This is a genomic window from Sporosarcina sp. (genome assembly GCF_029257255.1).
Lineage (GTDB): Bacteria > Bacillota > Bacilli > Bacillales_A > Planococcaceae > Sporosarcina.
The window spans coordinates 1-48,829 of sequence record NZ_JARICI010000068.1; the positions used below are offsets into that span (position 1 = coordinate 1).

Annotated in this window: 50 protein-coding genes and 2 pseudogenes; 9 read left to right on the plus strand and 43 right to left on the minus strand. The window is 41.1% G+C overall.

Annotated elements, in window-relative coordinates:
* The first annotated feature begins 32 nt into the window (after positions 1-32).
* Entirely contained in the window at positions 33-851 is an 819-nt protein-coding gene (locus Q1J64_RS13140) for an STAS domain-containing protein (protein WP_301109588.1), read from the plus strand.
* 30 nt (positions 852-881) lie between these two features.
* On the opposite strand, the gene Q1J64_RS13145 is transcribed toward Q1J64_RS13140, so the two are convergent.
* The 5 genes from Q1J64_RS13145 to Q1J64_RS13165 all read right to left on the minus strand — a co-directional run bounded on the left by Q1J64_RS13145 (position 882) and on the right by Q1J64_RS13165 (position 4,467).
* On the minus strand, positions 882-1,616 hold the full coding sequence (locus Q1J64_RS13145) for a YqcI/YcgG family protein (RefSeq protein WP_301109542.1): 735 nt from the start codon (positions 1,614-1,616) through the stop codon (positions 882-884).
* A gap of 132 nt (positions 1,617-1,748) precedes the next feature.
* On the minus strand, positions 1,749-2,774 hold the full coding sequence (locus tag Q1J64_RS13150; RefSeq protein ID WP_301109543.1) for a hypothetical protein: 1,026 nt from the start codon (positions 2,772-2,774) through the stop codon (positions 1,749-1,751).
* A gap of 14 nt (positions 2,775-2,788) precedes the next feature.
* Entirely contained in the window at positions 2,789-3,673 is an 885-nt protein-coding gene (locus Q1J64_RS13155) for a permease prefix domain 1-containing protein (RefSeq protein WP_301109545.1), read from the minus strand.
* Positions 3,670-3,993 carry a PadR family transcriptional regulator gene (locus Q1J64_RS13160; protein WP_301109546.1) on the minus strand — a complete coding sequence of 108 codons (324 nt, stop codon included), beginning with the start codon at positions 3,991-3,993 and terminating at the stop codon, positions 3,670-3,672. The genes Q1J64_RS13155 and Q1J64_RS13160 overlap by 4 nt, the downstream gene beginning before the upstream one ends.
* 105 nt (positions 3,994-4,098) lie before the next feature.
* Entirely contained in the window at positions 4,099-4,467 is a 369-nt protein-coding gene (locus Q1J64_RS13165) for a carboxymuconolactone decarboxylase family protein (protein WP_301109547.1), read from the minus strand.
* Between the two features lie 106 nt (positions 4,468-4,573).
* On the opposite strand from Q1J64_RS13165, the gene Q1J64_RS13170 reads away from it, so the two are divergent.
* A complete protein-coding gene (locus tag Q1J64_RS13170; RefSeq protein ID WP_301109548.1) occupies positions 4,574-5,071 on the plus strand; it encodes a metallophosphoesterase family protein in 498 nt (165 codons plus the stop codon).
* Here the strand turns inward: Q1J64_RS13170 and namA are convergent.
* Positions 5,068-6,090 (minus strand): NADPH dehydrogenase NamA, encoded by a 1,023-nt coding sequence (gene namA, locus Q1J64_RS13175; protein ID WP_301109549.1) that lies wholly within the window; start codon positions 6,088-6,090, stop codon positions 5,068-5,070. The genes Q1J64_RS13170 and namA overlap by 4 nt on opposite strands.
* A gap of 150 nt (positions 6,091-6,240) precedes the next feature.
* Here namA and Q1J64_RS13180 point away from each other — a divergent pair, with 150 nt between their 5' ends.
* Positions 6,241-6,864 (plus strand): YIP1 family protein, encoded by a 624-nt coding sequence (locus Q1J64_RS13180; RefSeq protein ID WP_301109550.1) that lies wholly within the window; start codon positions 6,241-6,243, stop codon positions 6,862-6,864.
* Between the two features lie 496 nt (positions 6,865-7,360).
* Positions 7,361-9,004, plus strand: coding sequence for a catalase (locus Q1J64_RS13185; protein WP_301109551.1), 1,644 nt, complete (start codon positions 7,361-7,363; stop codon positions 9,002-9,004).
* 150 nt (positions 9,005-9,154) lie between these two features.
* On the opposite strand, the gene Q1J64_RS13190 is transcribed toward Q1J64_RS13185, so the two are convergent.
* A complete protein-coding gene (locus Q1J64_RS13190) occupies positions 9,155-9,709 on the minus strand; it encodes a DJ-1/PfpI family protein (protein ID WP_301109552.1) in 555 nt (184 codons plus the stop codon).
* 151 nt (positions 9,710-9,860) lie between these two features.
* Here Q1J64_RS13190 and Q1J64_RS13195 point away from each other — a divergent pair, with 151 nt between their 5' ends.
* Together Q1J64_RS13195 and Q1J64_RS13200 are read left to right on the plus strand one after the other, a co-directional pair.
* Positions 9,861-10,034, plus strand: coding sequence for a hypothetical protein (locus tag Q1J64_RS13195; protein ID WP_301109553.1), 174 nt, complete (start codon positions 9,861-9,863; stop codon positions 10,032-10,034).
* Between the two features lie 4 nt (positions 10,035-10,038).
* Positions 10,039-10,191, plus strand: a complete 153-nt coding sequence (locus tag Q1J64_RS13200) for a hypothetical protein (protein ID WP_301109554.1) — start codon at positions 10,039-10,041, stop codon at positions 10,189-10,191.
* 23 nt (positions 10,192-10,214) lie between these two features.
* Here the strand turns inward: Q1J64_RS13200 and Q1J64_RS13205 are convergent, their stop codons facing one another.
* From Q1J64_RS13205 to nagZ, 5 genes are all read right to left on the minus strand, one after another.
* Positions 10,215-11,531 (minus strand): purine/pyrimidine permease, encoded by a 1,317-nt coding sequence (locus Q1J64_RS13205; protein ID WP_301109555.1) that lies wholly within the window; start codon positions 11,529-11,531, stop codon positions 10,215-10,217.
* Positions 11,532-11,862: 331 nt separating this feature from the next.
* On the minus strand, positions 11,863-14,226 hold the full coding sequence (locus Q1J64_RS13210) for a penicillin acylase family protein (protein ID WP_301109556.1): 2,364 nt from the start codon (positions 14,224-14,226) through the stop codon (positions 11,863-11,865).
* A 107-nt stretch (positions 14,227-14,333) separates the two neighbouring features.
* The gene (locus tag Q1J64_RS13215; protein ID WP_301109557.1) at positions 14,334-15,128 is read right to left on the minus strand and encodes a VLRF1 family aeRF1-type release factor; all 795 of its coding nucleotides are present in this window, start codon (positions 15,126-15,128) and stop codon (positions 14,334-14,336) included.
* Positions 15,129-15,211: 83 nt separating this feature from the next.
* The gene (locus Q1J64_RS13220; RefSeq protein WP_301109558.1) at positions 15,212-15,844 is read right to left on the minus strand and encodes an alpha/beta fold hydrolase; all 633 of its coding nucleotides are present in this window, start codon (positions 15,842-15,844) and stop codon (positions 15,212-15,214) included.
* A gap of 13 nt (positions 15,845-15,857) precedes the next feature.
* A complete protein-coding gene (gene nagZ, locus Q1J64_RS13225; protein WP_301109559.1) occupies positions 15,858-17,471 on the minus strand; it encodes a beta-N-acetylhexosaminidase in 1,614 nt (537 codons plus the stop codon).
* Positions 17,472-17,620: 149 nt separating this feature from the next.
* On the opposite strand from nagZ, the gene Q1J64_RS13230 reads away from it, so the two are divergent.
* Complete coding sequence (locus tag Q1J64_RS13230) at positions 17,621-17,836, plus strand: hypothetical protein (protein ID WP_301109560.1); 216 nt, start codon at positions 17,621-17,623, stop codon at positions 17,834-17,836.
* A 50-nt stretch (positions 17,837-17,886) separates the two neighbouring features.
* Here Q1J64_RS13230 and Q1J64_RS13235 read toward each other — a convergent pair whose 3' ends face one another.
* The 19 genes from Q1J64_RS13235 to Q1J64_RS13325 form a co-directional block, all read right to left on the minus strand.
* On the minus strand, positions 17,887-21,093 hold the full coding sequence (locus Q1J64_RS13235; RefSeq protein WP_301109561.1) for a chromosome segregation protein SMC: 3,207 nt from the start codon (positions 21,091-21,093) through the stop codon (positions 17,887-17,889).
* Entirely contained in the window at positions 21,090-21,779 is a 690-nt protein-coding gene (locus tag Q1J64_RS13240; protein ID WP_301109562.1) for a hypothetical protein, read from the minus strand. The genes Q1J64_RS13235 and Q1J64_RS13240 overlap by 4 nt, the downstream gene beginning before the upstream one ends.
* Positions 21,742-23,133, minus strand: coding sequence for a hypothetical protein (locus Q1J64_RS13245; protein ID WP_301109563.1), 1,392 nt, complete (start codon positions 23,131-23,133; stop codon positions 21,742-21,744). Before Q1J64_RS13245 ends, Q1J64_RS13240 begins: the two co-directional genes overlap by 38 nt.
* A complete protein-coding gene (locus tag Q1J64_RS13250) occupies positions 23,109-24,320 on the minus strand; it encodes a DUF2399 domain-containing protein (RefSeq protein WP_301109564.1) in 1,212 nt (403 codons plus the stop codon). Before Q1J64_RS13250 ends, Q1J64_RS13245 begins: the two co-directional genes overlap by 25 nt.
* Before the next feature lie 177 nt (positions 24,321-24,497).
* Positions 24,498-25,133 (minus strand): O-methyltransferase, encoded by a 636-nt coding sequence (locus Q1J64_RS13255; RefSeq protein ID WP_301109565.1) that lies wholly within the window; start codon positions 25,131-25,133, stop codon positions 24,498-24,500.
* 176 nt (positions 25,134-25,309) lie between these two features.
* The gene (locus Q1J64_RS13260; protein WP_301109566.1) at positions 25,310-25,432 is read right to left on the minus strand and encodes a hypothetical protein; all 123 of its coding nucleotides are present in this window, start codon (positions 25,430-25,432) and stop codon (positions 25,310-25,312) included.
* Positions 25,433-25,660: 228 nt separating this feature from the next.
* A complete protein-coding gene (locus Q1J64_RS13265; protein ID WP_301109567.1) occupies positions 25,661-26,632 on the minus strand; it encodes a bile acid:sodium symporter family protein in 972 nt (323 codons plus the stop codon).
* A gap of 184 nt (positions 26,633-26,816) precedes the next feature.
* Positions 26,817-28,541 carry a phosphoenolpyruvate--protein phosphotransferase gene (gene ptsP / locus Q1J64_RS13270; RefSeq protein WP_301109568.1) on the minus strand — a complete coding sequence of 575 codons (1,725 nt, stop codon included), beginning with the start codon at positions 28,539-28,541 and terminating at the stop codon, positions 26,817-26,819.
* On the minus strand, positions 28,541-28,807 hold the full coding sequence (locus Q1J64_RS13275; protein ID WP_301109569.1) for a phosphocarrier protein HPr: 267 nt from the start codon (positions 28,805-28,807) through the stop codon (positions 28,541-28,543). The genes ptsP and Q1J64_RS13275 overlap by 1 nt, the downstream gene beginning before the upstream one ends.
* Before the next feature lie 73 nt (positions 28,808-28,880).
* Complete coding sequence (gene pfkB / locus Q1J64_RS13280; RefSeq protein ID WP_301109570.1) at positions 28,881-29,816, minus strand: 1-phosphofructokinase; 936 nt, start codon at positions 29,814-29,816, stop codon at positions 28,881-28,883.
* Between the two features lie 47 nt (positions 29,817-29,863).
* Positions 29,864-30,721 carry a tagatose-bisphosphate aldolase subunit GatY gene (gatY, locus tag Q1J64_RS13285; protein ID WP_301109571.1) on the minus strand — a complete coding sequence of 286 codons (858 nt, stop codon included), beginning with the start codon at positions 30,719-30,721 and terminating at the stop codon, positions 29,864-29,866.
* Between the two features lie 48 nt (positions 30,722-30,769).
* Complete coding sequence (gene nagA, locus Q1J64_RS13290) at positions 30,770-31,915, minus strand: N-acetylglucosamine-6-phosphate deacetylase (protein ID WP_301109572.1); 1,146 nt, start codon at positions 31,913-31,915, stop codon at positions 30,770-30,772.
* Positions 31,916-31,948: 33 nt separating this feature from the next.
* A complete protein-coding gene (locus tag Q1J64_RS13295; RefSeq protein WP_301109573.1) occupies positions 31,949-32,365 on the minus strand; it encodes a PTS sugar transporter subunit IIA in 417 nt (138 codons plus the stop codon).
* 39 nt (positions 32,366-32,404) lie between these two features.
* On the minus strand, positions 32,405-33,232 hold the full coding sequence (locus Q1J64_RS13300) for a PTS system mannose/fructose/sorbose family transporter subunit IID (RefSeq protein WP_301109574.1): 828 nt from the start codon (positions 33,230-33,232) through the stop codon (positions 32,405-32,407).
* Positions 33,222-33,998, minus strand: coding sequence for a PTS N-acetylgalactosamine transporter subunit IIC (gene agaW, locus Q1J64_RS13305; RefSeq protein WP_301109575.1), 777 nt, complete (start codon positions 33,996-33,998; stop codon positions 33,222-33,224). The genes Q1J64_RS13300 and agaW overlap by 11 nt, the downstream gene beginning before the upstream one ends.
* A 70-nt stretch (positions 33,999-34,068) precedes the next feature.
* Positions 34,069-34,548 carry a PTS N-acetylgalactosamine transporter subunit IIB gene (agaV, locus tag Q1J64_RS13310; RefSeq protein WP_301109576.1) on the minus strand — a complete coding sequence of 160 codons (480 nt, stop codon included), beginning with the start codon at positions 34,546-34,548 and terminating at the stop codon, positions 34,069-34,071.
* A gap of 66 nt (positions 34,549-34,614) precedes the next feature.
* Positions 34,615-35,790: an SIS domain-containing protein gene (locus tag Q1J64_RS13315; RefSeq protein ID WP_301109577.1), complete on the minus strand. Its 1,176-nt coding sequence runs from the start codon at positions 35,788-35,790 to the stop codon at positions 34,615-34,617.
* Between the two features lie 102 nt (positions 35,791-35,892).
* Positions 35,893-36,609, minus strand: coding sequence for a GntR family transcriptional regulator (locus Q1J64_RS13320; RefSeq protein ID WP_301109578.1), 717 nt, complete (start codon positions 36,607-36,609; stop codon positions 35,893-35,895).
* Between the two features lie 276 nt (positions 36,610-36,885).
* The gene (locus Q1J64_RS13325) at positions 36,886-37,008 is read right to left on the minus strand and encodes a hypothetical protein (protein ID WP_301109579.1); all 123 of its coding nucleotides are present in this window, start codon (positions 37,006-37,008) and stop codon (positions 36,886-36,888) included.
* A 280-nt stretch (positions 37,009-37,288) separates the two neighbouring features.
* On the opposite strand from Q1J64_RS13325, the gene Q1J64_RS13330 reads away from it, so the two are divergent.
* Positions 37,289-37,870, plus strand: coding sequence for a cupin domain-containing protein (locus Q1J64_RS13330; RefSeq protein WP_483315937.1), 582 nt, complete (start codon positions 37,289-37,291; stop codon positions 37,868-37,870).
* 46 nt (positions 37,871-37,916) lie between these two features.
* On the opposite strand, the gene Q1J64_RS13335 is transcribed toward Q1J64_RS13330, so the two are convergent.
* Entirely contained in the window at positions 37,917-38,279 is a 363-nt protein-coding gene (locus Q1J64_RS13335; RefSeq protein WP_301109580.1) for a winged helix-turn-helix transcriptional regulator, read from the minus strand.
* Positions 38,280-38,440: 161 nt separating this feature from the next.
* Between Q1J64_RS13335 and Q1J64_RS13340 the strand changes: the two are divergent.
* Positions 38,441-39,007 (plus strand): annotated as a pseudogene (locus Q1J64_RS13340) (nitroreductase family protein); the annotation flags it as partial.
* A 230-nt stretch (positions 39,008-39,237) separates the two neighbouring features.
* Here Q1J64_RS13340 and Q1J64_RS13345 read toward each other — a convergent pair.
* The 11 genes and pseudogenes from Q1J64_RS13345 to Q1J64_RS13395 all read right to left on the minus strand — a co-directional run.
* Positions 39,238-40,581 (minus strand): D-arabinono-1,4-lactone oxidase, encoded by a 1,344-nt coding sequence (locus Q1J64_RS13345; protein ID WP_301109590.1) that lies wholly within the window; start codon positions 40,579-40,581, stop codon positions 39,238-39,240.
* Complete coding sequence (locus Q1J64_RS13350; RefSeq protein WP_301109581.1) at positions 40,581-41,753, minus strand: amino acid deaminase/aldolase; 1,173 nt, start codon at positions 41,751-41,753, stop codon at positions 40,581-40,583. Before Q1J64_RS13350 ends, Q1J64_RS13345 begins: the two co-directional genes overlap by 1 nt.
* Before the next feature lie 293 nt (positions 41,754-42,046).
* Positions 42,047-43,849 (minus strand): recombinase family protein, encoded by a 1,803-nt coding sequence (locus Q1J64_RS13355; RefSeq protein WP_301109582.1) that lies wholly within the window; start codon positions 43,847-43,849, stop codon positions 42,047-42,049.
* Between the two features lie 62 nt (positions 43,850-43,911).
* A complete protein-coding gene (locus tag Q1J64_RS13360) occupies positions 43,912-44,058 on the minus strand; it encodes a hypothetical protein (RefSeq protein WP_062197138.1) in 147 nt (48 codons plus the stop codon).
* A 365-nt stretch (positions 44,059-44,423) separates the two neighbouring features.
* Positions 44,424-44,678 (minus strand): helix-turn-helix domain-containing protein, encoded by a 255-nt coding sequence (locus Q1J64_RS13365; RefSeq protein ID WP_301109583.1) that lies wholly within the window; start codon positions 44,676-44,678, stop codon positions 44,424-44,426.
* The gene (locus tag Q1J64_RS13370; RefSeq protein ID WP_483315938.1) at positions 44,662-45,036 is read right to left on the minus strand and encodes an RNA polymerase sigma factor; all 375 of its coding nucleotides are present in this window, start codon (positions 45,034-45,036) and stop codon (positions 44,662-44,664) included. The genes Q1J64_RS13365 and Q1J64_RS13370 overlap by 17 nt, the downstream gene beginning before the upstream one ends.
* Positions 45,037-45,110: 74 nt before the next feature.
* Positions 45,111-45,611: an antirestriction protein ArdA gene (locus Q1J64_RS13375; protein ID WP_301109585.1), complete on the minus strand. Its 501-nt coding sequence runs from the start codon at positions 45,609-45,611 to the stop codon at positions 45,111-45,113.
* A 76-nt stretch (positions 45,612-45,687) separates the two neighbouring features.
* The gene (locus Q1J64_RS13380) at positions 45,688-46,338 is read right to left on the minus strand and encodes a DUF6037 family protein (protein WP_301109586.1); all 651 of its coding nucleotides are present in this window, start codon (positions 46,336-46,338) and stop codon (positions 45,688-45,690) included.
* Positions 46,339-46,440: 102 nt separating this feature from the next.
* The gene (locus tag Q1J64_RS13385; RefSeq protein WP_050349780.1) at positions 46,441-46,662 is read right to left on the minus strand and encodes a hypothetical protein; all 222 of its coding nucleotides are present in this window, start codon (positions 46,660-46,662) and stop codon (positions 46,441-46,443) included.
* A 129-nt stretch (positions 46,663-46,791) separates the two neighbouring features.
* Complete coding sequence (mobT, locus tag Q1J64_RS13390; protein ID WP_301109587.1) at positions 46,792-47,991, minus strand: MobT family relaxase; 1,200 nt, start codon at positions 47,989-47,991, stop codon at positions 46,792-46,794.
* A gap of 211 nt (positions 47,992-48,202) precedes the next feature.
* Positions 48,203-48,703, minus strand: a pseudogene (locus Q1J64_RS13395) (ATP-binding protein); the annotation flags it as partial.
* Between the last annotated feature and the right edge of the window lie 126 nt (positions 48,704-48,829).

The window sequence follows — 48,829 nt, forward strand, 5'->3', positions numbered from 1 at the left end:
CATATCTTAAACAATATTTCGAGGTGAGCAGGATGTTAAGCAGCTCTTTTAACCAACATACAGCAGAAGAATTTTTAGCTCAGCATAAAGAAGCTTTTGAACAAGAACTTCTGAAACAAGCAGTCAACGTACGAGATAAAGTCAAAGAAATATTACAGATCGGAAATATAGACCTTATCAATAATGCACATAAACTCGTTCACTATGTTATTTGGACAGAGGATGAGAATTTGCACAGGTTTGCACAGCAAGAAGGAATTGCATGGGCGACGTACTCTTTGACGCTTGATCTAAAGCTCGAATGGGTACAAGCAATACGCCGTACTTTATGGATTTTTATCCAGCGTATGATAAAGGAATATAGAATCAATGACTATAACTTCTTCGAATTAGAAGAACGAGTCAATAATCAAATCGATCACTTCTTAAATGAATTTTTCATCAATTATTCCACATATAAAGATACCCTGCTTCGTGAACAGCGCAAATTGGTTGAAAATTTATCGGTACCGATTATACCGATCACACCGACAGTCAGTATCCTGCCGTTAATCGGAACGGTTGACTATTTCCGTGCAAAAATTATAGAAGAACGAGTCTTGACGGAGATCTCCAAACAGCAAATTCAAACGCTAATTATCGATTTATCCGGTATAGCCGAAATGGATACAGAAGTAGTCGATCAGTTTCTGAAGATGATTGAAGGCGCCAAAATGATGGGGTGTCATGCGATCATCACAGGACTGAAACCAGATGTCGTCCGAAATATTATTGCACTGGGTGTCGTATTCGATTCACAGACACAGACATGGGGCACTTTGCAGCAAGCATTGAATATGTATTTTAAATAAAAGAAACGATACCTTTTGGGTATCGTTTCTTTATTGCATTTCTTTATGGCTAAAAGGACATTTACTTGTGATTGGTTCACAGTCATCCCCTATGAAGAACTGTTTCCATTCATTGTGTGTCGGATCTCCAAAATGGCTGATGTCCGGATGTTTCGGCAAGTTATCCCATACTTCTACCCGCTCGCGCACTTTCTCACGCGAATTAATTCCGCCCTTTTCCGTTCCTAAAAGTCCTTTGAAAATTTTGCGCGGCTGAAAACCAATAACCATTGAATTGCCGAGATCTCTCGTCTTTCTTTGTTTGTAAGCAGGTGCGTTTCCAAAAGCAAAAATCGGTTCTCCATGGAAATGAAAATCCCATAAATAATGATCTGGATCACGGGGTGCTTCAGCCGGCCATTCAACCTTATCTTCTTTATGCAAATATTGCAGGATATCCCAAAATTGCTGACGGTAGTCTTCAATGCCGCCTTCTATTTCCAGAGGCTCGACAAAAACAAACAGCCCGTGCCGTTTATGTTTCGGATTCTCGAATAATGCCAAAAAAGATTCTAGCGCCTGCGGCAGATTTGACCAGTCATCCTGCGTGATATATGCGTAACGCAATTCACCCTTTAATTCGCCGCTCATACCGAAATAGCAGGGAAATGTTTTATCTGTCACGATATTATGGAAAGTCTGATATTCCTGCAACAGCCAATCCGGCAAATCTTTACGCTCTACAAAATCATCTTTCGTCAATAAAGCATTTGATGTCTGGATCAACGGTATAACCCCTTTCAACTTACTATACTGTACTCCGAATACCCTACCTTTCGGGTAATGAAACATCTTTAACCCATTGTCTCATAGAGGATATGCAGTCATTCAGCAGGAAAAGAACCGCTGCACACTCATCTATTCCAGATTATTAAGCTCTATTTCTTTTGGACTTGTGCCATCTCTATTAATCGAAAATAAATGATAGGCAGGTGTACGTTCTCCAAAACTGCGGTCTACCATGAAATAGATTTTATCGTCCGCTCCAAGTTTCGGATTGGATGCCGATTCCTTCAGTGTAGTCAGCTGTTCGGTTTGATACGTTCTCCAGTTAAATTTGAACAATTCATATTCAAAGGTCCCGTTTTCATCTGTCCCCCCGACTGCCTGATAAACAATATCCTGACTTTCCGGGATGATCACAAAATCATAAATATCGTCCGCTTGCACGGGGCTGCTGACAATCGATTTTTCATCTGGATTGTCTAATGGGATTTCAAAAATACGCTGACTGGTTGAAAATATATCATCTGCTGTTTCCGCATGTTCGTCATCATCCATCTGAACAAATACGGAATCTTTTTCTGCCGAAACCTGAAGGGACATCATACTGTATTTCTTCATATCGGTATGTTTCGTCTGTTTTTTCTCTGTTACATTATAACTGTGCACATCAAATTCATGAGGTCTTTCTGAAGCGATCGGAGAGTAATTCGTCACAATACCCGCCTGCAAATAAAACAGCACATCCGGATTCTTCGGATCAAACACCAATTCCGTAATCAAGGAATCTGATGAAAAGACGATTTCATCTTCTCCACTTTCCAAATTATAAATATGCAGTTCCGTTTCCTCACTGATCTCAGTATCTTTTTCTGTAACTGTATAGGCAAGCATTCTGCCATCATCTGAAAATGCTATATCAGTAATTGCCACTTCAACCGGCAATTGAATAAGAGGTTTTTCTTTATCGTTGACTAACAGGTGTGCTATTCCTTTTTCATAAACTACATACGCAATATCCCCGTTTGCTGACACATCATATACGTCTGTCAATCCCGCCTGCTTTTCATTCTCATCCTTGTCGAACATCAATCCGAGCATAATGAATGTAAACGTCAGGAATGCTATAAAACTTAATAAGATTACTAGTGACTTTTTCATATAGTTTTCCCCTTTCACATTCCAAATCGCCAGAATGTGTTCAACAGCCAAATTACAGCAGCTCCCACTACCAGCAGTATCTCGATAATGGCAATGGCATAAGCGGGCGCTTTCAGCTTTAAGGCTAAGAGCTTCAGCTGAACCATATAGAAAATCCCCCATACAATAAGCGGAATCAGAATCACTAAAAAAGCAGGGTTCATATCTCCGGCGAACAGCATAATTCCCCAGGCAAAGAATAATGTAATATAAGTTAGAACAATTCCTATGGTTATATTAATATAATGAATCCATTTGGCATGTTTTTGAAGCGGTTGCTTAGATGAAGGGTAATCATAGATGGTTGTACGATACACAAGAATAATAGCGAGCAGCACAATTGCGTAAGAAAAAATACTTAATCCGACTGAATAGCGCATATCCAAATTACCAGCCAGCAGACTTCCTGCAACAAATACAGCTATATGACTGAGCAACAATCCATTCATCCAAAGCCGACGATTCATCGATTGAACCGGGTGCAGTGTGATAGTTAAAATGGATGTACTTACTACAACCGCCAGCAACAGCCAGATCATATGAGCATCGCCGCGGGTAAATAATTGAAGCGTATAAACACTGAAAGCAAAAACCAAAGAAGCAACTGAAAGAACCAGCATCATTTCTCTTCGGTATGGATACATCGCCTGTTGCAGCTGTTTTCCAACTTCTTGATCATCGCCAAAATTCATCATCGCCATCTTGACCGCCTCCTCTTTCGAATAGCCTTGACTGTGCAAATCTTCATAGGAGCATTCCAGATGACTGAGCAATTCTTCGCACAAATCATTACGTTCATCTTGATTACTGTCCGTCTGCCTGACGATACCGCTGACGAAACGCTCGAATACTTCATTCATGTCAGACCATCCGAACTTTTGCGGACAAGTGCGTTCATCCACTCCCAATTTTCCTGTTTGTTTTCCAGTGCCAGTCCGCCTTCATCGGTCAGCCGGTAATATTTTCTTCGGCCGCTTTCTGTTTCTTTCCAGTACGATTCCACCCAGCTCTTTTTTTCTAAACGCTTAAGGGCAGCGTATAATGTACCTTCACTCATTTCGTACGTGTCATTACTTAATTCCTTTAGAACCTTGACGATCTCATAGCCATATAAATCACGCTGGGAAATCAGTGACAATAATATCAAGTCGATACTGCCTTTCATCATTTCCTGATCCATTTTCTTCACCTCTTTCCATACATACTATCACGATGTACCTCGTATTACAATGCAATAATTAAAAATAACACCTTACCGAGTTTGATCGATAAGGTGCGTTATCACTTATTGGATAGGATTCTGGTCTTCCGTCAATTCCTCAACTGTCTGCATGACCAATGTTACTGCCTGGCTCAATGCACTTCCGCCTCCGAGAGCAGCTGCCACGCCTACTGCTTCTAGAATTTCTATTTCCGTACAGCCACCATCGATGCAACCTTTGGTATGATAGACGATGCAATATTCGCTGTGGGCGTATACGCTGACAGCCAGTGCGATTAGATGCTTATGTTTCTGACTAATTTCGCCTTCTTCAAAACCGACTTCCGAAAACGCATTGAACGATTTTACTAAACTCGGGACCTTTTCCAACATCATGCCCATACCTATCTTGTAGTCCTGCAGCACGGCATCTGTAAATGTGAAATCCTCCATTATATTCCCTCCAATTCATCACTAGTATGTCCGCCAGTTTTGTTTGCTATTCACGAAGAATGGCAATGATATAGTTACTGACAGCAAATTTTAGGAGTGAATTCTAATGAAAATTGTCATTACGGGCGATACACATATTCCCGGAAGAGGTAAAGTATTGCCTCCGCGGCTTGTTCAGGAATGTGAAACAGCTGATTTGATTTTGCATACAGGAGATTGGAAATCGTTTGAAGTCTATGAAATGCTTTCGGAATTTGCAGAAGTACGGGGAGTGACAGGAAATGTGGATGACGATGAAATGAAAAAGAAATTTCCGCTGCAGCAAGTGATTGAAGCGGAGGGTGTTCGAATTGGTATTGTACACGGACACGGTGAGAAAAAGACGACAGAAAAACGAGCCGTTGAAGCATTTAAGGGAGTGCCGCTCGATGTTCTCGTATTCGGACACTCCCATATTCCGATGCTTCGTTATATAAATCAGACGCTAGTCATCAATCCCGGCTCTCCTACCGACAAACGAAAGCTACCTTACTATTCATTCGCCATTTTGCATGTCGATGAAGAGATTCGTGCAGAGATGGTATTGTATAAACAGAAAATTTAAGAGAACGTCCACCCGCGGTTGTACTGAACAGGCGGCTCTATTTCTACTCCAAGCTCTTTCGCCGCTGTATACGGCCAGTAAGGGTCACGCAATAATTCCCGCGCGAGCAGTACGATATCCGCTCTGCCGTTCTGCAGAATTTCCTCCGCCTGAAGTGCAGTAGTGATCAGCCCCACCGCACCAGTCGGAATATTTGCTTCTGTGCGGATTTGATCTGCATAAGGAACTTGGTATCCAGGGAATGAATGAATTTTTGCAGGTACTACTGCTCCTGAGCTGACATCAATCAAGTCCACGCCCTGCTCCTTCATCCAACGTGCCATTTCCACATACTGCGCTGTATCCATACCGCCTTCTGTGTAATCTTCTGCAGAAATACGGACGAACAGTGGTCCTTCCCACACAGACCGTACTGCATCGATTACTTGCCCCAGCAAACGATAGCGGTTTTCGGCAGTCCCGCCATATTCATCTGTCCGTTTATTAGAAAGCGGCGATAAAAATTCATTGATCAAGTAGCCGTGTGCGCCATGGATTTCAATCACTTCAAAGCCGGCTTGTATAGATCGTATAGCCGCTGCCTTAAAAGCTTCGATTGTTTCTCCGATATCTTGCGTTGTCATTTCGGCCGGTGTTTTATATTGGTCGCTGAACGCAATTGCACTTGGTGCATAGATGGTTCCGTCTACAGTCGCTTTTCTGCCAGCATGTGCCAGCTGAATGCCTGTGCGTGTCCCATGCTGTTTCATCAAACGGACAATCTCAGACAATCCTTCGATTTGTTCATCCGACCAGATACCGAGATCCTCACTGGAAATTCTTCCTTGAGCCTGTACTGCCGTCGCTTCCACTATAATGAGTCCAACCTGTCCGACTGCACGTGACGCGTAATGAATTTTATGCCAGTCTTCCACTTTTCCATCTTGATTATGTGAAGAATACATACACATCGGCGCCATTGCGATACGATTTTTGAACTCCACTCCGCGTATTGTATAAGGTGTAAATAAAGTTGCCATGAATTTGTCCTCCTTGAATAACAGATAGAGAGAGTATAGCAAATCTGCATACATTTTAACTGATTCAGGATTGAGGTTAGGAAAATGAAACATATGGAAGGGGAGATACGTATAGAATGTATAGAGGAAATGAAAGGAGTTCGATTTTCAATGAATCCATTACTAACCATATGGACACAGCCGAAACGGACTATCGAGTATGTACTCGAACATAAAACCTGGAGTTACAGCGTGTTTATTTTATTGCTGGCATCATTCAGTTTAGGTCTAACAGCTTTTGCGGACACTGGTTTTCTACTTGGTTTGCCACTTATTGTACTCGTGATGATCGGAGTGATTTTCTCTTTTATCGGCGGAGTGATCGGCTGGTTCATTAATGCGGGTCTTTACACGTGGGTGGGCAAATGGCTTGGCGGTAAGGGGAACTTTAAAGATATGGCTACGGTAGTACCGCTTGGCTCCATCCCGATGATTTGGATGTTCCCATATAATTTTCTGATGCTCGCGATTTACGGTAAGGATTTATTTGTTGATTCGAGTAGTATGCCGTTTTCGGGGCCTGTTCCTTTTTTAGTCATCCTGTTTACGAATCTTTTGATGACCGCACTCGGTGTGTTCGGTACAGTTATACAATCCAAGTCAATCGGTGTAGTTCATCAATTTTCTGCATGGCGCGGTTTTGGAACGATTATGATCATTGTCGGTATTGTATTAGTGCTGATGATTCCCATTTTCATTCTGCTGTTTATGTTCTTGTTTATTGCTGCTGTTTAAAATTATCAAGTTGTTTACAGCAATAGTAACTTGCAGCTTATTATGCAGTTCGGGATTTGCGCTTCAGCGGGTACGCTTTCCGAAGGGCTTAGCCTAAGCCTCTAATATCTGACTCAATAACATCCCTAATCTAGCAACTTTTACGTTTGTTTATTAGACACCTGAACCCTGGTAAATGGGAATACCTTGACGCGATTTGGTTTAAATCGCGTCAAAGGAATTATACATAAAGAGCAATACAGAAATGAAGTTGCTTTGAGTTCTTAACAGAATGCAGACTTCCCAGCAGCCGCTTAATATGAGTCCTAACCCACTCAAAAGACCGGATCTATCCCCTCGTATCCAATACATAGGCATCAATTTGACAGAGCAACGTTCAGATAAATAGGTTTCCTTTGAACTTTTTATGGGCAAGATGTTTTTGTGAGTGAATGAGAACTAAGTTAGGTAAAGTTCATTCATCACTTTCTGAAAACATAGTTGAGGAGGAGTTCTTTTGAAAAAGGATAGAACCAAGCAGAATAAAGAAGAGACGAAGCGGGAAATACTCACTACGCGCCAAGGGCATCCTGTGAAAGATAATCAGAACATCCGGACGATTGGAGACCGTGGTCCTGCAACACTTGAGAATTATCATTTCATAGAAAAGATCTCGCATTTTGATCGTGAAGAAATTCCAGAACGCGTCGTCCACGCCAGGGGATCTGGTGCATTTGGTTATTTTGAAACCTACGGCAGAGCGGGAGATGAACCAGTGGAAAAGTATACCCGTGCTAAAGTGTTTTCAGGCGAAGGGAAAAGAACACCCGTATTGGTTCGTTTTTCAACTGTGGCAGGGGCAAAGGACTCTCCCGAAACTGCAAGGGATCCGAGAGGTTTTGCTGTGAAGATGTATACCGAAGACGGAAACTGGGACTTGGTCGGGAATAATTTAAAAATCTTCTTTATCCGCGATGCCATGAAGTTTCCGGACATGATTCATGCGTTCAAAGCAGACCCTGTTTCCAATGTTCCGCATCCGCAACGGATGTTTGACTTTGTATCACGTACCCCGGAGTCTATCCACATGATTACCTTACTATTCTCGCCGTGGGGCATCCCTGCGACTTACCGTCACATGCAGGGATCAGGTGTGAATACGTATAAATGGGTGAATGAAAAAGGGGAAGCCGTACTGGTGAAATATCATTGGGAACCGAAACAAGGGATCCGTAACCTCACACAGGACGATGCAGATGAAGTTCAAGGAAAGAATGTAGGACATGCTACACAGGATTTGCACGAAGCGATAGAACGTGGAGACTATCCGGAATGGGAATTATTTGTACAGATTATGGAAGACGGATACCATCCGGAACTGGATTTCGATCCGCTCGATGATACGAAGCTCTGGCCTGAAGAACAATTTCCTTGGTTGCCGGTGGGGCGTATGGTATTGGATCGTAACCCGGAGGATTTCCATATGGACATTGAGCAAGCTGCCTTCGGGACTGGTGTGCTTGTGGATGGTATGGACTTCTCAGATGACAAGATGCTACAAGGTCGCACATTCTCCTATTCGGATACGCAGCGTCATAGAGTAGGTACCAATTATTTGCAACTGCCTGTCAATGCACCTAAAACGGTAGTCCGCACCAATCAGCAACGGGGACAAATGGATATTCGCGATTCCCGTGAGCCCGGTGAAAATCCTCATATCAATTATGAACCATCCCTACTTGGCGGATTTGAGGAAGTCCATGAGGAAACGCGACCACCACATCGACCAACGTATAACGCAGCAGCCATGAGTGCGCCAATCGACCGTCCGAATAATTATGGTCAAGCTGGTGAAACGTTCCGTCAGTTAGAGGATTGGGAGCGAAAAGAATTGATTAACAATCTTTCAGAAGCATTATCGGCATGCGATTCCCGTATTCAAGCAGCTATGATTGAACACTTCACCCAAGCAGATGAAGAATACGGCCGTCTCGTCAATGCAGGCATTGAGAAAAAAATAAGAGAAATGAAAGAAACAACTGCTGGATCCGACATTCCGGGGCGTGATTCAGGAAAGACAAAATTTGGACAAGGGACAACGGAGTCAAAAGAGGCGGTTGAGGATGCAATAGAAAAAGGGCACGAAGCAGATCCTTATTAAATCGGAATCTAAGGAACCTCTCACACTCAACGAATGTGGGAGGTTTTTTAGTTTAGAGTGTTTATTAACCTAAGCTTCCGCTTCATAACTTTCATTCTATGCAAAAAAACGCAAAGCCCTTCTGCATAAGGTTTTGCGTTTTTGTTTTATCTACTTATTTACCATTTTCATAAATTCTCTCATTAAGCCTGGAAGATCTGGCCAAGCGTGACCTGAGACCAGGTTGCCTTCGGTATGGAGATCCTTTTCGATGTACGTTGCGCCTGTTGCAGTAACATCTGGTTTACACGCGATGTATGCCGTATACTCTCTGCCCTCCATCAGATCCGGTAAAACTGAAAGAACCTGTGCAGCGTGACAGACCACAGCCACCGGTTTATTTTCTTCAAAGAAATGCCGCACAATTCCTGGAAGTGATTCATTAAGACGGATATACTCCGGTGCTCGACCTCCCGGAATAATCAGTGCGTCATAATCAGCAGGATTGACATCTGCAAATGCAATATGTGAATCCAGACCGTATGCTGGTTTTTCGACATACGTCTCCATTCCATCAATGAAATCATGTGTGACCGTATAGAGTTTTTTCACCGACGGCGACGCAATCACCGTTTCAAAACCTTCTTCCAAGCAACGATAATACGGATAAAAAATTTCCAGCGCTTCTACAGCGTCTCCGCCAAGAATCAATACTTTCTTACTCATTCATTTTCCCCCTCTTTTTAATTCTGAATTGCGTTTCTATTTTATTTACTTCGACACTTTAAAATAGAACCCTCTTTTTTGTCGATAGTACTATTCATTCATACATGTTTTCTGTATGACAGAGCCATATTATGACGAGGAGGAATCAATTATGGAGAAAAATGTACGGGAAATTTTTCATAAAGGTACACAAAATGAAGAACTCGGTTTGGAATTTGAGGCAAGCGCTGCGGAATCCGCACGCAGACGGGAAGGTGCATCCGGAAAGGAATACCGGAATGCGCTGAAGGAATTATATCGTTCAACAGAAAAGAAGAGGAGCTGAAGTATTGGAGAAGAAAAAATATACAGTGGCAGGCACCGATATCGAAGAAGTCAAAAGGCTGAATGCGGAATCTGGTCCGACGTATAATGAAATCAATGAAATTCTTACGCAGCGGCTGAAAGATAAGAAGTACAGCAATTCCAATCGAACAGAATAACATACAAAGCCTGACAGTCCTTATCAGCTGTCAGGCTTTGCTTTGTCAAACTTCACTTTTTTCTTGCTGCGATAAATCATCAACTGCTCAATTAGAATGGCTAAGATTGTACCTGTGATCAGGCCGTTGGAAAGTGTAGAAGCAATTATGGCGGGAAGATGTGATAAACTTTCAGCCGGCACAAACATCGTTCCCACTCCTACCATCAAGCCAAAGGCCACTGCCTGCCGTGCTCGTTCTTTTTCTGGATCTGCATCCAGTTCATTGAACGCCATCGATACCATCTTCGTAAAAATCGCAAAGGTTACGGCATAAGCAACGGGTGCAGGAAGCGCAGCAAAAACTGCCATGACACTTGGAAAAAGTGTCATCAGGACGAGCAGTAGACTTCCGATCATAAATGGCTTAATAGAAGGCATTCGCGTGGTACCTACGAATCCAGCCGAACCGGATATGGGCACAGAACCGATGGCTGAAAATAAGCCAGCAATCAAATGGTTGAAACCCGATACGAACGCACCCTGATGTAGTCTATCAGGTGGCGTGATACGGAACTGATGAATCAATAGATGCTCCATCACTCGAATGGATGCCAGCATATTGGCAACTAATAAAAAGGTAATAAAAACGGCTGTTACCAGCACACCGCTGTCCCATACCGGCGGTCCGTAAACAAACATCTTCGGAAATTGTATGAATTGATCAGACACTTTTGCGACTGCAGGTGTTTTACCAAGCAACAGAAAAATGCCCCAGCCGAGTGCAATTGAAATCAGTACGGCATACTTGGAAACCGTCGGCCGTTTATTTCCCATTGCGATAAATGTAATCAGCAGGACGATAAAACTTCCGCCTAAAATAACCGGATCGAGATGATCTCCCGCATTTTCCACACCGATCATGCCGGTTATGAACGTTCCGCTTAACTGCAAAATCAGCAGCAGTAAATAAGTAAACGTAATTGCGGGAGTGAACAGCGCCTTCATTTTCGTAATAACACCGGTCGCCGCTAAAATAATAAAGAGAACACCACTGTACAGCATGCCGCTCTGCAATGCCTGCAGCGCATCTGTAGCAGTGGAATAAAAGATACCGACCATGCCTGCATATACGACATAAATTCCCCACCATAATCCCGCGGGTCCTTCATTGATTGGCATGCGATGGCCAAAGAACGCCTGAATGAGACAGGCTATACCAAGTACGAAAATCGTCCGTTGCATGAAGAGTGATGTCGCAACAGGGTCCATTCCGAATACGTGTGCAATTGCGATAGGTGCTGCTATGGATGAGGCAATGAGGAAAATTGTCCACTGTATGCCGCCCGCTAGATGTTTCATTGGATGATTCCTCCGATAATTCTGTAGCTAATTTGATGTATTTCAGTATACCACGCAGCTTGGCTTTATAGTTTTACAACGTTTATTTTTCTGTGGAAAAGATGCGTGTGAATGGTGCGGTGAACAGTCAGTTTGGTTCGCTCAGCGTTTGGTTTGGGGCGGAATGAACATGTGAATGTGCGGCAACCGCAGACTTCGGCTCGTTGCAAGACCTCTTTGGTGCGGTTCGATCCTCCTTTGGCGCTCTGCTCAACTAATCCGGTCTCCCGGCATCATCAAAAAACTGTACTGAAAGTGTTTTAAACTTTCAGTACAGTTTTTGTAAACAGTGTTATTTCGAAGCTGGCGTTAAAGTCAGCACTCGGCCGTTCTCCACTTCCTCAGTCAGAACAGTCTCATGGTAATTCCCGAGAGCCCAGTCTTCTGCTTGGTCATGGAACCATTTAGATTTCACATGTCCGCTCTGTCCTGGCCCGACGATTTGATACGTTTTTGATAAGTCTTCCAAGTCAGCTACAAAGCGCCAGGAAGCCCCGTGATTGACGGATCCATCTTCTTTAAATGCGGCTGCCTGTACTGTTATATTCGATCCGCCGATAGCCTGTTTTTCAGGATTCAAAAACTTTGCCAATATAGGTGAAGCAGCGCTAAGCGGATGCGGGAACGTCAATTGATGGAAATCTCCCCACTGCCACTTATCCTGATTACTGCCAAAGTCCTTTTCAACATTTTTCATAGCATTGACAAATGAAGTATACACCCACTGATCGACGCCTTGCTTTTCCTCCAGCCAAACGCTTGGCTGGCCACTGTATCCTGCGCGAAGAAGCTGATCGGTAATTTGTCCTTTGCCGGGCATCAGCTCATACACATCTTCAGGCATTTCATTTTGGAACATGTCAATCTGCAGCTGCCTTAACCATTTGTGGTAAACGAGCGGTGCGCCGCTTTCTGCAGAATCAACTTGATCCCAGTATTTCATGGTTTTCATCGTCTTTTCATATGCTCTAGCAGAATCCATTTTTTCAACCGACCTAATCATGTCAGCCAAAAACTCGCCCGCATGAAGATTCTTCTGATCCATCTGTAATTTCATCATGTCCTCTGCTGTAAAGTTATCACCTTCCCGCAAAACTTCTGCGATCCGCTCATAGCGATACGGCTGTGCCCAGAATTTTGTAATATGGTACGGATACTTTTCATCGACAACTTCATTGTTAGCTGTTGCAATAAAGCCTTCATCAGGATTCACGACACGGGGCAGTTCATCATACGGAATATAGCCTTCCCAGCCATACTCCGAAGAATCACCAGGTACCGCCAGCTGCGCATCTCCTTGCTTTCTAACCGGGATCCGTCCGTTTGCTTTATAAGCAATTGTGCCGTCTTTAGCTGCGAAGACAAAGTTCTGAGCAGGTGCATGGAATCCTTCCAGCGCTTTCTCAAAACTGTCCCAATCTGTCGCTTTATTCATCAGCATGACCGCTTCAAGTTCAGTTGTCGGCTCGAGTGCAGTCCACTGCATAGAGAATTGAGCTTCAGGATCTTCTTCTTGATAAATGACATCTGAAATGATCGGACCGTGTCTCGTCACAACAACTTCGTATGGAATATCTTGTCCGTCTTTTACTTTAATTGTCTCATTTCGAATTTCAGCGTCTTCCCATTTCCCGTCATAACGGAACTTTCCTTTTTCACTTGGATGAGGTATTTCAATATAGAGATCCTGTACATCAGGACCAACGTTGGTTACTCCCCAGGCAACTTCTTCATTATGTCCTAATATAATTCCCGGAGTTCCCGCAAATATGACCCCACCGACATTTTGCTCTGGAGACTGTAAATGCATTTGATACCAGATAGAAGGTGTACTCAATCCAAGATGCGGATCATCCGCGAGAAGCGGCATACCGGAAGCCGTTTTTTCTCCTGACAATACCCAGTTATTACTGCCGTTAAATTCCGGCGGCGATAATTCAGGTAAAAACTTTCCTGCTACTTCTACTGGATGTTCTTTATTCGCTGTCATGATTGATTCAGCATTTTCTGGATAAGTGATGAATAATTCCTTTGCTTTGTCTTCCGGGAACTCATTCAGTGCCCAGTGGCGAAATGCCTGTGGTTGCCATCTCCCACCCAAGTCATAGGCCATATATTTACCGACTGTCAAAGAATCCTGCGGTGTCCATTCTTCCGGTTCATAGCCAAGTAATTTAAATTCGTACGATAGCTTTTTGCCCTCTTTTGCTTCTGCAATGAATGCATTGACACCCTGTGCATACCAATTCAGCACATCTTTCGCTTGATCGCTATAACCGTCATAAGAATCTTCGGCCGCAGCGCGCAGGCTGAATGTACGGAATAGCTTATCCGTGTCAACAGCCGCGTCGCCGATCACTTCAGCCAGACGCCCGCTTGCCTGTCTGCGTGCCAAGTCCATTTGGAATAAGCGGTCCTGCGCCTGCACGTATCCTTGTGCTTTGTATAAATCTTCATCTGATTTAGCATTAATATGCGGTACACCATTATCGTCGCGTGTAATGACCACGTCTTCCATAATAAATGATACTTGACGCTCACCTGCCGTCATCGGTTTTGATTTAGATATGTAAGCGTTTACAAACAGTGCCAAAGATACTGCAATGACCGCCACCACACTCAAACTCCATAAGAATATTTTTCTTCTGCGACTCATTTTCTTTCCCCCTCTTGTTATCATTCTATTATAATATTCTAGAATTATTTGATTATTCCTCTTTACATGGAAAAGCACACTGCCAGAAAAGCAGTGTGCTTCCATTTTCATCGGGATTCGAAGACCTTTTGGATGATTATTTCGTTTTTCGCTCTACCGAAGTTTTTGTGAATACAGCTTTCAGGCTTCTGAGAAAGAACAGACGCAAAACTGTTCGCCAGTTCCGCTTCACCCGCTACGTGAATTTCTTTCCAGCCGCGCTTTTTCTTCATGGTACCGACGACTGAACCCATCTGTTTATAAAACCGATCTAGATTTTCTTTCAGCCGCTGATCGAATCCGTCTGTGTGGCCTCCGACACCTCGCTGCAAAGAAGACTTGACGCTCTTTTGCTCTTTCCAGACGTCTAGTCCTGAGTCGAATTCATACACGGTTTCATCACGTATTCTACCCATCGCCGTGTCCAAAATTCGAACTTCACTATAACTCGGGAGTACGATTCCTGCTTCAGGGTATGCTTTTAACATATACTCCAATTCATCAGTCATCGCATGGTTCTCCCAATGAAAGCTTGTCTTGACTGCTACCTGAACATAATGGACAGACCAGATTTCAGGATCAGCTGCCGCAAAGATGACAGCGCCTTTTGCCAAATCGTTCTGATTATGCTCAATTTCTTTCATGACTTTGTCCTTGACCAAGCGATAGGCAGTCAGCTCTTTTTCGTTATTAGAAGCAACGATATATTCATCCAGCCTCTTCAGTCCAGACTTCAGATGAATTCGCCATGCTGCTTGCTGCTGATCCCTATCGGCAGGGTTGGTGTTCAAGTAGACGGAAAGTACGCAACGGTCATCACAATGAAACGCCTTCAGCTGTTTTAACTCTTCGCTCATGCTCATCCATTCATCCTCCTCATTATTCCCTCAACAGTAGCATGCCCGCTAACCAGGAAATTACAAGAGAACGGAAGCTGTAAATGTTTTCAAAAGTGACCTGAACGCAAAAATCGTACGATTAATTCAGCAGTTTCTTGCTGATGATGAATTTCCTTATGACCATAAGGTAGCTCAATGAAATCTGCCAGCCCTGGATAATGAACCGATGCCAATTCCACTCTACCATCATTGGCACCTTTCAATAGTTTGCCAAGCCATAAATGACTACGTGTTCCAGCAATCCCTCCAATTGAAACAGCTTGAGCTTCAGGTAACTTCAATTTCTCAATATAATCGGTATGCAATGAACGTAAAGTTCTGAAATAGTAGGTGTAGCCTTTTACTTTACTCGCTGTATACGCAAGACCGCTGCCTTGATTTGGTGCTGCAATCTGCACACATCGCCCGATCAAATCCCCCACACCAGTTTCTTTCAGAACTTGGCGTATCAGCAGTCCGCCGGTACTATGTCCAACCATATGAATTTTCCTATTATCTCGTGCTGTCATTTCAAGTAATGCCTGTTCAACAATGCTCGCAGAACGGTCAAATTCCAGGCGTGTTAAAGGCAGATTGAGGGATCTACAATGAAAGCCACGTTCTTCCAAATGGGCCGAAAGCGTCGCCATATCACGTGACGTTTTATTGAAGCCGTGCAGCAAAAGAACTTGGTCTTCCATAGGATCACCTCGCCTATTTCATTTTCAACAGCAGCTCTTCCGTCTGCTCATTAAGTCCATCTACATCTACTTTCTGAGGTAATTCATCATTCAACTCATACGTTTGTTTCAGTGTAAGAATTCGTTCAACACTCTGATTGATTCGTTCTTCCGTAAGTTTTCCTGATGCCACCGCAGTTTTCAATGAAGTTAATACTTCATTAACAGGCGTATAGCCGTGGCCGAGAAGCAGGATATCGCCGCCAGCCTGAATAGATTTGACTGCCGCATCGCCAATCGAATAATACTTTTCAATCGCACCCATAACCAAATCATCTGTAATAACCACACCATCAAAAAACAGTTCCTCTCGCAGTAATTCCGTTATAACCGACTTAGAAAACGACGCCGGATTTTCACGATCATACGCCTCCACAATCAAGTGTCCGACGATTACAGCATCCGCACCGCTCTCAATCGCTTCTTTAAATGGACGAAGCTCAACCTTTTGTAACCGTTCCTCACTATGCGGGATTACCGGCAGATCAATATGCGAATCTACACTCGTATCTCCATGACCTGGAAAATGTTTGATGACCGGCACTACATGCTTTGATTTCATACCGTGCAACTGCTGCACCCCCATTTCGCCTACGAGCTGAGCGTCTGACCCATAAGATCTGTCCCCAATTACAGGGTTTTTCGAATTGCTGTCCACATCAAGCACAGGCGCAAAGTCCATATTAATACCAAATGAACCTAGCTTTTCACCTAGCATTTCTCCAACCTGAAATGCAAAATCTCCGTCTGCTGTTTTACCGATCATGCGATTTGAAGGAGTTTTTACTAATTCTTCCGGCAACCTCGTGACACGACCGCCTTCTTCATCTACTCCAATCAGTAACGGAGCTTTGCCGCTTTTATTAGCCTGTTTCATTTCATTAATTAAATCCAGTGATTGCACAGTATCGATAAAATTGCGTTTAAATAAGATGATGCCGCCTACATGCTGTTCTGTAATAAATGCTTTTGCCGCTGGATCTAAATCCGTTCCTTGAACGCCCATCAATATGAGCTGTCCCAGTTTTTCTTCCAAGGACATGCCAAGTACATTCTTTTGAATATGTTCGCTCGGTTTATGGACGACAGAAAGGTGATCTATTGTTGCAGTATCATCTGAAGATAAGAACACAAATTTCAATTGAAACTCTTCATTCAGTTCATAAACGAGAATGTCCTGCTCGTCAATATGCCGAACTTCTTCAGGAATACCTACTATCTTTTCAGTATGTGCTCGGGTGATCTTTTTTATATCAGGAGCAGATGAACGCAAGTCAAACACTCGGTTATTCTCCGTCAATCCGATTACTGTGTCATGATCTTCATATACTGCATACGTACCGTTGCCTGCACGATTTTTTTGGTCTGGTTCGCCTAAGCTTTCGCTAACTTCCTGAAATTCTGTAACGCCCGCAAACCACCGCTCGCCAAGGATTTGTCCATGTGCAGCCAGTTCTTGAATCTCAGCTAAGGTTTTCTCATTCTGTTCTTCTTGCAATCGTTCTTCTTTTTGCTCATTAGTTGAACAAGCCGACAGCAACAAGATGCTGAAAATAATCAGTAGAACAGTTTGGTTTCGTCTCTCCAAAAATTCACCCTCTTTGATAGAAATCATACAATGTGTTTTTCAATACTTCTTTCAGCTATCATACCATTTTTCAGATAATTGAAGAACTCATACGCGGCAGAATAAATTCTGATTTTCTTGCCATATTACGCTGTAGGAGGTGTTTCATCATGGGCAATAAAAACAATAAACAAACGATGAATGAACGAACTACCAATCCTTTCGATACGTATCAAAACAAAAGTAAGGATGCCAGCAACAGCAACAATAATAATCCGAATGACAATATGAATGAAGAACTGTCAGCAGAATTTGACTCGAAAGCCAAAAATAAGAATAACAAAACCAATCACGACAAAGACCAAACTTCTAATAAAAGAAAGTAAAAAACAGCCGCTCGTTCTAATCATCTGAACAAGCGGCTGTTTGTTTATGTTTACTGTTTTTTGCCGATTTGGATCCCTCTGACCTTACTCTTCATTTCTTGCGGATCATGGGAAATGATAAATGCCTTAGAAAATTCGTTATAGTAGTCTGTATCATGTGCTTTAGGTGAAAGTATTATCAATTTCCTCTGCAATTTACTGGCATACAATTGGAAGACTGTCGCTTTACGAGTTTCATCTAACGCACTGTCGAACTCATCGAGCACAATGAAACCCGACTGATTTTCCAAATTCTGAAGCAGCGACAGCGCAAATAATAGAGAACTCAGCGATTCCTCACCACCAGAAACTCCTCTACCAACACGCCCGCCTCTTGCTTTCAAACTGACATCTTGGATTTTCCCCCGATGGCCTTCTTTCCGTACATAAATAAATAATTTGAAAATAGGACGTCCTTTTTTATCCATGAGCTTTTCAAATTTAATTTGGCCTTCAAACTGGAATTCACCCATATACTGTTGAAAGAGCAAATGGATTTTCTGAACTTGCATTTCGATGGCAGTTTCCAGGCGACGTTCATTTTGGATCGCACGTTCTTCATTTTCTTCCAGCAAGTTTTTTGCTGAATGAAGCTCTTCTTCTTTACGTTTGACTTCCTGCTCCAGTGTATAAAAGTTTTCTACCGCATTGGAATCAATATTCTCTTCATTCCGGGCATTTTCAAATCCGACCATTGCCTGATTTTGTCTTATCAATAAATCTTGTCTTGATTGGACTGTAGGTTGTTCCATCAAAGCCTGCTCTACCAATTGAGGTACAAGCTCACGAAGGTCGTTCATTTTTTCTCGTTGCGCAGCTTCATCTTTAGACAAAGCAATTCGTTCATCCTGCTTTTCAGATAACTGATTAGTAATGAGTATGATCATCCGCTGATTAACTTCTTGTTGATCACTCACATCAATAATTTCCCGCTGCTGTTTACGTATACGATCCTGAATATCATCCAATTCATCTTGCTGTTTATCAATATTTCTACGCAGCAAATTAAGCTCTTGTTTCAGTTGCTTTAACAACAATTGCTGTTGCTGAAGACGTTCAATTTTTTCAGAATGTCGGCTGAATTTTTCATATACCTTCAAATAGTCTTGCAAAGTTGCGACTGTTTCCTCTTCAAGACTTTTCTTTTTCCAAATCTTCAGCGATTTTGCTTCATATTCTTTTTTCTCCACTTTTAATTGAAGCTGCTCCGTCTTCAATTGGACAAGCTGTTCTACACGATATTGCTGCTCCGCTTTTGATGAAAGAAAAGCCTCCGCTTCCCTAACCTTTTGGACATCAGCATTCCACACCCGGTAGATTTCATTGTCCTCAGAAACTTGCAGTGTTAGTGATTCGATTTCTTTCTGTAACTTCTCAATTTCCTGGATAAGAAATCTTTTTCGTTGTTCTAAAGCACGCTTGCTCAATATAAACGTATTTTGTTCTTGTGGCCCTCTTACACCTTGCCTGTCAACCAATCTTCCTTTTGAAATTGCTGGCTGTTCCTCTGAGAAAAACCGTTCAATCCACCAAAGTACACGCGTAGCATGATTCTGTTCTTGCTGTGAAAGCCCTTCCTGCATTTGCAGACCCATGCCAGGCAATTCAATAATACTGCGATCCGGAATTAATTTCTTCAGCGAAACATGATACAGGTCATTGATGGGCTGACATTTTGAGGCATCATAAAATATGGTATATTTAATCGTATCAAAAAGACGTTCGTTCTCAATCGGTGCCTGGTCCATTAATTTAATGAAAGCTCGCAGAGGATACGCTTTGATTTGTTGATCTTTTAAATGCTGAATCGCTTCTTTCTGTCGGGATGATTCAATTTGATTGTTTTCTAACATAACCAATTCATCTTTCAAAGCAGAATAAGTAACCTGCTTCTTTTCCAATGTCTTTTTTCTGGTCTCTAATGAATGATCCAGATCAGCAATATCTTTTTCTAATTGATGACTGGATAAATAACGATTCATCATTTCTGAATGAAAGCGGCTGTTTCTTTCCCACTGGTCAATTGCTGCTTGTATATGCGATTGTTTTTGCTGATATTCTTCAATTGAAATCTCTGCTTTATCAGCCTGTCCCTTTAGTTCTATTTCTTGTTTCGCCATGATCTCAACTTGTTCAGCAGCTGCCGCCAGTCTATTCTTTGTCTCAGTTTCCGGATATGGCAATTTCGAATATTCGTCTTGAAGTGCACTCAATTCCTCTTGTAAGGCATCGACTTCACTTTGCACTTCCTCCAACTCTTCATCTTTTTCCTTTACTTGTGCTTCGGATTGTCTAAGTAATGTTTCTCTCTCAAGCTGGCTTGCTTTCATTTTCTCTTCTGCAGCTTTTTGCAGTTCCAATTCAGCAGTTAGTTGACGTGCCTGTTCTTCCGCTTCCTCTAGATCCAATTTACGATCTTCAATATACGCTTCGACTTCTTTACGGCCATTCTCTGCACTTAATTGAAGCCCATAGGTAGTACGTGCATATTGAATTCCGTTATCGGCAAGGCGTTTTCGGTTATCTTCAAAGCGAATTTTGTTATTTCTTGCAACAGATAAATTAAAATCATGCTGCTTTTGTTGATTGGTCGCAATTACATACGCTTCCCGCGCGTCTTTTACAATCTCCAGACTCGTCTCCCAGTCTTTTTGAATCCTGTCAATGCCATGCATTTCGCTGAAGATGCGGAATCGCTCTTCTGGCGCCATCACTGAAAATTGATTGACTTCTTGTTGATACCAGATTAAATAATACAGATCAGGATGGATTTTATATTTAAACTGCAATTCTCTTTTATAGGCACTCAGATTATTTTTATTGGCGTCTCCCGAACGAAAGATTTGACGTAATTCGATATCATCCAGTTCATCACCGTCATGAATTTCATAACGCAGTTTGATTGGCTGTTTCGGAGGCTGCTCGCATAGCAGACGGAATTCAATGTAAAGTGGCCCGTCGATACGGGATTGGCCTTCATTCTTAAACAAAAAGTGAATCGCCGCCCTCCATGTTTCGTCTTCCGGAAGGTTTTGAGATTTCAATCCTTCGATATCCACTTTACTCGAACGCAGGACGGCTCCCATACAAAATGAAATCGTCGACTTTCCCGCGCCGTTTGGTCCAGTTATGAGAATATGTTCATCGGCATTTTCCAAAATCATTTCTTCTGCATCATAATCACGGATACCTGAAAACTGTAATCGCCAAGGGATCACAGGAGCCCCTCCTTTTCATACAAATTATAGCGATTGAAAAACTTCATCACGTCTTCTTTTGACAGCTGACTGGAATGACTGAATTCGACCATCCGGTGTAAAAATGAATCTGAAAACATATTGACCCCAATGGCTGTTAACCGATAGGCGTCCTCTGTATCCGAACCTACATGAATTTCAAGCGCTCCTATCTTTCGCAGCGTATCGATTGCCAGCTGTATACGCCGGCTGCCTTTCTTCATCTCATGACCGAATGCTTCGAGCAACTGAGTCAGCAAGGTATATTCATGTTTTAATACTTCCTGCTGATAAAACATGAACAACAATACAGCAAGCGCTTCTTCTGACAATGTATGACGTGCAGATCGGGCGGGAACGCGCAGCATAGCGACGACCTGATCACGTTCTTCATCATAAATCAGCCGATAATATCTTCCGACAGCTTGATTGACACGTGATAGAAATGAATGGAAATAAGTGTCTTCTTTACTTACACCAAGCAGTTTTTCTACTTCTTTACGCGACAATCCAAAGTTATTTGCCCGGATGGTTGCGCTGGAAGAAAAGAGAATAGACATAAATGTTTGCTCTTCCCGGTTCGTTAACACACTTCGCAATGATTGCAGACTATTCAATGAGAAGTCTTCACTATTGTCGTTTTCGAATGCTAAATCTTCGGTCGTCATCTTGAATCCACTCCCACTCTTTATCTATTTCTTTCACGTCTTGCTGCGGCGTTAGTTGAATTCTTTTATTGGCCTCCAGTGCAGCAATTCCGAGAAGCTGACGTATCGCGTCTCCCCATTCTGCAGAACTTGTTTCAATGATGGTTTCTTCTATTTCTGCTTTATGTTTTCGTTCTATATATTCCTCAATCTTTTCTGTATCAATGCTCGCTTTCGTCAAAAGCCAGCTCGCTTCATCCACTAAATCGTCAATCGACTGAACTTCCAGCGTTTCCTGTCTGAATTCTATACTGTGCTGTGCTTCCATTTCCGCAACAACAGGTTCATAGTTCTCCAGGAATTCGACCCCGCTTTCAATATCTTGAGAAGATAGAGGACTTGCGTATTTAACCGGCATCCAAATACCGTCAAGTTCTTCTCCTTCATACTGTCCTTGATCCATAAAGCTAAAGAGCTGGTGAGCATTCGGGATTTCAGATTCCAGAGGAGGATGAAACATTTTGATAATGAATGCTCGTACTTTTTCAGGTGAAATCGCAGTTTTGAGAGGTGTTTGCTGAACATTCATGAACTGCAAGTACTTATTGATCATACCAAGAGATAAGCTTGTCCCTTCTGCCAATACAGCCGCACCGCTCTGCATTAAATTACTGAGTACCAGACTGTCTTCAATTGTTTGGAATTCCTTATACCGCTCATGTAGCTTGCGTTCCAAATCTGCCATCAACGTATGGATTACTTCCAGCTGCGGCAGTGCATTCCGATCAGCCAATAGCTCCAATTCGCGTTCCTTCAACGTTTCATTGGCATCTTTCACATTGCGAATCATACTGGCGATGACATTACCGCCAGAAATCCCTTTATCATCATACGCTTCGCTGATCTCGGCATCTCTCCTCGCCTGAAACAGCGAACGGCCGATATCATCCTCCAAATAATAAGCGAGTGAATCGTTAGCGAGCCGTGTCAAAGAGTGCATCATCCGCTTCCCGACACTCATCATTTTAATTTGATGCGTCTGTTTACTGATCCAATTATTGCTCGTCAATATGGTAACGATTTGATTTACGCGCGTTTTAGATGGCGGATCTTCATCACGATAACGGGACTGATAGCGGTAATACAATGTATCTGCACTATCGATGGGTTCGGATAGGCCGTATGCTTCTTCATGAATTAGTTCAATAATGCGTAAAAATCGTAGCATTTCTAACGGCGATTGGAACACCGCTTCCGAAGATAAATCTTTCATCACACCGGCTAATGAAATAATATCGCGCATCGCCCGTGTCATTTCAGGCTGCTGTTCATCCATATTGAAGATAGAAATTACTTGCTGATCCACTTTCTCCATTCTCCTGGACCCCCTAACGTCATTTCTTGTTCAGCTTCCGGAACAGTTGCTGACCATTCTACATAGGCTTGATAGGTCGTAAAGACATTTCTTTCATTGCCGATAAAACGAACGGAAATCCCTTCTGTCAAATCTGCTAAATCTCTGGCTATAATCCTGCCTGCCGCATCATAATCTACCCAAATCACAATTTGCTGAATAGATGAATTCTGACAGAGCTGCTGAATTAATTTTCGATGGGCTCCCCGCACCTGCCCGTCCACTCCGATGATCAGTGAAGATGTCTCAGATAAAAAATAAAGTTCTTTAGCCATTCTCGTCAGTACTGCACGGTTCTCCACCAACCATAAGATTTCTGCGCTTGTGACATAGCTTTCATCCATCACCGCAATTTCGGTCGTCGCATGGACAGTACCGAACGAATAATCCGAGAACCGTCCTGTTAGATTTCCAGTAAAATAGATCGGTACAATGGAGCCCGTACTGACAACCCCGATCTCACTAATCGGCGCGCCTATCCATTTTTCAATTCGGCTAATAAAATCGTCTCTATAAGAATCAAAAACTTTTGATCCGCCAATCCGTTTATAATAAGTCGCACCGATTTCTTTAAACTCCATTTGAGATTGCTGATTTCTCAACCGGAGATAAGCAATTAGGAACTCCGTAAACTTCCGAACCTTTTCTTTTCCCCAGGACTCTTCATCTTTGGATTCTAAAACAAAAGCCTTTATATGTTGGATAAACAAGAAGGGAAACAGTACGTTCGAGTTTTCAATTTCCGCCAGTAGTGTTTGGCGCAATAATTCATCTGCTTCCATAGTTTCCAGCCTTCTTACTCGTTCATATTCCGCAATACCAGGGCCCATGCGGTACACTGTAGAATCAGGTGTCCGCCCATCAGATTTAAATCGTATTTCCTGAAGTAACCACCCTTTACGCAAGGCTTCCCGTGTCAATTCGTCCGAAATGGCCAGTGAGATTTTCTTAGAATTCGGCTTGAGCTGTAACCTTATAATTTCGTCAGGTGGATGCACATCATACTCATCAGCTACCAAGACGTTGCCTAATGTTTTGTATGTACGCACTGTCCACTTCTGGATTTCCCATTCATTCTCACTAATTTGCTGAATCGATTCCCCGGCTTTGCAAATATAAGTTTCCAGAAACTCTTTCACTGTTTTCATCAGATTGATTCACTTCTTTCTTGCTTCTCTATCCGTTCGTTTGACTGCTTTGTCGTTATAGATAAAGAATATCATATTTTACAGTCTTCTGGATTTTCGGAAACAGAAAAACCGCTGTAAACTCTTACGAAAAGAGCCTAGCGGTTTTTATAGATGCTTAATTATTGCGAAATCGTTTTATACTTTCACAATCGAAACGGTTAACCCGTCACCTGTAGGAATAAGCAGCGATTCTAATTTAGGATGGGATGCCACATAGGAATTGAACTTCTTCATCACTTCTGTGTGGCTCCTTGATTCAGTTCCGCCAACTACGCTGCCCCCTGCCAATACATTATCAGCAACGATTACCGCACCCGGTTCCGCAAGCTGTAGACAGCAGTTCAAGTAGTTTTCGTAATTTCCTTTATCCGCGTCGATGAAAAAGAAGTCAAAACGCTTTTGACCATCGATGAGTAATTGAAGATTCTTCAAAGCTTCACCTGTCATGTACGTTACCTGATCACCAAAGCTTGCTTTTGTCAGATTGCGGTGTGCCAGCTCTGCGTAGGAATCCTCGAGTTCTAATGAAGTCAGATTACCTTCCCCAGTGAATCCTCTCGCCAGACAAATTCCACTGTAACCTCCAAGAGCCCCTATTTCCAACACGTTTTTTGCGCCGGATATTGAAACCAGCATTGTCAATAGTTTGCCTGAACTTGATGAAACCGATATGGCAGGCATACCATTTTCTCTAATGGACTCCACCGTGTCTGTGAGCACTTCATCTTGTGGACAAAATACCGTATCAATATACTTATTTATTTCTTTCATTTTATTCCATCCCTTTCTCTTCTAAACTATTTTATAACTGTACCCTTAGACATTTTATCAAAATAAAATGAATTTTACGAAATTAGTAACTGATTGAGCTGAAGAAAGTTGAATGGAAGAAATAAGCATAAAAAAATCCCGCAGCGTTTGATTGCTGCGGGCATGATGAATATAAATTATCGTGTATAAGAAAGAACTGCGTACTTGCTGAAGTTTTTCATTGCATTTGTTGCTTCAGCTTTCTCTGCATATTCAAAAATCCGTACATTTTCTTGTTCGAACAATGTGATAACCCACATGTTGTTCAGTCTCCTTTTTTTATTGGCACGTTTATTTCCTGTTTAGGAATTCATGACCAACTTCTTTTGTTACCCTTATCATACGCTCTTTTGCGTTGATTGAAACAACCATGTGAAGACTTTCACAATTCATTCAAACTCTAACCGCTTACATTTGTCAGATTAGTGTCTGCAATCGTTTACTTAACATCTTTATGATAAAAGAACAGTGTACATGTAAACTAATTTTTAAGTCGCAATGCCATTTTTATTATGTTTTAACGTAACCCAGCGATTATACTTTTCTATCACCTTACTATAGAAAGAAGCAAGAACCTGTTGAAAGAGCATGCCGAACACAACGGGCATGGCTACTTTTACAGGAAAATAGGTTGTGGCGATGACGACACCGATCGCAATGTTGCGCATTCCGCCTACATACATGAATGTCGCAGAAATCTCGGGGCTTTTCCAAATGATATGGGCAATCGCCAGCGCGGCAGCATATCCGGTAACAGCGAGGAATAATACTAATAAAATAATCCCGATTAGTTCCCATGTGAATTTCTGTACATACGGTGACACTGCACTTCCGTTAATCGCAACGATTGCAAACAGACTGAGCTTTGAGAACGGAGATAATTTCGGACTAAGGGCAGCTTTAGCCTTTCCTTTCGTCCATTCATTCAGCACAATACCGATAATCGTCGGAAGCAGTATCATCCAGACTAGATTAAGGATTAACGAACCGGTATCAAGAGTAATTCGCTCACCCGCCACTACATGAAGAATACCCGGCATGACAATAGGTGCAAGTAAGGTATCGACTAGTATGATCGACAAGCACAGAGGCAGATTCCCTTTAGTAATAGTTACCCAGATCACGCTCGTAACGCCGGTCGGCACCGCCACTGCAAGTATAAATCCAATCGTCAGTAAGTGATCGTCAAAAAATATAATAGATAATAAATACGCCCATGCAGGCATCAGGATATGCAAAAATGCAATACTCCCTAATACGATTCCCGGGTGCTTGACTACCATGCGTGATTCCCTGACATTCATACCGAGACTTCCAGTGAACGTGATAAATGCAATGAGCCAAGACACGAGGAACAGCAGCTGCTCTCCAACCTGATGAAACAGAACACCGATGAGCAGACTCAGAGGTGTTAAGATGGCAATTCTTCTTTGTAGAAACGTATTGAATTTTGTCAGCATAAATTGATTACCTTCTTTATGGAATTGGCAGTAAACTGCGAATAGTGTGTACCAAATACATTACATGTGAGAATTTCTGAAAACAAGTGTAATCTGCTGCAAAAATAGACTATGATGAGCAGCAAATAGAAAAGAATTAAAAACAGCTTCTAAGAATAGTTTATTCTTAGATGCTGCTTAACGACTATATATTCACAGTTTGTACCCGATTCATCACAGCATTCACTACTTCTTCAGCAGTTGCCATGCCGACTGCTTCATTGGCAAGTTCTTTCATGTCACTCATTTTCAGCTGACTGATTAGTTTACGACTCTTTAAAATAGAAGAAGCACTCATGGAAAACTCATCAAGTCCCAGGCCGAGCAATAAAGGGATCGCGGTTTCATCACCCGCCATTTCCCCGCACATACCAGCAATTTTCCCTTCGTTATGTGCAGCGTCAATGACCATCTTAACCAGGCGCAATATAGCCGGGTTGCATGGCTGATATAAATACGAAACCGTCTCGTTCATTCGGTCCGCCGCCATCGTGTACTGAATTAAGTCATTCGTTCCAATACTGAAAAAGTCCACTTCCTTGGCAAATACATCTGCCTGTACTGCGGTTGAAGGAATCTCCACCATGATACCGACCTCAATATTGTCAGCAACCTCGATATTGTTGGATACTAACTTCTGTTTCTCTTCTTCTAAAATGGATTTAGCATGACGGAACTCGTCAATCGTAGCAATCATCGGGAACATAATTTTCAGTGATCCGAATTTACTTGCTCGTAATAAAGCTCTTAGCTGAGTTCTGAACATTTCCTGCTCTTTTAGACATAAGCGGACCGCACGTAAGCCTAAAAAAGGATTCATTTCTTTCGGAAGCTGTAAATACGGCAGTTCCTTATCTCCGCCCACATCCAAAGTACGCACAACGACGGGTAGGCCGTTCATTTCCTCAAGTACCTTTTTATACGCTGTGAACTGTTCTTCTTCAGTCGGCAATTGGTCTCGGTCCATATATAAAAACTCTGTCCGGTATAAACCAATTCCCTCCGCACCATTTGCTTTAACTCCTGCCAGATCAGCGGGTGTACCAATGTTGGCAGCCAGTTCGATATGTTCTCCGTCTGCTGTTACGGTCTTTTCATTCAATAATTTTTCTAGTTCTTTCTTTTCAAGCTCCATCTCTTTCTGCTGTTGCTTATATGCTGCAACAACATCTTCAGAAGGGTTGATATGTACTTCACCCTTCACACCGTCGACAATCACCAGATCTCCGTCTCGAACCTGCTCAACTGCTCCTTCTGCACCAACGACAGCGGGGATCTCCATAGAGCGTGCCATGATGGCAGAATGTGAAGTTCTTCCCCCAATATTGGTCACGAATGCTTTGACGAACTGTCGATTCAGCTGTGCTGTGTCAGAGGGGGTCAAATCGTTGGCAATCATGATGACTTCCTCATTGATCATGCTCAAGTTGACAACTTTCACATCTAACAAATGAGATAGGATTCGTTTCGTTACATCCCTAATGTCCGAAGCCCGTTCTCTCATGTATTCGTTATCCAGCTGTTCAAGCATCGTGATGAACTGATTCGCTATTTCTTCCAAGGAAGATTCTGCATTCAACTGATTTTCCTTAATATTGTTTTCTACAGAGTCGATTAGTTCTGGATCGGATGAAACTAATATCTGCGCATTGAAAATTGCCGCCTCTTCAACGCCCATTTCCTTTTCTGCTTTTTCACGGATGGCTTCCAACTCTTCTTTGGATGCCGCCAGTGCAGATTGGAAGCGCTCGATTTCCTTCGGGATATCCGCCACGGTTTTCTTTTCAACCTGCAGATCTGATTCAACCAGGCAGTATGCTTTGGCAATCGCGATTCCTCTCGATGCAGCAATACCATGTAATTGTTTCATTACGCAATCAGTCCTTCACTCTTCAGCTTGTTTTCTAATCCTTCCATCGCTGCGTCCTGGTCTGCGCCTTCAGCCGTAATGTCGAATTCTTCTCCTGAAGGAATGCCCATAGACATCACGCCTAAGATTGATTTTAGATTTACGGTTTTCCCTTTATATACGATATTGATAGCCGAACTGTAATCATTTGCTGCACTCACCAATGCGGAAGCCGGTCTTGCGTGAAGCCCCATTTCATCTATGATCGTAAAGGTTTTCTGATTCATTGTCATCATTCTCCTCAACTAAGTAATCGATATTCTTGTATCTAAATAGCTAATTCAGCTATTATATTCGAACTTAAATTGTTATCTTCTTCATGTCAATTTGATCTGTACACCATTCAATCTTCTGCGGATCAATATGGCCAGTCTTTTCTTCCATGGCATTTAGAACACCCATGGAAATGCCGAACTTAATCAGCTCTTCATCGGCTAACTTACGCCGTATCCCCGCTGCAAATCCCGCTATGACTGAATCGCCTGATCCAACCGGATTCTTTACTTCGACTTTCGGAATCTGCACCTGATAGAATTGGTCTTCATGGCGAATCAATGCTCCCTGTCCGCCCAGCGTGACTACTATCCACGGAATACCGTCGAGTACAGGATTTTGCAGTGCTTCGATTACTTGTTCTTTTGTGTTAATTTCTTTACCAGCTATATCCGCCAGTTCGTCTTCATTCGGTTTGATCAAATAAGGTTTACATACACTTTCCAATGAAACTTTCAGTGCCTCGCCGCTTGTGTCCAATAACACTTTTGCGTCATGCTCCTGAGCAATTTCAAGCAGCTTTGTATAGAAATTGGTATCCAGTCCTTTTGGCAAACTTCCTGATACGGTTACAATTTCTGCATTCTTTACATAGGAACGGAACTGCTCCAGAAATTCCGTCTGTTCTTTTTCGCTAATCACCGGTCCGCTTTCCAATACTTCCGTCTGCTGACCGTCGTGAATGATCGCGATACAATTTCGTGTATCTTCTATACTATCTATAAATCTATCTTTAATCAAAAGGTCACTTATTTGTGTGCGGATAAAACTTCCCAGGCTCCCGCCCAAGAAGCCTGTTGCCGCAACCTCTTCCCCTAATTGAATCAACACTCTTGATACATTTAATCCTTTTCCGCCCGCTGTTTTTGATACATTCGCGACACGATTTACTGCATCTAAATTAAAATGCTCCAGATTGTAGCGTATATCAACAGAAGGATTCATGGTTACAGTAAGTATCATTTATCCGCACACCTTTCTACTCCACACTCTATTTTTCAACCAGCTGTTTATGCTTTTCCGTCACTCATGCAAATAAGGATTTTACTGATTGCCGCTTCTTTCATTGCAGCTTTTGCAGGTCCCATATACTTTCTCGTATCTGTTTCATTCGGATGTTCCACTAAGAACTCACGCAATGCAGTGGAAAAAGGGATCTTTAATTCTGTTGAAATGTTTACTTTCGCACAGCCGAGCTCGATACATTTTTGTACATCTTCTTTGGAGATTCCGGATGCACCGTGTAAAATAATCGGAACATCAACCAGGTTATTAATTTTTTCCAAACGCTCAAAATCCAGCTCAGGTTTAGATGCATACACACCGTGGCCTGTACCAATCGCAACCGCAATTGTGTCTACGCCTGTACGTTCAACGAAATCGACTACCGTGTCAGGATCCGTATAAGCTGCATCTTTCGCTTCTACAATTTTGTCGTCTTCCTGGCCAACGAGCTTTCCTAACTCTGCTTCAACTGTAGCCCCATAAGAATGAGCCAGTTCAACAACTTTTTTCGTCAATTCGATATTTTCTTCGTATGACTCCATAGAACCATCAATCATGACAGACTTCGTTCCAAGTTTCAGTGATTCTTCAATAGACTCAATAGTTTCGTGATGATCAAGGTGCAAAGCAATTGGAATATCATTCTCTTTAGCAGCAACATCAGCAATCGCCTGGATGTACGCACGACCTGCATAGTCCATCGTTCCCGGAGTTGCAGCCAGAATCACCGGAGATTTCATTTCAACCGCCGCTTCAATCACAGTTTGGATGGTTTCTAGGTTGTGGATATTGAATGCCGGAACTGCGTATCCTTCTTTACTCGCTTTGATTAGCATTTCTTTTGTATTTCGTAACTGTGTCATCCTGTTTCCTCCTAGTTATTGAGTTTCAAGTATTGAATCCAGTTGCAATTACATTTTCTTGTATTTCACCAGTCCGTCAACTGCCGTCGCCATAATAGTTAACTGTTCATCCAGCACAACATAATCAGCTGCTTTGCCTTTTTTAATGCTACCTAGCCTGTCCGCTTTCCCCAGACTTGCAGCGGGAGTCAATGAACCTCTGTGCCATATTTCATACAACGGCAGACTGGACCAGCTTTGCAGGTTTTTCACTCCGTCAATCAGTTTCAATGTACTTCCAGCAAGAGATCCTGTTTCTGTTCTGGCAATCCCATTCATAATGGTTACAGGGAATTCACCTAAATAATAATTATCATCCGGCATCAATCCAGCACGCATGCAGTCTGTAATCAGCATAAGTTTATCCTTTTTATTCTCAAGCGCCATTGCGGCAATTACCGGATGTACATGATGGCCGTCACAAATTAATTCTGCATAAGCACGGGAATCGGTCAAAGCTGCGCCTACCGCACCTGGTTCACGGTGATGAACACCTGACATACCATTGAACAAGTGTACGAAATTTCGCGCACCATGATCAATAGCATCTTTGCAGCAGCCATAATCAGCATCCGTATGCGCGATGCTGACAAGCACGGTATCACTGACTTTCTGAATGAAATCCATCGCATGTTCACGTTCAGGTGCCAGAGCAATTTTCACAATTTGTCCATTCGCAAGCTTCTGCCATTTATTGAATTCAGCAACGTTTGGATCTTTAAAGTAACCCGGATTTTGTGCTCCTTTATGCTTCTCGGTGAAGTAAGGCCCTTCCAAAAACAGACCTTCCGATTCAGCACCGGGCAAGCTGTTTTTCGTTGCTTCAGTAACGGCAACGATCGCCTGCTCCAATGCTTCATCAGATGAAGTTAAGGTTGTAGGAAGGAAACGTGTAACACCAAGCTCCACTATCGCTCTCGAAATCTCATAAACAGCTTCAGCTGTTCCGTCCATGACATCATGACCTTGAATACCGTGAATATGCGTGTCAAATAATCCAGGCGCTATCAGGTATCCTGACCAATCTTTAACTTCTGCATTTTCGGGAACTTCATCTATGAACTCCCCGAAAACACCGTCTTTCACTTCGAGATAGCCCATCTGCCGTTCTTCGTTTTCTAGAAGAGCTTTGTCTGCCTTAATGAAATAATTCATATCGATTACTTCCTTTGATTAAAGTCAATCTTATTAAATCCCGTCTTCACTGATTTCCGTTTCTTTCTTTTTCATTTCGAAAAGTTTGATGCTGTCCTTACCATCTTGGATGGCAGTAGAAGTAAATTCATCCAGTGAAAGATTTCGTTTGAATAACGCACTTAGCAGCATCGGCGAATTCGTTCCACCAATAACACGTACATTATCCCTTGTCGCTGCAATCTTGCCGCTGACATTGAATGGAGTTCCTCCTGCCAAATCTGTAAAGCAAACAACACCTTTACCGCTGTCCACTTCCACTATCGCACTTTCCAAATCAGCAAGAAGCTTTTCTGAATCCTCATTAAAAGGAATAACAGCAATTTTTTCAATCTTGCCGGCTATCAGCTGAACGGACTCCAAAATTCCATTTGGAAACCCGCCGTGACCTGTTACCACAATTCCTATCATGCTACTTCCTCCTTCATTACCTATAAGCGCGTGATCAGATTAAAGTATTTTAAAGTACGCACCCAGCAATCCTACTACAACCGTTAAACCGATCAGCATGATTGGAGAACGGCCTTTTTTCAACAGCCAGTACATTAATAACGTATAGGCAAGTGGCAGCAATGCCGGCATTATCATATCTAAGATATCTGTCTGTACGTTTAGTTCAGCTTCACCGGATACCCACTTATATCCAATATCAAATGACACGTATGTTGCGATCAATCCACCTACAACAGAAAGACCGACAATAGAAGCCGCGCGTGAAACATGACGCGTTCCTTCTTTTAATTTTGCAATTGCCTTTACACCTGTTTTATAGCCGTATTTCATCAAACCGAAACGGACACCGAAGTGCACTACGTTAAACATTACTAAGAAAATGATGGGTCCAAGTACGTTTCCTTCTATGGCCAGCGAGGCCCCTATACCCGCGGTTATGGGCAAGAGAGTTAGGAAGAACAGCGCATCACCGATACCGCCAAGCGGTCCCATCGTAGCAACCTTAATGCCTCGTATAGCTTCTCTGTCTTCTTTCTTCTGCTCCATTGCCAGAATAATACCCATGATAAATGTTACGAGAAACGGGTGAGTGTTGAAGAATTCCATATGATCCTTCATAGACTTGCTTAAATCTTTTTTGTTTTTGTGAATATGGCGCAGTCCGGGGATGAGGGAGTACACCCAGCCCGCTGCCTGCATACGCTCGTAGTTAAAAGACGCTTGTAATAGCAATGATCTCCATGCCAAGTGATTCAATTGCTTATTGGAGAGATCCGGGGCAGCAGTATCATCATCGTATAGGTAACGCTTATCTTCAGATTCCATCAGTGATTTCCTCCTCTCGCGGTCCCGGGCCATTTGGGTCTGGCTTGTTCTTATTCTGGTAGAAATCATACAGGGCAATCGCCAATCCAATTAGTGCGATCGCTAGAATAGGAAGATTCATATAGGCAGCCAGGATAAAGCCGACAATAAAGAACATGACATATTCCACTTTCATCATAATTTTCAGCAGCATGGCAAAACCAATGGCCGGCATAATTCCACCTGCTACGGAAAGTCCAGCGATAATCCATTCCGGTACGGTCTCGACAAAGGCTGCGGCTTTTTCCGCTCCAAAGAAAATCGGCAAAAATGCGATAAGTGCGTAGAATACAAACAATATCGTAATTCCCAAGTAGTTGATACGTTCAATTCCTCGATAGTTTCCATCCAAAGCATAGCTGTCTGCTTTGTGCATGATTGGAGCAAAGATCGTGAAGAATAGCGTAATCAAGCCTTGTACAGCGACAGCAAATGGAATAGCGACACCGATTGCTGCTGCCGGATCCTGTCCCGCAATAATACCGAAAGCAGTACCGATGACACCCCCGATTACGACGTTCGGCGGCTGAGCCCCTGCAAGAGGCACCATTCCCATCCAGATTAATTCTAACGTTCCACCAATAAACAGACCTGTTGTTACGTCGCCTAAAATAATACCTACCACAAGGCCTGTAACGATTGGTCTGTGGATATGCGTCAGTCCGTTAAACATATCCACCCCGGCAATACCAGCCCATAAAGCGATCAAAAGTGCTTGCACTAGCATAAAGTTCCCCCCTATACATTATTTTTTGAATCGGAAATCCTGAGTATTAACTGACCATCTCCATATGTCCTTACAGTAACTCTAATATGTTTTGTTTTTTGTCACTTGGCACACCGCGCAAGTCCATTTTCACACCCAGTTCATCCAGCTTTTTAAATGCCGCGATATCACGATCATCAACAGATACAGTTGATGAAACTTGCTTCTTTCCTTCCTCATAATGCAGATTGCCGACATTTATATGATCGATCGGTACGCCGCCTTCTTTTAATTTCAAAGCATCCTCTACGTCACGAACAACCAAGAAAATCTTTTGCCGCGGAGATGCTTTGTGGATTACATCTATCGTTTTTTGAATAGAAAAGTATCTTGCTTGAATAACATCCGGTAAAACCATATCCATCAAGCTCTGCTGTACTTCATCAGTTGAAACTTTATCATTAGCCACAACGATTAAATTTGCGCCCAGGTGGTTTACCCATGTAACTCCTACCTGCCCGTGAATCAAGCGATTATCAATTCTTGTCAATAAAATATTTGGACCAGTCATCGTATCCTATCCCTTCATTTTTGGATTTTTAAGCAATTTTGAAGAAGTTACTACTGACACTTCCTATTATTCTTTGTCATATCCGTAGATTGTCACACCTTGCACTACACGATTAATGCGGCCAGTAGGGCTTGGATTATCCGGTGTAATTCCGAGATGCATGGACTTTTTCATTGCAAGCGTCTGAGCAAAAACTACGTACAGAAGAGCCAGCTCGAAATCGCTCTCCATTTTTTCAGATCCGGTGTTAACCTGGATAACCCAGTCTGCCAGTTTTTCAATCTCTGAATCTGTTTTTTCTGTTAAAACAAGTACTTTTAATCCTGACTCATCTGAGGCAATTTCACGTAAAATGTCCATATCATATTTCCTCGTATATTCGTTCTGCGACATGAACAGGACCACTACTGACTGATCATCTAAAATGGATTTCGGGCCGTGACGGAAGCCCAGCGATGACTCATGTACTGCAACAACCTGCCCCGCTGTAAGTTCCAGCATTTTTAACGCTGCTTCGTGTGAAAGTTCTTTAAGCGGGCCAGAACCTAAATAAATAATTCGATTAAAGTCAAACTCCAGTATCTTGTCAATTTGAACTGCTGCAGAGTCCAACAGACGCTCACCATTTTCAATTACTGCATGGAAGTCGCTGTCTTTGAACGCTGAACTGAACACTCCGTATGCAGATAAAATCATGCTGGTGAAGCTGCTGGTCATCGCCATTGCCTGATCGTGCGCTTTTTCAGGAGTTAGTATAATTAAGCTGTTCTTATCTTCCGTACTGTTTTTCGCCAGTAGACCATCTTTATTACACGTGATGATAACTTGGTAGAAATCATCCACAATTTGTTCTCCAAGTTCCACTGCTGCGACACTTTCCGGACTGTTTCCTGAGCGTGCGAATGAAACAAGAATTGTTGGAGTCTCTTTTTTAAAATAGTCCTCAGGATTGGAAACTATGTCAGTGGTTGCAATTGATTCAAATTGGACGTTTCCTGCATTTTGTTTTTTCAAAACCGGTGCAAGTGTGTCACCCGCAAAAGCAGACGTTCCTGCTCCAGTCAAAATTACTTTCACCATGTCATGCTTATGAAGAATTCCATTTATAAATTCTTTATTTCTTCCGCTGTCTTTCTTAAGACTTTCAACAGTTTCCTTCCAGACTTCAGGTTGCTGATGTATTTCAGTAGCTGTGTTAAACGCTTTCATTTCTGTTAGTTTCTGTGCAGTTAAGTTAAACATTTTTATCCTCCGTATTAAGATGTATTTATATTCTATGATACTGGTTATGTTGTCATAACCAGTAAAATCATAAAACATAACTGCAAAAGTAGTCATTCGCAGTTACGTCAATTCGACAGTATAAGCAAATTTATCTCCTCTTGCAATGCTACTTGTATATTCGATTAGCTGGTTATTAAAATAAGAAAATCGTTTAATTAACATCGCTGGCTGACCTGCTTTCACATTCAGATGGACTGCTTCATCATCACGAATCAAAGTGGCCGTAAAACGTTCTGTTGCTTTCGTCAGACCGATTTGATAATCTTTCTGAAAAATATCATACATTGGTTTTTCAATCATTTGTTCTGCGGTTAAATTCGGAAATATCTTGCAGGGTAAATAAGATGTTTCATACATCAATGGCTCATCATCTGCGTAACGTAAACGGACAACTTCATAGACATCTTCTAAAGCTTCAATCTCCATTTTTTGCGCCAGTCGCTCGTCTACAGTAATTATGCGGAACTTTAACACTTTACTGCTCGGTGTTTTACCTAACTTCGCCATTTCATCAGTAAAGCTGTATAGAGTAGAAAGATGTTGATCATACGACTTCGGCGCTACAAACGTGCCTTTACCTTTTAATTTATAAATATAACCTTCACGTTCTAAATCCTGAAGTGCCTGCCTGACAGTAATTCGGCTTAAATCATAAATTGTGCAAAGCTCACGTTCTGAGGGCAACTGTTCATGTTCATTGTAAATCTGATTCTCAATCTTCTTAATTAATTCTTCCATAAGCTGAAAGTACAAAGGGACCTTACTTGTCTTATCCAAAGAGAACCAACACCTCCTTAAAGAAGGAAATCATTCATAGATCTAATTTCCACATTTTAGTGGTCATAACCACTCGATTTATCCTTAGTATAAAATAGTGTTTTTTAAAAGTAAAGGATTTTCAGTTAATATTGGAAATATCTTTACTTACACAGTTGGCAGGACTATCTTTTCTCACTATATAGATATGATTTTCTGGTTGATTTAGAAGTGTAATTGTATTTTTTTAAAGATAAAACCCGCAGCTTCAATCGCTGCGGGCCGGGTGCTGCCCAGTTATCTTGTATAAGAAAGAACCGCGTACTTGCTGAAATTCTTCATTGCGTTTGTTGCTTCAGCTTTCTCTGCGTATTCAAAAATTCGTACATTTTCTTGATCGAACAAAGTGATAACCCACATGTTGTTCATTCTCCTCTTTGGTTTGTATTTTGATTCCCTTGTAGGAAATGCATAACCAACTTCTTTTGTTACCCCTATCATACTATCTTTTCGGTGCAAAGGAAGTAGCTTGTGAAGGTTTTCACAATTCATTCAAACTCGAAACGCTTACATATGGATACTCTGTGACACATGGAGAAACAACGTTTAGTAAAAGTAACCAAGTAATTCATCTTTTCAAATAGAGTGTTAGTGAGGCACGGCCGGGTAACCGCCACATATACTACTAACAGTAAAGACTATGAAAGGAATGATCCCCTCGAGTTATCAAGTCCCTTATTTCATGTTCAACTGCTGTATGCCGGTTTATATTCCACTTTGTTACGATGGACATTCTTACCGTTATCCTACACAGCCACCGTATACCACTCATGCAAATGAATTCCATACTCCCTTTCCTCAAGCTGCCATAACTGATTACGGCCCTTCACCTTTTGTCGTCAACATTGATGAAGCTACAAAACAAAATAACACATTTCGCACAGCACTATGGACAGGAAAATATTTTCAGTTAACGTTAATGAGCCTGGAATCTGGAGAAGACATCGGCTTAGAGATGCATCCTGATGTCGATCAATTCATACGGATTGAAGCTGGTGAAGGACTAGTTCAAATGGGAGATAGAATGGAACAGCTGGATTTTGAACGTAAAGTATATGATGACTACGCTCTTATCATTCCAGCTGGCAAATGGCATAACCTGACGAATACAGGCACACAACCACTCAAGTTATATTCGATTTATGCTCCGCCGCAACACCCTTTCGGCACCATACACGAAACAAAAGAGATTTCCCAAGCTGCAGAGTATCATAATGAATAATTAAAAAATCCACGTCTCCTTTAGTAAAGAGACGTGGATTTTGCATTCATAATACTTGCTCTTGCTGTTCTTGAAGCAGCCCCATCTTCTGCTTGTGCATCACATGGTCCTCTCCCCATTCATGCATCGCTTCCAGAATGGGTCCCAGAGATCTGCCGTAATCTGTCATGGAATACTCTACTTTTGGCGGCACTTGTGGATAGACGACCCGCTGAATAATGTCTTCCTCTTCTAATTCGCGAAGCTGCTTTGTCAGCATTTTTTGAGTAATTCCAGGCATACTGCGCTTCAGTTCACTGAAGCGTTTCGTACCTTGGTGAAGCAAATGAAGCAAGATCACAGGCTTCCACTTTCCCACCACAATCTCTAGCGCCTCTTCTACTTTACATTGAGATATCTCTATATTCATACTGATCCCTCCAATAGTATCCTTTTGTACACTATACCACTTTAAAGTGCGTACTTCTACCAAGTACTGTTGCCGCTTATACTCACAGAGAAGTAAATATAATCAAATAACTAGTTGAAAGTGGAGGTTTTTAGTATGTCAAAACATTTACAGAGACAGTAGAAAGCCGTCGTTCCATCTATGCATTCAGTGCGGAACCTGTTATTTCGGATGATAGAATCGAAGAAATCATCAGTCACGCTGTCAAACATACACCATCTGCTTTTAATTCACAGTCCGGCCGCGTTATTGTGCTACTCGGCGAACAATATAAAAAGCTTTGGAAGATCACAGAGGATACTCTCCGTGAAATCGTTCCTGCAGAATTTCCATACGACCGAAGAGCGCACGGCGGCGGTTACGGAACCATTCTTTTCTTTGAAGACATGGCACTGATCGAATCGCTACAAAATCAGTTTGAAGGGTATAAAGAAAACTTCCCTGTCTGGTCACTGCAGTCTTCCGGCATGCTGCAATTCGTTATTTGGACTTCATTAGAGGAAGAAGGATTCGGCGCAAGTCTCCAGCATTACAATCCATTGATTGATGATAGCGTGAAAAAAGAATGGGGTCTTCCTGAGTCGTGGAAACTGCTAGCACAGATGCCGTTTGGCAAACCACTGATGGAAGCCGGAGAGAAAGAATTTTCTCCTGTGGAAGATCGTATGAAAATGTTTAAGTACTATTAAAAGAGGAAATACGTTGTCCGCGGACAGTATATTTCCTCTCATTACTATTTCAACTGTATCAATGGCACACACTGAACGTGTGTTATCATCACATACTACTAGATTTTCGCGTAAGGATCATTTTGCGTGAATGTATTCCCCTAAAAGTGAATTTTACCAGGGGTGCGTGATTTATTCGTAACGATTGAAACAAACGGCCGAAATCTGCTCATTACCCCCATATTGTTTTATCACGACTTAACAATTTGGCGTGGCTGATGACTGGCTCTTTCAACCTTAAATAATTCATTCAAATAGTGATTCATAAATATCCTCTCAGGATCGAGCTTCTCTCTAACCACAAGGAAATCTGATAGCTTTGGATAAAGAGTTAACAAATCTTCCTTTGTTCGAGTATGCATTTTCGCCCAATGCGGTCTACCGTCAAATTGCTGCATAATTGATTCCATATCATGAAAGTATTCCTCATAGGGCATCCCTTTGTACATATGGAAAGCAATATAGGCAGAGTCTCTCTGATAGGAGGGGCTAATCCAAATATCATCTGCCTTCACTGTCCTACATTCGATAGGAAAATGAACGTTATATTTTTTTGTTACGATACACTCTCGAACTTTCTTCAAGGCAGGTTTTAAATTTTCTAGTGGGATACAGTATTCCATCTCCCTAAATCGAACTAATCTCGGCGTTGCAAATAATTGATAACTATTAGCTCTTTTAGTCGAGGTACCCACTCCTTTTGCAGACAATCTGCTAAAAAAGCGACTACTCTTCGGAAATATTCTACATGTTTCTGAGAAGATAAAGAATAAATAGTTTTCTAGTAATAGATTTTTAAAATGATGAAGTTCCATTCTCTGAGGTTTTTGTTCAACGATATTCATTGTCTTCACTTGCACAATATCTGAATAAGGAAACAAATAAAATTCAAAATGGCGGTTCGACTCTATGAGTTGTTCAAGTTGTTGTGCTAGTTGAGGAAACGCAATTTTCCGACTTTTATATTCATAGATCGGACAGGGAATAATTTTTATGGTAACTTTTACGATAATACCAAGACTTCCTAATGAAACAAGACATGCCTTAAAATATGTAGGGTTATTTTCTTCTGAGATTGTTAGAACTTCACCTGACCCAGTTACTAGTACAACCTCCAAGACTTGAGTTGAAATGTTTCCAAATGCTAACCCTGTGCCATGGGTGCCTGTAGAAATGGCTCCTGCAATGCTTTGTACATTCACATCCCCTAAATTCTCCTGTGCATATCCAAGCTCACCTAATTCTGCACCAATTTGAAACAACCGGGTCCCGCCAAGTACTGTAGCATAACATTCTTCTTCATTTATGGTTTCGATGCCACTTAATTCATCAAGAGAAACAAGCCACTCGCTCGTCTGGACTAAGCTTGTAAATGAATGTCCGGCACCTACTACTCTGATTGTCTTATTTTGTTTTGAGGCTTCTTTTACGAGCTTGCAAATGTCTTCAATTGAAGTTGGGTAGAATATATTCTCGGGAGTACTTTCACTTGTATGTGCCCAATTTCTCCATGTCTTGCCCTCATCCGTTTTCATCATACAAAACATACTCCTTCCCCTCGATATGTTTTATGCCGGCCAACTTCTTGCTGTTCTGCTATACATACAATTTCCTTAAAGCGCTCACAAATTTCTCCCGCTTTTGCGGCTCGAAAAATAATGGCATCTCCAATTTCCAGTGTTGCATTTTCATAATATACCGGTGTTTGAACCTCACCCGCCCCTTCTAAATCAAGTAACTTCCCACCTACTGGAAATACTGGCTGCGGTACCTTATCCTTACCCGGTGGACCCGAGGATACATACCCCCCACCATGACAAGTATATATATTAGGCGCAGGCTTTCGAACAACAGGTAAAGCATAAAACAATGCTGGCTTGTATAAAAATCCACTATAATAATCAAATAGCTTTGGTGAATAAAACCCAGATCCTACTGTTACCTCTGTAACCACATCTTCTTTGGTCGTTGAATGGAGACTTCCAGTACCACCTCCATTAACTAGTGGGAGTGAAAACCCCTCTTGTCGCAGTGCATGAACAACTTTGTTTCTTCGCTCTTCTACTTCCTTAATTGATTTCTTTTTCAGAAAGTCTATGACACTATTTTTCATCCGTTGAGAAGGGACTTTATCTCCTACCCCTGCAATTTGAGCCTCATAGCCCATTATTCCAATGAGCTTTACATTCTGTGATTGTTTGATTTTTCTAGCAAGCTCTAATACTGCTGTAGAATCTTTAAGTGGCGATCTTCTTACACCAAAATGCAGATTAAAAAAGGTTGTGCTCATGTCAACATCAATACAAAGATAAAAGTTCCCCTTTGTTCCCTCAGCAATATGATTGAGATGGTCAACATGCTCTGGTGCATCTACCATACAAATAATATTTTTCCCCTTAGAATTCAGAATAGAAATATCAGATAACGCCTTTTTGTCCCAGCAAGGATATGCTATTAAAATATCGTCCAATCCTTTTTCCGTAAGAAAAATGGCTTCCTCCGGGCTGTAGCACATGACCCCTTGGAACACAGAATTGGAATCTAAAATTCTTTTCATAACCTCTACAGAACGAATAGATTTTGAAGCTATTCTTATCTTTTTTCCATTACCATAACTTGCGATTTGTCTACAGTTCTCCTCAAAAGCAGGCAGATCCAACAGCAAAGCTGGAAGTGAAATTTCTTCTGGTATTTTGTTGGAATGCATATACTTCACCTCTTTTTCGTTACTCATCATTCTATGCTTTTGGAAGTACTATCAATACCATGACATTAAGTTTCTATATTATTCTTACTTCGTCAAATAATCTGATTTCCCTTCAGTGTAATCAGAAAAACTTGGCAAGCATCGCTCTAAGTTGTTCAGTGAGCAGTGGGTTAATAAAAAAGCTACTAAAAGTATATTAAATGGACTAGACTCCACGGGGTCAAAAAATCCCCCGAACCATTCGTTCGAGGGAACATAAAACACACTTCATATGTAACTAAAATCTCCATAAACTATTGACACCAACTTATTTCAACTCTAGCAACGCCACGCACTCCACATGTGTCGTCACTACTATGTGAACACAATTTGTTATCCTCGTTAGCTGTATGTGAACACAATTCATTAGATGTTTTTATGTTATCTTTTTTCGCATTTCTTCGCGCAGGTTTAAATATCTCGCCATCAAGACTGTTACTTAATCCCGTTTTATATACAAACGTAATCATGGCAGGATCTTTGTTTCCATCTTCATCTACTCCGCCGACAATTATCTTATCAACAACACTTTCGAATACATATCGATCAAATGTATCAATCACTTCATTTTGTTCTAAAACTTTTTTGAAAGTTAATAAGCGTTTTTTAATATCTTTTTCCTCTTCCAAATTCGATAAAGACTTTTCCCTTGTTTGCACTTTCTCATTAATTTCTTGCATCAGTGCATTGTACTTTTCTTCATACGTTTCATTGTCGATGATATCCTCTAATCTCATATCCACTAATTTATTCTTTTTGTTCTCCAATCCTTGAATCTCTTTTTCTATTTTAGCTATTTCTTTATGAATCGTATTGGAGCTCAATGCTTCTTCCATTCGTTGCAAAAATTCTTCCAATACATCTTTGTTATTATTACACATAATTCGGTAACTTTCTAGAAAGGCTTTTTCAATAGCTTCTTCGGGTATTCCTTTACTATCTGGACAGAATCTTTTCCCCTTCTTTGTGCTTGTAACACACTGCCAAATCGTTTTACCGTATTTCGTTCCACTATGCCATCTACGTCTCGTTAATGTACTGTCACAATATGCACATTCAATCATGCAACTAAAAGCATATTTACGACTAAACTTCTCTCGCTTCCCACCATTATTAGCTACTGTATTTCGTCCGCGATTTCTTCTCATTCTGATTTCCTGTGCTTTATCAAATATTTCAGCACTGACAATTGGTTCATGGTGATTTCGTAAATAATACTGATCTTCCTCACCAAAGTTTTCTAATCGGCGTTTTGAAATGGGATCTAATGTAAAAGTTTTCCCCATTAAAATATCGCCTTTATATTTTTCATTCTTTATAATTCCAAGTACAGTTGTTTCAGCCCATGTGGGAGTATCTTTCTTTGTTTTGTAGCCTAAATTCTCTAACTCTCTTGAAATGATACTTCCCCCTGCTCCTTCAACATATCTTTGAAATATATAACGAACAATTTCCGCTTCCTTTTCGTTTATTGAAATACTGTTATCTTCTGGATGATAGTCATAACCAAGACAACCTTGAAAACCAACTAACTCTCCACGTTGCATTTTCATCTTTAATCCCTTTTTAACATTGGCAGATATATTTTCAACTTCCTGTTGTGCGACTGAACTTAAAACGACAAGTAACAATTCACCATCCATTGTCAGTGTATTAATTTTTTCATCCTCAAAATAAACGGCTATATCTCTTTCTTTTAACATACGAACATATTTCAACGTATCTAATGTATTCCTTGCAAATCTAGATATTGACTTCGTAATCACCATATCAATATCTCCATTCATACAATCATTAATCATTCGTTGAAAATCTTCACGTTTAGTAACTTGTGTGCCTGTGATGGCTTCATCCGCATAAATATCGGCTAACACCCATTCTACATTTTTCTGAATTAAATCCGAGTAATAAGAGACTTGTGATTTATAGCTATTTAACTGATCTTCCGAGCCTGTACTTACCCTACAATAGGCTGCTACTCTAAGCTGTTTTATTTCTTTTCCACGTTTCTGGTTGGCTAAGTTACTATTGGCCCGAATCACTTCTACTTCCGACATAATAGCTCCTCCCTTTTGTGTTCCTTATATACTTTCTATTATAGCACCAAAAGGAACACAATTCAGCTTGTAATATCGGAGATAATACAATATTCTTTCATTAACTTATTTTTAACCATGTAATATTCTTTTTCAGTAATCAATTTACGGGTTAGCAGTTGTTTTAACATAGCAATTTGCATACTATAAAGAATCAAATTCTGTTTCAAAAACACGCCCCCTTATAATTAATCAATTAAAAATCAGACGGCTGTTGGTACAGCTCCACGGGAATTTCACCCCTGCAAGTATTCCTTCCAGCTCTATTCATAGCTTGCGACGCTTTGAACGCTCGAACCATGACGATAGAGGAGTATCATTATCCTATCTGATGAGTTATCGCCAACAATCTACCACGATTGTATTAGACTCATAGATAATCGCTCGTTTCTATCGAAAGTCATGGCGTATGAGTCAAGTAGCTCTGCATCAGTAGAACGTATCTGATTTTCAGTTTATAATGCACGACGTTATCTTCCGTGCTTTCTTTGTCAAAGAACAATATATATGTGAAAGGGAAAATTTAACCATGTAATCAAATCTTGAAAGCTAAAATGCCTTGCATCAGCTTCGAACGTAAACGATCACGTGTATCTTTATCAATGCCCCAATACGTATTTCCTTGTTCGTCATAAAGTTTACGCATCGACAAACTAGTCATGTAGCTTCCGTAATGTAGAATGACATATTTCATTGCTTCTGGCTCACCCTTATTTGCAGCTAAAATAATTGAATACGGTAATAAACCACGTTCGTTGTCTTTTGTGTTAGCATCAATCATCCCAGTCATCTGCATGTTCCTCCAAAAATCGCTTTAACCTTTTAAAAGAGCTTGTCCGCCTATACTGAACCGTACTACGAGGAATCTCTAGTAGTTCAGCTATTTCTACATCTGATTTATCAAAAAAGTAGTATAGTAGGACTGTCTTACGCTTTTCTATTGGCAAAGTACGCATCGCTTCAGCAAGTAATATTGGAGTGACTCTCTTACCAGCCACTTGTAGACATTCTCCTTCTTCTCCTTCATATTGCTTATCCAAGGTATAAAGTTGATTTTCTTCTTGTGACGTAAGATCAGAAAATGTCATCTCCTTTGCTTGTCTTTGTTTCCTTTCGTTATAAATATTTATCGCTTCATTCTTCAACACACGTTTACGAAAAGCATTAAAGGCACAGCGAACTTGCCACTCGACACAGACTGTTTCACAAGTTTTATATTTACTTATCCAACATATTCAAACACACCATGTGACGTAACTAGAAAACTCCCGTTTATTTCTAAATCTCTTCCAAGCGCTTGATAATCAATATAGTTCTGTAAATTAGTAGGCACTTCACCGAGCATACCTGTTTCTTCTACATAATACCGAGCCACATCTTCCATGTCTTCGCAATCTGTATAACAAATAATATCATCTTGATTTTCTAGCAATTCTTCCAAACTATCAAACCAGTAACCTTGAATTTCGGATAGTTTATGATAAATCGGCGATCCTTCTAATTCTTCTACCATCGCACATAACCTGTTAATTTCAGAGATTGGAGTGTATTCACCAACCTCAAATGGCAATTCATAATCATGTATGGCGTATTCTTCATATTCACTATTTAAGCCAATTCGTTCTTTCATATCTTCCATATCAATCGGTGGTGTAAACCAATCCCCAACCAATTCACCCTCATCATATTTTCCAAGATTGGCGATATATACCTGCATGTCCATTAATTTATCACATCCTTTTTATTAAAAATGGGCATAAAAAAACAGCAGACAATAAATGTCCACTGGAAAATTTAACTTATCTCTTTGCAAATGTCCTCTTAATTTCTGGGTCGCTTTTACAATCAGCTTTTTCTGTTGAAAAGTAAAAGCTCAAATTAGTATCTTTACGAAATGTTTCATATAGTTCTGGTCGAAGCATTTCTGCTTTATTACTATTAGCAATAGTGCGCTTTTTCGATGTTCCATCAGCTTTTTTACCATTACGACGAACATCATAACAATACACCGCTTTTGGATTATTCCCTTCTGCACGACTACCTATTATTTTTTGTATCCTCTCACTTTTCTTTATTATTTTTTCTTCAGGTATAAAATTAGAGAATATATCGGCAAAATCTACAAATAAATTTCTCCCCGCATTCCTACTTTCTACACCGAAAAAGTCACAAAATTCTTTAAAGTTATCAAAATGAACTTCATAAAAGTCAATAAATCCTTTAATTGAGTGGTCCGTATTGTTATCTTTTATAAATTCTACTTTAGCTTTAGCATACTTATCTGGTTTTCTTTCTTTTTCATTATACAAAGTTAATATAACAATATATTGTTCACTTTTATATTCAAAGAAAAAAGAGTCTATCATCCATTGTTTTTTCTCCATATCCTTTAATAAAAACGGCAATTTATTAAAACGTATTTTCGTTTTCTTATTCGTCAAAATTACCAAGACCTTTCCACTTTTAAATCTATTATATCATCCTCCATTCTCTAAATCTAACTACTACATTCAGAATAATGATTCTACTATTTGAATAAACCAATCCAGATATCACGCTCCAATAATCCGATTGAATAAGTTTAACAATACATCCTTCACGCCGCTTGCATTAAAGACCAATCCTACTGCAACCAACGCAACAATTAAAAACCCAATCAATTTGGAGAACTCTCGTTTAAAGCCTAAATAAATACCAATTACTACAATTGCCATTAATACCAATGACTGTGCATTACTTAAAAACCAGTTGTATAAATTTTGTCCAAAGTTCATCTTTCATTCCTCCTTCCATCTTCTAATACTTTGTTACTTGCCGCATGCATTCGATAAACCATAAAACGATACCGCCTATAATGGTAATAAAAATATATTTTGCGAATTTCATGGAAGTCCTCCAATCTATCATTTAATGACATCTTCTGTTTTAAGTGCCTGTTGCATCAATAATTGTTGATGACGTTTGGTTAACTTCGCTTGATCCAACATATCTTTAATCACGGTCGTTTGATTGATTTCATCTAGTTTTGTAGCTAGCTTCCAAGTAGGAGCAACTTGTCGAGCCAACCATCTAAGTGTTTTATCGAATGTGTAAGGTTCAGGTTTTGTTGTTAAATAAATTTTTCTGTTTTCACCAAAATCTAAAAAACGCTGCCACTCCGCATTCATTGGCCAACTACTTCGTCGTTTCTTCTCATCTTTATCAACAAATCGAATATATCGGTTAATAATAGAAAAGGCTGTTCGTCCCGCATCTTCATAGGTCATTAAATCAAGAACCGCATGATAGGCACGATCATTTTTCAGACGGATTTCAAAACGGTTTCTAATATCTGTATCTTCGAGTGATGCGCCATGTTTCACGTATTGTTCGTAATCTTTTTCATACACACAAAAATACACATCACTTTTTAAAGAGCCAATATATAACGTATTTCCCATATCCCGTTTTTCTTCTCCATGAACCAATTCGCCAGAACGGTAACTTTTAAAGCTACGAAACACGGAAATACATTCTTCATTTCGGCATTTGTTCGTGAGAAATGGAATATCCAAAATGCCTGTCTTATCATTGATTGCTAGGTCAACTCGTTTAAAGACACCATTTACTCGAAACACATCCACGAAAAAATCAAACCATGTACGTTGCTGGGCTAATAAAAAGTTTTCAAATTGACGGCAACCCTTGCCTTTGAGTTCAAGTAAACAACCTTTATCCTCATCTGGCGAAACCATGACAACAATGTCGCCAAAGACATATTGTTCCATGTAAAAATAAAACGCATAATCTTCATGGATCATATACTCCATTTTCAATCGTAAAATTTCTTCAATAACTGGCTTCGGGTTCGTTGTTAAAAAACGTATTCTTACATAATCAAATAAGATTTCCAAAGGTGCTTCTGGATTAAATTGTTCTAAAATATCGAACATTGCTTGTTGTAAAGTTGGTGTTGGTGTCATTTTTCCTGTTTCAATTTCACTAATATACTGCCTTGAAATTCCTACATGTACTGCTAATTTATTTTGCGATACGCCATATGACAGTCGTTTTTCTTTTAATTGTTGATACCAAGGTACTTCATTCATGTGCATTCCTCCCAACAGAAAAAAGATGTCAACTAAGGGCTAATAGCTGACATCTTCGTAATATGACCTAAACCCTTGATGCATCATGGTTTCTGTGCTTTTGAAACAGTTTCTTATTGTTTTTCTACCCCCCTGTTAGAAACGGGGGGTAAAGCGTGGCTATCGCCACGCAGGCTTTGCCCAGCACAGCGGCTTATGCTTCGCACGCCGCCGCACTGGGCAGCCTTTATGGTGCTAGTTTTTCTATCTCTTGTAAAAAGTCATAATCCTTTGGCACAAGTGGTGTGTAAAATTCAGTAATGACATTATCTCCTTTATCGACGTATCAACGTCCTTTGATCTGTTTTAAGAAAAATTGTTTTTGCACGTCACTACCAAACATCATGCCATATCCTAACTCTGACATTCTTCCTAAAGCAACACGAAAATTAAATTGATCACGAATCCCATCGCCTAAATATTTTGCATCTGGTCGTTGACAGGCAAGAATAAGAAAGAAGCCGGCTTGACGCCCTAACATGACAATCTGTTTTAGTTTCGTTAATACAGCTGTACTTTCTTTAGACGCAAGCATTTCCATAAAAGCTACGTATTCGTCAAAAACTAAAAAGTGAGGAGCTAAGCCCAAATAAGCATAATTTTCTCCTGTTTTATATCCTTGCATTTGTTTCATTTCTTCACTTCGAGCCATCATATCTTCATAAAATTGGTCAATACTTGCCATCATTGAATATAGCCACTGCATTGTCCCACCTTTGCCATGTTTCTGGCCCACCAATGACAAGATTTTGTTCCACCTCTGCCATGCACAGGACCACCCTCCTTTATACTTGAGATGCACCTAATGGTGCAA

Bases quoted from the DNA above. Each gene is read 5' to 3' on its own strand.
- Q1J64_RS13215 (WP_301109557.1), bottom strand. From the start codon at position 15,128: ATGAGCATGAGCGAAGAGTTAAAACAGCTGAAGGCGTTTCATTGTGAT.
- Q1J64_RS13335 (WP_301109580.1), bottom strand. From the start codon at position 38,279: ATGAATATAGAGATATCTCAATGTAAAGTAGAAGAGGCGCTAGAGATT.
- gatY (WP_301109571.1), bottom strand. From the start codon at position 30,721: ATGACACAGTTACGAAATACAAAAGAAATGCTAATCAAAGCGAGTAAA.
- Q1J64_RS13140 (WP_301109588.1), top strand. From the start codon at position 33: ATGTTAAGCAGCTCTTTTAACCAACATACAGCAGAAGAATTTTTAGCT.
- Q1J64_RS13345 (WP_301109590.1), bottom strand. From the start codon at position 40,581: ATGAAAACGGATGAGGGCAAGACATGGAGAAATTGGGCACATACAAGT.
- Q1J64_RS13250 (WP_301109564.1), bottom strand. From the start codon at position 24,320: ATGAAAACAGTGAAAGAGTTTCTGGAAACTTATATTTGCAAAGCCGGG.
- Q1J64_RS13205 (WP_301109555.1), bottom strand. From the start codon at position 11,531: ATGAAACATCTAGCGGGCGGCATACAGTGGACAATTTTCCTCATTGCC.
- Q1J64_RS13150 (WP_301109543.1), bottom strand. From the start codon at position 2,774: ATGAAAAAGTCACTAGTAATCTTATTAAGTTTTATAGCATTCCTGACG.
- Q1J64_RS13260 (WP_301109566.1), bottom strand. From the start codon at position 25,432: ATGTGGGTTATCACATTGTTCGAACAAGAAAATGTACGGATTTTTGAA.
- pfkB (WP_301109570.1), bottom strand. From the start codon at position 29,816: ATGATACTTACTGTAACCATGAATCCTTCTGTTGATATACGCTACAAT.
- Q1J64_RS13165 (WP_301109547.1), bottom strand. From the start codon at position 4,467: ATGGAGGATTTCACATTTACAGATGCCGTGCTGCAGGACTACAAGATA.
- Q1J64_RS13295 (WP_301109573.1), bottom strand. From the start codon at position 32,365: ATGATAGGAATTGTGGTAACAGGTCACGGCGGGTTTCCAAATGGAATT.
- Q1J64_RS13300 (WP_301109574.1), bottom strand. From the start codon at position 33,232: ATGGAATCTGAAGATAAGCGTTACCTATACGATGATGATACTGCTGCC.
- Q1J64_RS13155 (WP_301109545.1), bottom strand. From the start codon at position 3,673: ATGAATGAAGTATTCGAGCGTTTCGTCAGCGGTATCGTCAGGCAGACG.
- Q1J64_RS13365 (WP_301109583.1), bottom strand. From the start codon at position 44,678: ATGACTGGGATGATTGATGCTAACACAAAAGACAACGAACGTGGTTTA.
- Q1J64_RS13160 (WP_301109546.1), bottom strand. From the start codon at position 3,993: ATGGATCAGGAAATGATGAAAGGCAGTATCGACTTGATATTATTGTCA.
- Q1J64_RS13210 (WP_301109556.1), bottom strand. From the start codon at position 14,226: ATGAGTCGCAGAAGAAAAATATTCTTATGGAGTTTGAGTGTGGTGGCG.
- Q1J64_RS13350 (WP_301109581.1), bottom strand. From the start codon at position 41,753: ATGCATTCCAACAAAATACCAGAAGAAATTTCACTTCCAGCTTTGCTG.
- Q1J64_RS13325 (WP_301109579.1), bottom strand. From the start codon at position 37,008: ATGTGGGTTATCACTTTGTTCGATCAAGAAAATGTACGAATTTTTGAA.
- agaV (WP_301109576.1), bottom strand. From the start codon at position 34,548: ATGACTGGTCCAAATATTTTATTGACAAGAATTGATAATCGCTTGATT.
- Q1J64_RS13220 (WP_301109558.1), bottom strand. From the start codon at position 15,844: ATGGAAGACCAAGTTCTTTTGCTGCACGGCTTCAATAAAACGTCACGT.
- namA (WP_301109549.1), bottom strand. From the start codon at position 6,090: ATGGCAACTTTATTTACACCTTATACAATACGCGGAGTGGAGTTCAAA.
- Q1J64_RS13180 (WP_301109550.1), top strand. From the start codon at position 6,241: ATGAATCCATTACTAACCATATGGACACAGCCGAAACGGACTATCGAG.
- Q1J64_RS13275 (WP_301109569.1), bottom strand. From the start codon at position 28,807: ATGAATCAGAAAACCTTTACGATCATAGATGAAATGGGGCTTCACGCA.
- Q1J64_RS13240 (WP_301109562.1), bottom strand. From the start codon at position 21,779: ATGACGACCGAAGATTTAGCATTCGAAAACGACAATAGTGAAGACTTC.
- ptsP (WP_301109568.1), bottom strand. From the start codon at position 28,541: ATGAAACAATTACATGGTATTGCTGCATCGAGAGGAATCGCGATTGCC.
- agaW (WP_301109575.1), bottom strand. From the start codon at position 33,998: ATGCTAGTGCAAGCACTTTTGATCGCTTTATGGGCTGGTATTGCCGGG.
- Q1J64_RS13355 (WP_301109582.1), bottom strand. From the start codon at position 43,849: ATGTCGGAAGTAGAAGTGATTCGGGCCAATAGTAACTTAGCCAACCAG.
- Q1J64_RS13375 (WP_301109585.1), bottom strand. From the start codon at position 45,611: ATGGACATGCAGGTATATATCGCCAATCTTGGAAAATATGATGAGGGT.
- Q1J64_RS13255 (WP_301109565.1), bottom strand. From the start codon at position 25,133: ATGAAAGAAATAAATAAGTATATTGATACGGTATTTTGTCCACAAGAT.
- Q1J64_RS13190 (WP_301109552.1), bottom strand. From the start codon at position 9,709: ATGAGTAAGAAAGTATTGATTCTTGGCGGAGACGCTGTAGAAGCGCTG.
- Q1J64_RS13170 (WP_301109548.1), top strand. From the start codon at position 4,574: ATGAAAATTGTCATTACGGGCGATACACATATTCCCGGAAGAGGTAAA.
- Q1J64_RS13385 (WP_050349780.1), bottom strand. From the start codon at position 46,662: ATGAACTTTGGACAAAATTTATACAACTGGTTTTTAAGTAATGCACAG.
- Q1J64_RS13230 (WP_301109560.1), top strand. From the start codon at position 17,621: ATGGGCAATAAAAACAATAAACAAACGATGAATGAACGAACTACCAAT.
- Q1J64_RS13195 (WP_301109553.1), top strand. From the start codon at position 9,861: ATGGAGAAAAATGTACGGGAAATTTTTCATAAAGGTACACAAAATGAA.
- Q1J64_RS13245 (WP_301109563.1), bottom strand. From the start codon at position 23,133: ATGGAGAAAGTGGATCAGCAAGTAATTTCTATCTTCAATATGGATGAA.
- Q1J64_RS13265 (WP_301109567.1), bottom strand. From the start codon at position 26,632: ATGCTGACAAAATTCAATACGTTTCTACAAAGAAGAATTGCCATCTTA.
- Q1J64_RS13315 (WP_301109577.1), bottom strand. From the start codon at position 35,790: ATGTTTAACTTAACTGCACAGAAACTAACAGAAATGAAAGCGTTTAAC.
- Q1J64_RS13330 (WP_483315937.1), top strand. From the start codon at position 37,289: ATGAAAGGAATGATCCCCTCGAGTTATCAAGTCCCTTATTTCATGTTC.
- nagA (WP_301109572.1), bottom strand. From the start codon at position 31,915: ATGAATTATTTCATTAAGGCAGACAAAGCTCTTCTAGAAAACGAAGAA.